General features: G+C 51.5%; 45 protein-coding genes (2 of these 45 cut by a window edge). 25 read left to right on the forward strand and 20 right to left on the reverse strand.

All coding sequences use genetic code 11. The annotated features are described in order from the left end of the window. From OQ371_RS18745 to OQ371_RS18765, 5 genes are all read right to left on the reverse strand, one after another. Positions 1-1,730: the 5' portion of a penicillin-binding protein 1A gene (locus OQ371_RS18745; RefSeq protein WP_265989767.1), read on the reverse strand. Its footprint begins 838 nt before the window's first position; the window shows 1,730 of its 2,568 coding nt (coding positions 1-1,730); it begins with the start codon at positions 1,728-1,730; its stop codon lies beyond the left edge, outside the window. 232 nt (positions 1,731-1,962) lie between these two features. Next, the gene (gene msrB / locus OQ371_RS18750) at positions 1,963-2,451 is read right to left on the reverse strand and encodes a peptide-methionine (R)-S-oxide reductase MsrB (RefSeq protein WP_265989768.1); all 489 of its coding nucleotides are present in this window, start codon (positions 2,449-2,451) and stop codon (positions 1,963-1,965) included. 94 nt (positions 2,452-2,545) lie between these two features. After that, a complete protein-coding gene (locus OQ371_RS18755) occupies positions 2,546-3,412 on the reverse strand; it encodes an anti-sigma factor (RefSeq protein WP_265989769.1) in 867 nt (288 codons plus the stop codon). Beyond that, positions 3,409-3,957 carry an RNA polymerase sigma factor gene (locus OQ371_RS18760; protein WP_265989770.1) on the reverse strand — a complete coding sequence of 183 codons (549 nt, stop codon included), beginning with the start codon at positions 3,955-3,957 and terminating at the stop codon, positions 3,409-3,411. The genes OQ371_RS18755 and OQ371_RS18760 overlap by 4 nt, the downstream gene beginning before the upstream one ends. A 166-nt stretch (positions 3,958-4,123) precedes the next feature. Further along, the gene (locus OQ371_RS18765) at positions 4,124-4,417 is read right to left on the reverse strand and encodes a hypothetical protein (protein WP_265989771.1); all 294 of its coding nucleotides are present in this window, start codon (positions 4,415-4,417) and stop codon (positions 4,124-4,126) included. A gap of 137 nt (positions 4,418-4,554) precedes the next feature. Here OQ371_RS18765 and lysA point away from each other — a divergent pair, with 137 nt between their 5' ends. Together lysA and OQ371_RS18775 are read left to right on the forward strand one after the other, a co-directional pair. Beyond that, a complete protein-coding gene (lysA, locus tag OQ371_RS18770) occupies positions 4,555-5,814 on the forward strand; it encodes a diaminopimelate decarboxylase (protein ID WP_265989773.1) in 1,260 nt (419 codons plus the stop codon). Between the two features lie 77 nt (positions 5,815-5,891). Next, positions 5,892-6,605 carry a YebC/PmpR family DNA-binding transcriptional regulator gene (locus OQ371_RS18775; RefSeq protein WP_265989774.1) on the forward strand — a complete coding sequence of 238 codons (714 nt, stop codon included), beginning with the start codon at positions 5,892-5,894 and terminating at the stop codon, positions 6,603-6,605. A 15-nt stretch (positions 6,606-6,620) separates the two neighbouring features. On the opposite strand, the gene OQ371_RS18780 is transcribed toward OQ371_RS18775, so the two are convergent. The 3 genes from OQ371_RS18780 to OQ371_RS18790 all read right to left on the reverse strand — a co-directional run bounded on the left by OQ371_RS18780 (position 6,621) and on the right by OQ371_RS18790 (position 11,007). Continuing rightward, a complete protein-coding gene (locus OQ371_RS18780) occupies positions 6,621-6,860 on the reverse strand; it encodes a hypothetical protein (RefSeq protein WP_265989775.1) in 240 nt (79 codons plus the stop codon). A 102-nt stretch (positions 6,861-6,962) separates the two neighbouring features. Beyond that, positions 6,963-9,842, reverse strand: coding sequence for a T9SS type B sorting domain-containing protein (locus OQ371_RS18785; RefSeq protein WP_265989777.1), 2,880 nt, complete (start codon positions 9,840-9,842; stop codon positions 6,963-6,965). A 178-nt stretch (positions 9,843-10,020) separates the two neighbouring features. Continuing rightward, positions 10,021-11,007, reverse strand: a complete 987-nt coding sequence (locus OQ371_RS18790) for a glycosyltransferase family 2 protein (RefSeq protein ID WP_265989778.1) — start codon at positions 11,005-11,007, stop codon at positions 10,021-10,023. 180 nt (positions 11,008-11,187) lie between these two features. Between OQ371_RS18790 and OQ371_RS18795 the strand changes: the two genes are divergently transcribed. From OQ371_RS18795 to OQ371_RS18855, 13 genes are all read left to right on the forward strand, one after another. Then, the gene (locus tag OQ371_RS18795) at positions 11,188-11,325 is read left to right on the forward strand and encodes a hypothetical protein (RefSeq protein WP_265989779.1); all 138 of its coding nucleotides are present in this window, start codon (positions 11,188-11,190) and stop codon (positions 11,323-11,325) included. 711 nt (positions 11,326-12,036) lie between these two features. Then, the gene (locus OQ371_RS18800) at positions 12,037-12,696 is read left to right on the forward strand and encodes a sugar transferase (RefSeq protein WP_265989780.1); all 660 of its coding nucleotides are present in this window, start codon (positions 12,037-12,039) and stop codon (positions 12,694-12,696) included. 151 nt (positions 12,697-12,847) lie between these two features. Further along, positions 12,848-15,148 (forward strand): GumC family protein, encoded by a 2,301-nt coding sequence (locus tag OQ371_RS18805; protein ID WP_265989782.1) that lies wholly within the window; start codon positions 12,848-12,850, stop codon positions 15,146-15,148. Positions 15,149-15,426: 278 nt separating this feature from the next. Next, complete coding sequence (locus tag OQ371_RS18810; protein WP_265989783.1) at positions 15,427-16,149, forward strand: hypothetical protein; 723 nt, start codon at positions 15,427-15,429, stop codon at positions 16,147-16,149. 39 nt (positions 16,150-16,188) lie between these two features. Further along, positions 16,189-17,457, forward strand: a complete 1,269-nt coding sequence (locus OQ371_RS18815) for a lipopolysaccharide biosynthesis protein (RefSeq protein WP_265989785.1) — start codon at positions 16,189-16,191, stop codon at positions 17,455-17,457. After that, entirely contained in the window at positions 17,454-18,617 is a 1,164-nt protein-coding gene (locus tag OQ371_RS18820) for a glycosyltransferase family 4 protein (RefSeq protein WP_265989786.1), read from the forward strand. The genes OQ371_RS18815 and OQ371_RS18820 overlap by 4 nt, the downstream gene beginning before the upstream one ends. Positions 18,618-18,624: 7 nt before the next feature. After that, positions 18,625-20,136 (forward strand): O-antigen ligase family protein, encoded by a 1,512-nt coding sequence (locus OQ371_RS18825; protein ID WP_265989787.1) that lies wholly within the window; start codon positions 18,625-18,627, stop codon positions 20,134-20,136. Between the two features lie 14 nt (positions 20,137-20,150). Beyond that, the gene (locus OQ371_RS18830) at positions 20,151-21,029 is read left to right on the forward strand and encodes a glycosyltransferase family 2 protein (protein WP_265989788.1); all 879 of its coding nucleotides are present in this window, start codon (positions 20,151-20,153) and stop codon (positions 21,027-21,029) included. A gap of 35 nt (positions 21,030-21,064) precedes the next feature. After that, positions 21,065-22,168 (forward strand): glycosyltransferase family 4 protein, encoded by a 1,104-nt coding sequence (locus tag OQ371_RS18835; protein WP_265989789.1) that lies wholly within the window; start codon positions 21,065-21,067, stop codon positions 22,166-22,168. A 10-nt stretch (positions 22,169-22,178) separates the two neighbouring features. Next, positions 22,179-22,964: a WecB/TagA/CpsF family glycosyltransferase gene (locus OQ371_RS18840; protein WP_265989790.1), complete on the forward strand. Its 786-nt coding sequence runs from the start codon at positions 22,179-22,181 to the stop codon at positions 22,962-22,964. Continuing rightward, the gene (locus OQ371_RS18845) at positions 22,961-23,983 is read left to right on the forward strand and encodes a Gfo/Idh/MocA family protein (protein WP_265989791.1); all 1,023 of its coding nucleotides are present in this window, start codon (positions 22,961-22,963) and stop codon (positions 23,981-23,983) included. Before OQ371_RS18840 ends, OQ371_RS18845 begins: the two co-directional genes overlap by 4 nt. Positions 23,984-23,995: 12 nt before the next feature. Next, positions 23,996-24,877 carry an aldo-keto reductase family protein gene (locus tag OQ371_RS18850; protein ID WP_265989792.1) on the forward strand — a complete coding sequence of 294 codons (882 nt, stop codon included), beginning with the start codon at positions 23,996-23,998 and terminating at the stop codon, positions 24,875-24,877. Between the two features lie 49 nt (positions 24,878-24,926). After that, the gene (locus OQ371_RS18855) at positions 24,927-25,826 is read left to right on the forward strand and encodes a glycosyltransferase family 25 protein (RefSeq protein WP_265989793.1); all 900 of its coding nucleotides are present in this window, start codon (positions 24,927-24,929) and stop codon (positions 25,824-25,826) included. A gap of 160 nt (positions 25,827-25,986) precedes the next feature. On the opposite strand, the gene OQ371_RS18860 is transcribed toward OQ371_RS18855, so the two are convergent. Continuing rightward, positions 25,987-28,869, reverse strand: coding sequence for a right-handed parallel beta-helix repeat-containing protein (locus tag OQ371_RS18860; RefSeq protein ID WP_265989794.1), 2,883 nt, complete (start codon positions 28,867-28,869; stop codon positions 25,987-25,989). Between the two features lie 224 nt (positions 28,870-29,093). After that, on the reverse strand, positions 29,094-30,578 hold the full coding sequence (locus OQ371_RS18865) for a circularly permuted type 2 ATP-grasp protein (RefSeq protein ID WP_265989795.1): 1,485 nt from the start codon (positions 30,576-30,578) through the stop codon (positions 29,094-29,096). A 295-nt stretch (positions 30,579-30,873) separates the two neighbouring features. On the opposite strand from OQ371_RS18865, the gene OQ371_RS18870 reads away from it, so the two are divergent. Then, on the forward strand, positions 30,874-32,355 hold the full coding sequence (locus tag OQ371_RS18870; RefSeq protein ID WP_265989796.1) for a DUF5723 family protein: 1,482 nt from the start codon (positions 30,874-30,876) through the stop codon (positions 32,353-32,355). Positions 32,356-32,670: 315 nt separating this feature from the next. On the opposite strand, the gene OQ371_RS18875 is transcribed toward OQ371_RS18870, so the two are convergent. Next, positions 32,671-33,690: a PhzF family protein gene (locus OQ371_RS18875; RefSeq protein WP_265989797.1), complete on the reverse strand. Its 1,020-nt coding sequence runs from the start codon at positions 33,688-33,690 to the stop codon at positions 32,671-32,673. Positions 33,691-33,711: 21 nt separating this feature from the next. After that, positions 33,712-34,701 (reverse strand): hypothetical protein, encoded by a 990-nt coding sequence (locus OQ371_RS18880; protein ID WP_265989798.1) that lies wholly within the window; start codon positions 34,699-34,701, stop codon positions 33,712-33,714. Between the two features lie 450 nt (positions 34,702-35,151). Between OQ371_RS18880 and OQ371_RS18885 the strand changes: the two genes are divergently transcribed. Beyond that, the gene (locus OQ371_RS18885; protein ID WP_265989799.1) at positions 35,152-35,319 is read left to right on the forward strand and encodes a hypothetical protein; all 168 of its coding nucleotides are present in this window, start codon (positions 35,152-35,154) and stop codon (positions 35,317-35,319) included. A 200-nt stretch (positions 35,320-35,519) separates the two neighbouring features. Here OQ371_RS18885 and hslU read toward each other — a convergent pair whose 3' ends face one another. The 5 genes from hslU to OQ371_RS18910 all read right to left on the reverse strand — a co-directional run bounded on the left by hslU (position 35,520) and on the right by OQ371_RS18910 (position 40,278). Then, on the reverse strand, positions 35,520-36,914 hold the full coding sequence (hslU, locus tag OQ371_RS18890) for an ATP-dependent protease ATPase subunit HslU (RefSeq protein WP_265989800.1): 1,395 nt from the start codon (positions 36,912-36,914) through the stop codon (positions 35,520-35,522). A 140-nt stretch (positions 36,915-37,054) separates the two neighbouring features. After that, positions 37,055-38,101 carry a type IX secretion system protein PorQ gene (porQ, locus tag OQ371_RS18895; protein ID WP_265989801.1) on the reverse strand — a complete coding sequence of 349 codons (1,047 nt, stop codon included), beginning with the start codon at positions 38,099-38,101 and terminating at the stop codon, positions 37,055-37,057. A gap of 93 nt (positions 38,102-38,194) precedes the next feature. Further along, a complete protein-coding gene (locus OQ371_RS18900) occupies positions 38,195-38,935 on the reverse strand; it encodes a hypothetical protein (RefSeq protein WP_265989802.1) in 741 nt (246 codons plus the stop codon). Then, a complete protein-coding gene (locus tag OQ371_RS18905) occupies positions 38,935-39,693 on the reverse strand; it encodes an LVIVD repeat-containing protein (protein ID WP_265989803.1) in 759 nt (252 codons plus the stop codon). Before OQ371_RS18905 ends, OQ371_RS18900 begins: the two co-directional genes overlap by 1 nt. Positions 39,694-39,732: 39 nt before the next feature. Next, positions 39,733-40,278, reverse strand: a complete 546-nt coding sequence (locus OQ371_RS18910; protein WP_265989805.1) for an LVIVD repeat-containing protein — start codon at positions 40,276-40,278, stop codon at positions 39,733-39,735. A 103-nt stretch (positions 40,279-40,381) separates the two neighbouring features. On the opposite strand from OQ371_RS18910, the gene OQ371_RS18915 reads away from it, so the two are divergent. The 7 genes from OQ371_RS18915 to treZ all read left to right on the forward strand — a co-directional run bounded on the left by OQ371_RS18915 (position 40,382) and on the right by treZ (position 50,856). Then, entirely contained in the window at positions 40,382-41,938 is a 1,557-nt protein-coding gene (locus OQ371_RS18915; RefSeq protein WP_265989806.1) for an acyl-CoA carboxylase subunit beta, read from the forward strand. Between the two features lie 181 nt (positions 41,939-42,119). After that, positions 42,120-42,698: an RNA polymerase sigma-70 factor gene (locus OQ371_RS18920; RefSeq protein ID WP_265989808.1), complete on the forward strand. Its 579-nt coding sequence runs from the start codon at positions 42,120-42,122 to the stop codon at positions 42,696-42,698. Between the two features lie 96 nt (positions 42,699-42,794). After that, positions 42,795-43,871 carry a FecR domain-containing protein gene (locus OQ371_RS18925; RefSeq protein WP_265989810.1) on the forward strand — a complete coding sequence of 359 codons (1,077 nt, stop codon included), beginning with the start codon at positions 42,795-42,797 and terminating at the stop codon, positions 43,869-43,871. A 145-nt stretch (positions 43,872-44,016) separates the two neighbouring features. After that, positions 44,017-45,951 (forward strand): STN and carboxypeptidase regulatory-like domain-containing protein, encoded by a 1,935-nt coding sequence (locus OQ371_RS18930; protein ID WP_265989812.1) that lies wholly within the window; start codon positions 44,017-44,019, stop codon positions 45,949-45,951. A gap of 85 nt (positions 45,952-46,036) precedes the next feature. After that, positions 46,037-47,125 carry a M42 family metallopeptidase gene (locus tag OQ371_RS18935; RefSeq protein ID WP_265989814.1) on the forward strand — a complete coding sequence of 363 codons (1,089 nt, stop codon included), beginning with the start codon at positions 46,037-46,039 and terminating at the stop codon, positions 47,123-47,125. Positions 47,126-47,367: 242 nt separating this feature from the next. Then, positions 47,368-48,978: an alpha-amylase family glycosyl hydrolase gene (locus OQ371_RS18940; protein ID WP_265989816.1), complete on the forward strand. Its 1,611-nt coding sequence runs from the start codon at positions 47,368-47,370 to the stop codon at positions 48,976-48,978. Between the two features lie 9 nt (positions 48,979-48,987). Then, on the forward strand, positions 48,988-50,856 hold the full coding sequence (gene treZ, locus OQ371_RS18945) for a malto-oligosyltrehalose trehalohydrolase (protein ID WP_265989817.1): 1,869 nt from the start codon (positions 48,988-48,990) through the stop codon (positions 50,854-50,856). A 60-nt stretch (positions 50,857-50,916) separates the two neighbouring features. Here the strand turns inward: treZ and OQ371_RS18950 are convergent, their stop codons facing one another. Next, positions 50,917-51,606 carry a DUF421 domain-containing protein gene (locus tag OQ371_RS18950; protein WP_265989818.1) on the reverse strand — a complete coding sequence of 230 codons (690 nt, stop codon included), beginning with the start codon at positions 51,604-51,606 and terminating at the stop codon, positions 50,917-50,919. Positions 51,607-51,613: 7 nt separating this feature from the next. After that, positions 51,614-52,303, reverse strand: a complete 690-nt coding sequence (locus OQ371_RS18955) for a DUF421 domain-containing protein (protein ID WP_265989819.1) — start codon at positions 52,301-52,303, stop codon at positions 51,614-51,616. A gap of 171 nt (positions 52,304-52,474) precedes the next feature. On the opposite strand from OQ371_RS18955, the gene OQ371_RS18960 reads away from it, so the two are divergent. Then, entirely contained in the window at positions 52,475-54,214 is a 1,740-nt protein-coding gene (locus tag OQ371_RS18960; protein ID WP_265989821.1) for an alpha-amylase family protein, read from the forward strand. A 30-nt stretch (positions 54,215-54,244) separates the two neighbouring features. On the opposite strand, the gene treY is transcribed toward OQ371_RS18960, so the two are convergent. Continuing rightward, positions 54,245-57,671, reverse strand: partial view of a malto-oligosyltrehalose synthase gene (gene treY, locus OQ371_RS18965; RefSeq protein ID WP_265989823.1) — the 3' portion only. 803 nt of this gene lie beyond the right edge of the window; the window shows 3,427 of its 4,230 coding nt (coding positions 804-4,230); its start codon lies off the right edge, out of view; it ends in the stop codon at positions 54,245-54,247.

A 57,671-nucleotide genomic window follows, 5' to 3' on the forward strand; every position in this document is an offset into this window, starting at 1 on the left:
GAGTTTTTAGGAGCCCAGAAATCCGGTTCACCTTTCTCGTTGATATACTCTTTCCGGAACGGTTCGTCGCGCCGACGGTCGCAGGGGCTCAGGTTGATGGTCGAGTCGTCGATAACCGTCGCGTACACAAACGGTTTGAAGGTCGAACCCGGCTGCCGTTTGCCCTGCTTGACGTGATCGTACTTGAAAAAATCGTAGTTCAGACCGCCCACCCAGGTCCGGATGAAGCCCGTATGCGGGTCCATCGCCACCAAACCGGCCTGCAAAAAGCGTTTGTAGTAAGCAATGGAATCCATCGGTGTCATGTAGACTTTCTGCGGTCCGTTCCAGGAGAAAATCGTCATGCTGTCTTTTTTGACCTTCATGTAATAACTGACCGAGTCGGGCTGGTTCGGGTACTTTAGCTGCAATGCCTTGTACCGCTCCGTACGCTGGGCTACTTTATCCAGAAAATCAGGGATCTCTTTGCCGGTTTCGTCCGTCCAGGGGTTGCGGCCGGTCCAGTGCGTGTCGAAAATGCGCTGCAATTGCTTCATCTTTTCGGCAACGGCCTGTTCGGCCAGGGCCTGCATGCGCGAATCAACGGTTGTATAAATTTTCAGACCGTCCGTATACAGGTCATACCCGTTTTCCTCGCCCCATTTTTTGACCACCTCCACCACTGCGTTTTTAAAATAGTTGGCCGGACCCGCAAACGGGTTGTCGGGACTGTACCGGGTTTTCAACGGTAGTTTTTTGATCGAGTCGGATTGGGATTTGGTCAGATAACCGTATTTCTCCATTTGCGAGATCACCACGTTCCGGCGGTTCAGTGACTTCTCGAAATTCCGCTTGATCAACGGATTGTAGGTCGTGGTGGCCTTTTGCAAACCCACCAGAACGGCAGCCTCCTGAACATTCAGGTCTTCCGGCGATTTGCTGAAGTAGGTGCGGGCCGCGGTTTTAATACCGTAGGCGTTGCTGCCAAAATCGACGGTATTGAAGTACATGGTCAGGATCTGGTCCTTCGAAAAGTTGCGTTCCAGTTTGACGGCCATCACCCATTCCTTGGTTTTCAGAATGAAGGTTCGCAGCAGCGGAACGTTGTAAAGCACCCCGCGCGACTGCCGACGGCGGGTTTTGAAAAGGTTTTTGGCCAACTGCTGCGTAATGGTACTTCCTCCACCGGCGCTGTTGCCCGTCAGCACACCGTAGGCCGCCCGACCCAGGCTGCGCGTATCGATCCCCGAGTGTTCGTAAAACCGGATGTCTTCGGTTGCCAGCAGGGCGTCAATCAACGGCTTGGGCAAATCTTCGTACTTGATTGGTGTGCGGTTCTCGGTAAAAAACCGCCCGAGCAGCACCTTGTCGTACGAATAGATTTCAGATGATTGGGAAACCTTGGGATTTTTTAGCTCCTCGACGCTGGGCATTTCGCCGGTGAGGTACAGGAAATTGGTTTCTATGGTTAATATATACAGCAGAGCCAGGACGAAACCAATAATCAGCGTTTTGGTAGTATGGTAAAAGATTTTAAAGGGTAGTGAGCGGGTATCGAAGCGGGCGTGCAGCCAATCACGGTAACGCTGCCGAACTTCACGGTATCGATTGCCTGCCGAACTGACTCGTTCTGCTCCAAAGATGCCCGACAACATTCGGCGAATCAGTCGCTTAATTCCACTGCGCAGTTGACCGAAAAAGCCGGTGATGCCTTGCCAAAGGGTACGAAGCAGCCCCCAGAATTTACTCATGCCTGGTGATTTGACGGTTAGAAATGGAAGGACGGTTCAGGTGGCTAGTATACGACCGAAGCTGCGCGACTGGGTCCTTCTCCATAAAAAAGCAAATATAATTCCGAATGCAAAAAAGACGGATTGGAAAACCCGTCCTGCCCGGCAAATATAACGGAAATTTGGACGATTTAATATGAAAAAAGACAGCCCGCTCAACAGGCGGGCTGATAACCAATGATTTAAGAAACGCTTATTTCTTTTCAAATTCCATAGCTACGCCATTCATGCAATACCGTAAGCCGGTTGGCTTGGGGCCGTCGTCGAAAACGTGTCCCAGGTGCCCACCGCACACCGCACATTCCACCTCGGTGCGAATCATCAGGTGGCTGCGGTCGGTTTTCTCCACGACGCTGGTTTTCGACAGCGGTTTGTAAAAACTCGGCCAGCCCGTTCCCGACTCAAACTTGGTATCGGAACTGAACAGCGGATTTTTACAACCGGCGCACTTGAAAATTCCCTTTTGATGATTTTCAACCAGTGGACTGGTAAACGGCCGCTCGGTACCCTGCTGGCGAAGTACGTAGAATTGCTGGGGAGTCAGTATCTTTTTCCACTCCGCTTCGGTCCTGACCAGTTTGCGGGGTGGGGTATCGTCGTTCAGGTTGACCGGCGAAACAGAAGCGACCGAGCCGATGAGCAACAGCCCACCTAAAGCCCCAAGAAAAAGTCTGTGTATCATACTAGTTAAACAACTTTTTGGGACAGATAGTTTGCGAAGCACAACGGCCCTGACTGCAGGGTCAGGGCCGTTGTGCTGGCGTGAATTAGCCCAATTATGAACTGACGTTTCCGACCACGACCATGGCGGACAAGGTAGGGGTAGGGCTGCCGCCCCGCCGTTCGAGCGTGATGGCAAAGGCGTCGGCTTTCAGAAACCGTTTGGTCTGCTGCAAGATTGAGGCTCCTTCACCGATGTCGAAAACACCGGCATCGACCGGTTTACCGTCGACAATGGCCCAAAGCTGGTATTGCTGGGTCTCGGGCGGCCGTACCAGTGAGTCAATATCCAGGTTGACCTGACCGGTGTGTGTGTTCCAATAGACCGTTGCCAGGTTCGCGGTGGTGCTGTCGGTTGGGTTTAAACGAATAATCCGCGTACCGGGTTCTTTTAGCACCGCCAGCGTTTGTTCGGACTGAATCTGACGCGCCTGCGTGGTCCGTAATTCTTCCGAAAGCGTTTCGTTCGTCGCCCGTAACGCGCTGAGCGACTGTTGACTGGTTTGTAGCTGGGAATACAGGTAATACGTAAAGACCAGAACGAGCAAGCCAATCGACGCAGCCACCATCCAGGTAATGCGGTAGGTGGGCCTTGAATTGACATCCTCGTCCGGATACAACGGACGAACGACGGTTTCAGCGGGTGTTTCGGTCAATATGGGTTGCGCTGGGGCTTCGGGCGACTCGGTTTGCGGTTGACCAAACTCCAGTTCGCTCAGGAGTTTAGCTTTGATATCGGCGGGTGGTTCATGACGCAGGCTAAGGGCGTACTGTTCCAGGGCAGCCGACAAATTGTCTAACTCCTGCCGGATTTCGGGGTAAATGCTCGAAAGACACTCGACTTCCCGCTTTTCCTGCGGGTTGACGGTGCCAAGCACGTACTCCTCCAGTATACCGGATTCGATGTATTCCTTCGTGTTCATGTACCGAATAACTTCTTCAATTCCTGTAAAGCAGACCTGACTCGTGTTTTGACCGTTCCGAGAGGCAAATTGAGTTTCTCGGCTACTTCTTCGTGGGTGTAACCAGAGAAGTAGACCAAATCAATTACCTGCCGACGATCGGGGTTCAACTGATTTACTTTATCGGGTAAATCGAGCGTTTCTACAGAGGGCTGATAGGTCTGTTGATGCTGATCTACAATATCTACGATATCGATGTCACTTTGGATTGATTGACCTGAGTGCCGGGTCCGAAGGGCGTCAATGGCTGTGTTACGAGCAATGTTGAGCAGCCAGGTAAACAAACGTCCCTTTTGTGAATCGTAGGAGGGAATATTGCGCCAGATTTTAACAAAAGAGTCCTGTAAAACGTCGCGGGCGGTTTCTTCGTCACGAACTACTTTCAGAATTACGCCATATAACGCCGGTGAATACTGGTCGTACAACAGGTGAAACGCCTGTTGCTCTCGCTCCTGGAGCTTTTTGACCAGTACATCTTCCGTAAATGGGAGGTTTGAACGCTTCAAGGTTTTGGAGTAATTCAGTAATCAAAAGCCGCGAAGGGGCGAAGTCAAAAATACAAATAAAATGATGCGGGCAAACGTACTGGTAAGAATTTACTACTTAAAATGGAAAAAAAGCTGCTCAACCACGGGGAAAGCAGCTTTTTTCATTCGTCGTTTTATTCGAAGCTCAGTTGTCCGAAGAGGTAGCTGACTTCTTGGTTTTTACGGTTTTGGTCGTTTTTTTCCGAACGGTTGTTTTCTGGTCCTGCGTGACCGCGTCCTGCGTACGGCGGGCGTTCCGGCTCGATTGCGTGCCTTTGACCAGTTTACTCTTCATCGAATCCGTGCGGGCGGTCGGGTCGCCCTGCGGGAAGGTTTCCGAGGGTTGTTCCGGCGCGTGGGCGTTGGGCGATGGGGTCTGGGCCTGGGTCTGGACGGAAAACCAGATCAGGGCTGCGGATAAAAGGGCTATCTTTTTCATAGTCGTGTGGTCTACGTTAAGTACAAATCAAACTCTGTAACTGGCAAATTGTTTCAGCGCATCGGGGAAGTTCGTTGCCGGAAATGGCATAAAAACGCTTATATTTGCGCCTTATAATCTGGCTTACTTTACTGCTTATGCAGCTTTATCAAAACCGTTATCAAATTCAGGGCGTTGATGTTCTGGAAATGGCCGAAGAATTTGGCCTGCCACTGTACGTTTACGACGCCGACAAAATAATTGAAAAAATAGCCACCCTGCAATCAGCTTTCAGCGGGGTTCAGCTCAAGATAAAATATGCTGCCAAGGCCCTGACGAACGTGTCAATTTTGAAATTGATGCGCAGCCGGGGAATCGATGTGGAGGTGGTTTCGATCAACGAAATCCGGCTGGCTCTGCTGGCGGGCTTTGATCCCGACCAGATTATGTATACGCCCAGCGGGGTGGCGTTTGCCGAAATCGAAGAGGCTCTGGCGCTCGGAGTCCGGCTGAACGTCGACAGTCTGCCGTTGCTGGAATGGATCGGTCAACACTACGGAAACCGCAAGCCGGTCGGCATTCGCATCAACCCGCACATTGCCGAAGGGGGTAACATCAAGATCCAGACCGGCCACGTTGATTCCAAGTTCGGCATTTCGATTGAGCAGCGGAACCAGATCCGGGCGATTGTGGAGCAGTATTCAATTCCCGTAATCGGGCTGCATATTCACACCGGTTCGGATTTTAAAAACGCCGATGCCTTCCTGAAGGGCGCCGAAGTACTTTTCGAACTCGCCAGTGATTATCCGGATCTGCAATTCCTGGATTTTGGCAGCGGGTTTAAAGTGGCGTACCGCGAAGGCGACCACAGCACGGATATTGTGGATCTGGGTAAAAAAGTGACCACGGCTTTTCAGAAATTCTGCCAGCACTACGGACGGGAACTGGAGTTATGGTTTGAACCCGGTAAGTTTCTGGTCAGCGAAAGCGGAGTGCTACTCGTCAACGTCAATGTGGTGAAAGAAAACCCCACGCGGACGTTTGTGGGGGTCGATTCGGGGCTCAACCACCTGATCAGGCCGATGATGTACGACGCCTACCACGAAATCATCAACGTTTCGAATCCGGCCGGTGAGAAACAAACGTACAGCATCGTTGGGTACATTTGCGAAACCGATACGCTCGGCTGGGATCGTCCGCTGAATCAGGTGCGCGTGGGTGATGTCCTGGCGCTGAAAAATGCCGGTGCCTACGGGTTTAGCATGAGTTCAAACTACAATTCGCGGTTCCGGCCCGCCGAAGTGCTGGTTTACGAAGGGAAACCGTATTTGATCCGTCGGCGCGAAACGTTTGAAGACCTGATGCGCAATCAGGTAGAAATTGATTTTGAAGAAGAAATAACCGTTAAAAATAATTAAGAGTGAAGAGTTAAGAGTGATGAGTTAATTAAATACGCTAACTCATCACTCTTAACTCTTCACTCATCACTCATACGATGGGACGCGCATTCGAGTACCGGAAAGCTAGAAAATTCAAGCGGTGGGGGATGATGGCCAAAACCTTCACCAAGATTGGAAAAGACATTGCTCTGGCCGTTAAAAGCGGAGGCTCGGACCCCCACACCAACGGGCGGCTGCGGGCGATAATTCAGAACGCCCGCGCGGCTAACATGCCGAAAGAAAACGTGGAGCGGGCCATCAAACGGGCCACCTCCAAAGAGCAGGAAGATTTCAAAGAGATCACCTACGAAGGATACGGCCCGCACGGTATCGCCATTGTGGTGGAAACCGCAACGGACAACATCAACCGGACCGTTGCCAACCTGCGGAGCTATTTCACCAAATGCGGTGGTGCGCTGGGTACGTCCGGAATGCTCGACTTTATGTTCGACCGCAAGTCGGTTTTCCGGATTGCGGCCGGCGAGATTGATCTGGATGAGTTTGAACTGGAAATGATCGACTACGGCGCCGACGAAATCTCGCTCGATGAAGAAGTTGAACAAATCGTAATTTACGGTGAGTTTACGGCGTTTGGGGCCATTCAGAAACACCTCGAAGAAAAAGGCTTCGAAATCAAACAGGCCGAATTCGAACGCATTCCGAACGATACAAAGGAACTGAGCGAAGAAGAAATGGCCGACGTAGACAAGCTTCTGGAACGCATCGAAGAAGACGAAGACGTTCTGAACGTATTTCATAACATGCGGTAGTCGGGCTTTTCCCGATTACCGCATTCCCTCCAACAATTGCTGCCGGGTGGGCCGTTCGTTGACCACCTCGTAACTCAGCCCTTCCAGATCCAGCGTATCGACAAACTGCCGGTAGTGATCCCGTTCTACTTCGAACAGGCACAGGTTGTCGTACGGTTCGTTAAAAATTTCTACTTCGGTTAACTTTGCTTTTTTTTGCAGCAACTGGTACTGTTCGTTGGTTAGATCGTTTTGTCGGACGGTAAAATACCACATGACTTCTGGTGAATAAAGAGAAATAACAAGAGACAAAAGACTAAACGGTTTTTCAACCCATCTGTCTTTTGTCTCCTGGCTAAAATCTATTGTCTGGTCTACTTAGTTTGTTCCGCCTGACTCGCGCAGCATCTGCACCCAGCCTTTGTACTGTTCTGCGGGGGCCGCACAATTCACTCGTTTGAACTTCACGGTAATTTGGTAAAGGTAAACACCACCCGGTACATCCTTGCCCTGGTTATTTTTACCATCCCACCGAAGCGACGGATCACTGCTCTGGTAAACCTTTGCGCCCCAGCGGTTGACCACCGTTAGCTCGGCCGATTCAATAAACCGGGGGCACTGCGTGGGTTCAAACACGTCGTTCTTACCGTCGTTGTTGGGCGTAAAGACGTTCGGCATGGCCAGATACGGGCAGTTATCCTTACAAACCCGGTTGGAGGGCGCACTTTCCCGACCGCTGCGACTCACCGCCGTGACGTAGTAGCAACCCGCAAACGACGTCAGGTTCTGGTGACGGTAGGTCATCAACGGAGCGTTAACCGAATCGACCAGCACCGGATCCTGGCCTTCGCAGGGGGCGTAATAAATCCGGTATTTGACAATGTTACGGTCGCAATCGCCCGTGGTCGGATTCTGCCAGGTCAGGTTGTTGGCGAAGGTAGTCTGGTTGCAGAACGCTTCCGGAGTCAGGCTGGCGCAATTCAGCGTATCGATCGCCAACTGCGGGGGACAGGGCCTGGTGGTATCGATCGGCATGGCGCAAACACCCTGCGAGAAGTTGTACAGCAATCGGGTCGGCAAAGGAGCCTCGTAACGACCAACGGTTTCCACGCGGTAGCAATAGTTGCTGTCGATGGACATGGTTGCGGTCTGTATGCCGTCTGCCGCGTACGTATCGCCCCCCTGGTCGGTGTAGGTGAAGCTGTTGGGCGCTGTCACGGGCACCACGGCCACCAGATTAAACGGTCCATTCGGGCCGGTTTTGCTGCGATACACCCGGTGTTGCTGGTTGTTGCTCCAGGGTACATTGGCCTGCCAGCTCAACTGAATGCGCCGAACTCCACCCGTAGCCGTCAGCCGCACCGAACTGGCGTTCTCGGTGGCATCCAGGCGTTGGAGCTGCCCGGTGGCCGGATCGGTGTAGTAGAATTCAATGCGGTACCGGTAGGCATTAGCAACGGTATTTAAACCCCGATCGGTATACACGGTGTCGGGTGCGCCAGCCTGCAACGTCGTGTTGATGGTGGCAATCTGGGCAAAGTTGGTGCCATCCAGGCCGGTAGCCCGGAAGAGACGGTACTGGAAGGGTCCTGTGCCGTCGCCCGGGTCGATGCCCGGCGGGCGGGTCCAGCGGACAGTGATCACCCCGCGGGTATCGAACGTACTGTCAACAGTAACATTGGTAATCAGCGGCACCTGCTGGGGTAGGTTCACGCAGACCTGCTCAGACACCACGCTCTGGCCGTAGTTGGGGCGGGGGAGAAGCACGACAATCCGGTAGCTGTATTGCACCCCGCGTTGCAGGCCCTGGTTGTTGTTGTTATCCGTGTAGTTGGTCAGGCCGACGGCTACGGTATCGATCTGCGTGTAGCCATTAGCGGCCAGTTGATCAGCATCCGCACAGGGGTCAAACGTGGACGGGTCACAACCCTCCTTCCGGTAGATGGCCATTTTGGTGTTGGCAGGAAGCGAACCGGCGCACGAATAAGCCGCCCAGTTGAGGATGATGGCCCTTCCAGCGGCATCGGCGGCAGGCCGGGCGGTCAGGTTCTTTGGCTGGGGGGCGTAGATTTTGATGCGGAACGACTCCAGCGTGGCTAACTGCGTTTGGCCAGCTCCCCGCGGAAGGTCAACCACCCGAAAGACGACATCATACGGTTCGGCCCGGACGTGGGCGCAGTTGGTCTGCCAGCGGAGCGTAGCCGTTGCGGGTGAATTCTGGGCCGTGGTTGGCGAGAAGGTTGCGTACTCACGCGCGATGATGGCCGGGTTGTACGGTCTGCCCTCGGGGCTTACGTTAAACGGTCCTCCAAAGGCCGATAATTCTACCCGGTTGCCGTCGGGGTCGGTGGCCGTAACATTTTGCTGGATCAGCGTACCGGCTTCCACGCAGATATCGGGGGGAGCCACCAGGGTTGGGCGTTTGTTGGGCGAAGCCGTAACGATAATCTGCATGTCGCGGATGATTTCCCCAATCTTGGCCCCGTCACGCCATTCTTCCACAATAAAGGCAATGTTGTACTGGCCCTGTTCGGCGGGCGCATCCCAGCAGACATCACCCGTAATGGGGTTGACCGTCAGGGTGGCCGGACCCGTTCCGGCTTCGTTGACTCGGTTCACCCCGATGGTGGTGGGGTCGGCATAACCGGCTACGGAACGCAGCGTACAGTTGCCCTGCTCATCGAGCAGTTTTCCGGACGGAACATACAGACGGTAAGCGAGGCTATCGCCATCGGCGTCGAAAGCCGCCGGGTTGTGGCACCATTTCTGACCAACGCGGGCCGAGTCCAGGGGCGGGTTCAGCAGCACCGGCGTACTGTTCAGGCCGAGTCCGGCGCTGACGACAATCGTGGTCTGAAGCTGAAAACTGGTCTGGATAGACGAAGGAATATTCCGGACGTTTTCGTTCCGGTTGGTAATTGTACAGGTAATGCGGTAGGTTCCCGGACCCGGATAGGTAAACGTAGCGATGTAGGTGTTGGCCGTGGTCGCCCGGTTGATCACAACGCGGGAGGCCCGTTTGACGGCAACGGCCGGACCGATACCGAAACAGAAATAGGAGGGGTCCTGCTGATCACTGGCCGTCTTTCCGCCGATTTCATCGTGGTAAGTGGTCATCGTGACCTCGTAAGTAAGGGAAGTACTGGAAATCCGGCGGGTTGTAATTTCACCGGCGCGCAAGTGCGTTGCCTGCGTTTCGGTAACGACCAGCAAGCCGAGAAAGAAAGCCCACAGCAGCGTGAGGAAATATGTTTTCATAAAAATCTATTCTATACTTTCCAAGAACGTACAAGAGCCCTGGTTGTGTATACCGTTTAGGGCCATCAGGAACAATTATAGTAATAAAGTTTGGGAGTTAACTAGTTTTGAAAGCCGTCAAACGCGCTGAAATGAATTTAGACCGGACGAAGGACTTTTTCTTCAGGGTTTTGGGGCGTTACACCTTATAGAAACCCTTCTGATTGAAGAGTGTTTTCCAGAAAAACCGTAGGAAGATACCGACATGCCGCGCAAACTCCCGTTGGTTCGAAAGTTCGGCAAACGGATTTCTGAATTTGAGCAGATTAACACCGATTTTCCAGCCATATACGATGGGCACAAGGGTCATGTAATGCAAGATCAGCACCAGGTAGGCGCCAATACCGTATTGTTTGCGGACCCAGAGCAGGTTTGAAACGTGCATCTGCGGTTTAAAACGGTTGATGTGGGTTACTTTGTGTTCCTGGTAGTCGGTGCTGCTGCCGTATTCTAAGTGGATGTAGAAGGCATCGCGCAGGAGCAGCATTTTGCCCTGTTTCCCCAGGCGCCAGCACCATTCGACGTCTTCGGCGTACATAAAAAAATTTTCGTCCAGTCCGCCGGCTTTCTGGATTGTTTCCCGGCGGGTCATGATGAAGGAGCCGATCAGCCAGTCTACCTGATTCGGGTCGTCGTAGTGGTTGTCGGGCAGTAAGCGGTGGAGCAGTCGTCTAAAAAAGCCCGAACCCGGCAGAATGTAGAAGTACCGGCGGAGTTGCGAAAAACCGTGGTAGGCTTCCGTGTGGACCTTGCCTTCCCGCGTAATCTGCATGGGGCCAACGGCGGCCACTTCCGGGCGGCTGTCGAGCAGGTCGGCACACCGTTTCAGGACGTTGTCGATTAACAGGGTGTCGGAATTCAGCAGCAACACCAGCCGCCCTCTCGATTCCTGGATACCCCGGTTGTTGGCGCGCGAAAAGCCGGAGTTGTAGTCCATCTCAATCCAGCGCGTAGTCGGAAACGCATCCAGGACCACCGCCCGGCCGCTGGGGTCCGGGTCGTTATTGACTACGAGTACTTCATACGTCAGGCCGGAGGTGTGTTTTTCAACCGAGCGGAGGCAGTCGATAATTAACAGTGGTGTTTTGTAATTGACCAGGATGATGGATACGTCGGGATTCTGCATAGACTGCAAAAGTAAGAATAAGCCGCCAGTCTGGATAGGCAATTTTGGAACTGATTGAAAATGTGGCCTTAACCTGTACTAGGAATACGAATTATACGTTACTATAAAGATACTTGTGTAGCCTTCCGGTGGTATTCTCACGATCGCCCCTAGGCAACGACTGTCCTCACTATCCTACGTATGGCAAAGTACGCTAAAAATCCTCCTTATCGACTGGACAAGTCAAAAGCCCTGGTGTGGACGCTGATTATGTTGCTCGCCGTCGGATTTCTGTTTGCCTGGTATTTCCTTCTTTCGTGGTTAATCCATTTGATGTAAGCTTCCCGATCGAAATCACTCGTCCATCACGGGCTGTCAGAAGATCTTCGCCCTCTATTTTTCTGCCAATCAAGGTACGCCAAAGTTGATAACTCGCCGTCAACTAAGTTAACGATGAAATGTTTAAAAAAAAGTCGCCTTTTGCCTGTCTATTAATTGGTGACATTTTCAGACTGGCATTTCAAAGTTATTATATTATGTTGGCTACCTAGATGCACATATATATAACTATTGATACAATGTTTTATACTATTCTTGATTTTTGAAGGATTAATTCTCAAATATTCGTCCTACCTATACGCACAATGAGAGGGAAAGGGCTCCTCGAATACTACTTAGTAAGTCTGTTAAATAATGCGTGTAAATTTTTATTGGTGTTGTCGGAATTTTATTTGCTTTTTTTTTGATAAACATATGTTAACTTTGGGTATAATATTGTTAGATAATAAATAAGTATAGGTATACTTCTCTGTTTGAATCGTATGAAGATTAGGTGTTAAAGTAAGAGTTGAAAAAAAATCTTATTTTTGATTAAGTATAAATGCTTATAAGATTAGCTTCCGATTTGGTGTCTCTTACTAACCATTAAGTTCATCCTGGCACCCAGCAGACACAGCCTATCGAGAAGTCATTACAATAAGTGAAGATATTTTACTCAACATAGCCTTAGATTAACTATTCAACTATAATTCTCTGTGAGATAATCAGTTTATGATAGTCTCTACTGACTTCCAAAACGTATACACTCGTACGGAAAGCGTTCACACAGATAAACGATCTAACCGCATTTATAAGCGGCTGTTCGATGTGTTGATTGCTTCTCTGGTGACTTTATTGGTACTTGTATGGTTAATACCGCTGGTGGGTTTAGCTATAAAATTAACGTCACCGGGACCAATCCTCTTTATTCAACTGCGGACCGGGCGTTATGGGCGTGCTTTTCGTTGTTTCAAGTTCCGTACAATGACGCATGAGGCCTCTAAAAAGTTTGCACAGGTAACTCGTAATGATCCCGCCATTACTCCAATTGGTCAATTCTTACGGAAAAACAGTTTAGATGAGCTACCGCAGTTTTTAAATGTATTGATGGGCGAAATGAGTGTAGTTGGTCCGCGTCCTCACGCGGTAGACCATGATAAAGAGTTCTGGTCAATTATACCTTATTATCCGAATCGATACGCAGTTCGCCCGGGAATCACCGGACTAGCCCAGGTACGGGGCGCGCGCGGGCTCACTGAAACTACGCAGAAGATGGCCCGGAGGGTACGCTATGATCTTCATTATATCAAAAACCGCTCACTACTGCTTGATGTACTTATCTGCTGGTGGACAATCAAAACGGTTTTTCAAGGCGATGAGAATGTCTGGTAGTTTTTAATTGCCAGCAAGAAGCGACAGACAATGTTTTTAACGGCCCGTTAAGACTGGCTCAATGAGATAATTAATACATACCAGTTTCAGATATCGTATTTGTAAAGAGCTAGCTTTTAAAACGGCTCGACACTTAAAATATAGTTAAGACATGGCATCGGAACATCTATATTACGAAGCTGTCCCATTGAGCAAATCAGATGGTCCAAATTTGAGCTCAGTTTTTTTCAGGTATAAACAGTACTGGGGGTGGATTTTGGCATCGATTTTACTGTCCGTTTCTCTCGCTGTGCTTTATGCACTTTATCTACCACCTGTTTATAACATACAGGCAAGCCTGATGATCAACGATGAGAAGAAGGGCAGTTTTGAAGAGAAAGTTCTCAAAGAGCAGCAAATCTTCATTCCGAAGAAGGTGGTGGAAAACGAAATCGAAGTTCTGAAATCCACCACGCTCATGACGAAAGTGGTGGAACGACTGAATTTAAACATTTCCTATTTTCGCCCGTCGACCCTCCGCAAACGTGAACTCTATGCAGATTCACCAATAAGTCTGCAGGTAATAAAGCCAAACGAGTTGTTGTACAAAACAACGCTTTCCGTACGTTTTACGGACGCTCAGACAATCCTTATCAATGACAAGCCCTATCCTGTAAATCAGGTAGTCATGACGCCCTTTGGGCAGTTGCGAATGGCAACCCGAGAAGCTGTCGACCCTCAGATTGAGCCGTTGACTATTCAAGTATCGCCTGTTTTCAAGGTGGTCAGCCAGTATCTAAAAAGCCTGAAAGTTGAGCCTACCAGCAAAACATCAACGGTGCTCCTGGTATCGATCGAGGAAACCGTTCCTCCTAAAGGCATTGCCTTGCTCACCCAATTAATCGAAGAATATAATCGGGCGGCAATTGAGGAGAAAAATCGAATGGCGATGAATACCCTTAAATTCATCGAATCTCGACTGGCCTTGATAGGGGATGAACTGGCTACAATCGAAAGGGATGTTGAGTCCTACAAATCAACAGAAGGAATTACGGATCTGAGCTCTCAGGCTGGCACATTGCTGCAAACCGTCAAAGAAAACGATTCGCAGTTGAACCAGGTTGGCATTCAGTTGCGGGCGTTGAAAAATATGGAGAATTACATTGAGCACAAGGCTGGCGATTTTGGAGCGGCACCCAATACGCTTGGCCTGAATGATCCCGTATTGCTTCAGATGGTTACGAAGCTCAATGACTTGGAGTTGCAACGCGAAAACCTGGCTTCAACCACGAGTCCGTCGAATCCACTGGTTCAGTCTTTTGATAGCCGGATTAACGGCGTCAAAAGGAGCATCCGGGAGAACATTCAAACCCTGCGACAAACCCTTACGGGCACGCAGCGCGAGTTGATGGCGGTTAATAAGCACAATGAGGGATTAATTCGGCGGGTTCCCAAGAAAGACCGTGTTCTCTTAAACATCACCCGCCAGCAAAGAATCAAAAATGACCTATACACCTACCTGCTGCAGAAACGGGAGGAAGCCGCTTTGTCGTATGCTTCAACTATATCCGATAGCCGGGTAGTTGATAAGGCATTCTACAACGATGTCCCGATTAAGCCCCGCAAAAGTTACATCGTACTGCTGGGTGGATTATTCGGACTTTTGGTCCCTATTGGACTTATTTTTACCCGGGATTTGATCAAAGGTCGGATCGTACGGCGCTCCGATGTTGAGCGGGCTACGCAGGTTCCCATTGTCGGTGAGCTGATTCAAAATGCCAGTAATCAACCGATTGGACTTTTGTCGCAAAGCCGAACCCTGATCGACGAACAGTTTCGAATGTTGCGTACCCGTGTGCAATTTCTGGGGAATGAGACTGGCAGCAATCAAGTTATTTTAATTACTTCCAGCGTAAGTAGAGAGGGGAAATCCTTTGTTTCCGCGAATCTAGGAGCCAGTTTAGCAATGGCAGAGCATCCGACGGTGGTGCTGGAGATGGACTTGCGGAATCCGCAGATTCATCCCGCCCTGGGTGTCGAAAATACAATTGGTATCACGGAATACCTGCAAGGGCGCGCCAGTCTTGATGCCATTCTTCAGGAAATTCCAGGAATGAAAAACTATTGGATGATTACGAGTGGCCAGCTTCCGACGCATCCTTCAGAGCTTCTCGGTAACCCGCGTCTGCGGATGTTGATTCAAGAGTTGCGTTCCCGGTTTTCGTTTGTGCTGATCGATTCCTCACCGGTAAGTCTGGTTACTGATGCTCATTTGATTGCTTCTCACGTTGATGCAACCTTATTCATTGTACGCTGTGATGTTACGCCCAAAAAATCACTGAAGACCTTGGAGGCTCTGTATCAGGAGCAGCGGTTTCGGCAACTTAATGTAGTTATAAACGGGGCATACGAACAAAAGCCGCACTATTATCACTACGAAAATGCCAATGTAAAGCGAAGACGGTTTGCCTGAATGTAACCCGTCGACAGACACCGTCGGTTCATCCGACACCCATTTTTTCTCTATCCTACTTTTACGCGATGGTCAAGTCATTTGACATACCGGTTCTTTTGTTGCTTTTCAACAGACCGCACTATGCCCGGGAAGTTATTTCGGCGCTGAGTGCCGTAAAGCCCTCTCGTATATACGTATCCGTTGACGGCCCCCGGCCAGGACATCCAACGGATAGAGAAAATATTGAAACCTGTCTTGCACTTCTAAAATCGATTGATTGGCCTTGCCGAATCGAGATGTTGAAGCGCGAAGAAAATGTAGGCTGTGGCTTAGGGGTAAGCGGGGGGATTACCTGGTTTTTTGAAAACGAGCCAATGGGCATTATCCTGGAGGATGACTGCGTTCCGACGCCTGCCTTTTTTGCGTTCTGTGCAGAAATGCTGCTGCGGTATCAGGACGATGAGCGGGTCATGCACATCAGTGGAACCCGGTGGAACGAAGAATACCCGATTGAACAGCCTTACTTTTTCACGGCCATCGGTCATATCTGGGGCTGGGCTACCTGGCGACGCGCCTGGCAGCAATATGATTATCAAATGGCCACGTGGCCCGCGGACAAGCGAACTAATCTAATCAGACAATTCTTTTCCAATCGTCGGCATATTCAGTATTGGGAAACCTGTTTTGATACGGTTTACGATCAAACAGAAAAACACACGTGGGACTATCAATGGCAATATACCCTGTTCCGTAGCGGTGGTCTTTCGATTACTCCCCAAAAAAATCTGATTCAGAACATCGGAACGGAAGGGGTACACGACAGTGGGTCTGATGCTTTCCGCCATCGACGCACTGCTCATCCCGACTTTCAAATTGGAGGGGCCCAAATAAACACCAAGAGGCATCCGGATTTCGATGCCTATAATATGAGTAATTATTTTTTACGGAAAGACCCGTTATGGATTCGTTTGGTTAGAAGAGTCAAGAAAATATCAACCAGACATTCGGTAGCACACTAAAAGTAACAGACTGTATAAGCCTGGGAATTAGGTACTTTTATGACTAAATTTTTATTTGATAAGCTTAAAAAGACGGCCTGGTATTTGGGAGTTCCAGCCGTGAACTTTGCTATATCGACATTTACATTTCCGATTTTAACCACCTATTTATCCGCATCTGATTACGGTTTGATTGGTTATTTTGGTTCGTTGATACAGTTCGTCAACATTTTTTATGGCCTTTCTTTTAACACCTACTTCATGTCGGTTTACCATCGCTATCAACCGGCTGAGCGGGGCGTTTTGGTGCGAAAATTGGTTACGGCTTTGTTACTCTGGAATGTGCTTTTCCTGCCACTCTCCGTAGGTCTCCTGGGTTCATTTTTGTATTTGAATGATGTAGATATTCCGTTGTTCCCCATCGGAGTGCTGGCTTTGGCCATAGCCGGAGCTTCTTTTTTTCGAAACTTCCTGCAAATCAGTTATCGACTGGACGGGGCGGCCTTTCGATTCTTTGCTTTCATGAGCGGCCAGAGAGTGGTTTTAACTTCAAGTATCCTGTTATTTGTCGCTTATGGGGGGCTGGGTGCACTGGGACATTATCTAGGCGCCCTGGTGGCGGAAGGGATCTTTTTAGTCATCGTCATGAGCATTTACTTCCGGGGCTACGGGCTTATTTTTGATAAAGCGCTGACGCGGGATGCATTGCGGGTTACTTTACCGCTACTCCCTGCATCTTTACTGTATATTCCCTGTGTCACTTATGATACAATCGTTCTGGCGAAAGTAGGAGCCATCTCAGAATTGGGAATTTATAATGTTGGCAAAAATATTGGCACCTACGTATATACTATAGGGTATGCGTTCTATCAGGTTTTTGAACCCATCATTTACCGGGCCGTTGGTGAAAGAAATGTTAAGGCGCTGGTTAAAACTGTCGTCCAGCTAAGCCTGGTGATCGGCCTGATAATCATCGTCTTGAATGCGGTGATGCCCCAGGTAGTTTCGTATCTGACCAACAACCGATTCAACAACGCCGTTCCATATGCACGGATCCTATTGCTTTCCTCGGGGTTAACGGTCTTGTTTTCCGTGGGCGATGCCATTCTGAACGCGTTGCAGAAAACGAAAACAATTCTTTGGATTCATGCTTCCGCGGCCGTCATCTGCCTTGTTTCACACACCTACTCCGCTACGCATTGGGGGCACATCGGGGTGGCGTGGTCTACGGTTTTGGTTTTCGGTTACATATTCGTTCTGAGCGCTTCGGTTGGCTTTTATGAATTAAAGCGCGCGACGCCCACGGCTTTTAAACTTCAAACCGTATGAATGTTCTTTGGCTAGGTGACTATCCGCATCCTTTGAGGGGGAACCCCAACCGCCATCCGGTTCCCTGGATGACGATGTTGGCCAACGGTCTGGTGTCGGGCTACAAGCTAGCACTGACCATTATGAGCTATTCTTCCGGGATTGAAGAGGATGAAGTGTTTTCAGTAAACGGCATCAATTACATCTATTTGAAAGTCCCCGACGATAAATGGGATTTGTTAACTGCTTATAACCTGCGAATTTATCGGTTACGCACGTACCTGTCTACCATTGAGCAAACGTTTGATCTGGTTCATATTCACGGCTCGGAACAGCAATATCAAGTAATTGGAGCTAATCTGGCGATTCCCAAGGTGTTATCCGTGCAGGGAATAATAACCGAATATTACAAAATCCTTCCTGCGAAGCCCGATTACCGGCATATTTCGTGGTTGGTAGCGGGCTATTACGAGCGAAAATACCTGAAATCCGTTCGGCATTTCATTTGCCGAACTCACTGGGATCAACACCATACGCTTCGGCTTCAGCCAAAGGCCGTCATTCATCACAATTGGGAGCCCATTCGGCCTGAATTTTTTGAGCCGGTTTCCGTAAACGCTGTAACCGCCCAGACGCTTCTTTTTGTTGGAGGTACCAACCGAATCAAGGGAATACGGGAAGCTCTGGTAGCCTATGATTCCCTGTGTCGGATCATGCCGCTACGTTTTTGCGTGGCTGGGTCGGGCGACAAAGCCGAAATTATGCGACTGGTTGAGTCGTTGCAATTGAGCCGTATTCAGCCGGAAGATGTTGAACATAAGGGGTTTCTGAACGGGGTTAAGCTTCGGGAGGCTTATCAGGAGGCTTTTTGTCTGATTCACCCGTCATACATTGACAACAGCCCAAACAGTGTGTGTGAAGCCCAAGTTGCGGGTCTGCCCGTTGTTGCTTCGGACGTCGGTGGCGTAAGCTCCCTGATCGTCCATGAACAGACTGGGTTACTAACCACCTTACAGCCGCATTCCATTGCTGAAGCCGTTAAAACGCTTTGGGATAATCCAGCTTTACACCAGGCCATTGCCGTTAACGCCCGGCGTGTGGCCCAAAGTCGCCATGACAAGCGCCAGATTCTCGATAAAACGATCGCCATTTACCGCGACATTCTGAGCCATTCTAGTTAACGCAGCTATGCAGTCCAGAAACGCTATAACCCTGCTCTCTTTACCTCAACTGCTTTTTCACATTGTCAGCTTGCTGATTGTGGGGCATTTGTGCTTGAGTGATTTAGTGAATCCGGCATTTGGTTATCCAATCGGTTTTATGGCGATTCTGTTTCTGTTGCTTCGTTTGCTGTTCAAACGGTATTACCTCGATTATGTCTTAATCATTTTTGCCTGTAGTCATTTCTATTACGGGAACAACCACGGAGGATTGTGGAATTACGTGAATGTTGCCGCCTTGTTGCTTTATTCGTTCGTTGAACCGTGGTGGGAAAGATCTTCGAATTTATCGCCCTTCCAGAAAACCGTACTTGGAGGATTGTTTCTGTTCAATACGCTGGGGTTATTTTTTGTGGCTGAATCTTCGATTGCGGGTCGTTTTGAAGGATTTATGGTCAGTCTGTCTTACGGTTTACTGTTTCTCTTTATCCTTCAGTTACCGCCCAAAATCGCTCTTTTCAATCGTGTTTTGCTGGTCTTGGCCGGGCTTGGATTATGGAGCCTGGTAATTGCGCTGAACCAGAAAGCAATGCTGTTGGAATCGGTCTCTCCTTTGTTACCCAAAGGGAACGGGGACAGTCTGGAGATTCATGGCTGGGAGGAGTATGAGAACAAGTCTGAAAGAGTCGATGGTCCATTCAAAGATTTCGAACTCTTTGCCGAATACATGTCACTCTTGTATGCACTATTCTTGCCCATTCTCATCAGCCGGACTGGCCAGTATTTCAAGTTAAATGCGGGCATTCCGCTTCTGGCGGTAGGTGGTGCGTTCCTCTGTGTTTTAATGACGGTAACAAGGTCCTCGATTTTACTTCTGGTTGTGATTTCGTTTTTCTATCTGCTTTATTACCGCAGCCACTTTATTCGGAAACCCGCCCTGTTAATAGCAATAGGGGTCTTTGTAAGCTTCATTATTATTATTGGCCCCTACATTGGGCTAGATTACATATTTGAGCGCTTTAACGAGTTAGACTTCAGTCGTTTGAGCTCTGGTTCAGCAAAAAGTGTTGAGGCTATCAACCGGGGGGAAACGTATCAGGCTGGCCTGGAAAGACTGGTGGCGAAAGATTGGCTAATTGGGTACGGTTATGGCGTATCGGAGCACTATTCAATGGCCTTTTTCGGCATTCCCAACAGTGAAATGCGGGACTACCACAACTTGTACCTGAGCCTGCCTATTATGCTGGGGTGGATTGGAACTTGTCTGTTTGTCGCCCTGCTTGTGAGTCACTTCTATCAGACCATAACTGCCTGTCGGGTGGCCACTCAGCCGCATTTAGAAGCCCTTATACTGGGTATGAGTGTTTTATGGGTTGTATTCTTCATTAATGAATTTAAGATCCAGGCAATTCGCGAGCCTAATTATCTAATGCTTATCTGGTGTTGGCTGGGGTTCAGTATTCAGGCGAATCGACTATCGAGTCGAACAGTAAAAAATAAAGCAGCATTAAACGCACTTGTGCCGACTTATACAATTTAAATAATGACAGTAGCATGATTTTCATTGTGATTCCTGTTCATAATCGGAAAAGCTTAACCCGAAAGTGCCTGGCGTGCCTGACCCGCCAAACGGTATCAAATATCACCATTGTAGTGGTAGACGACGGCTCGACCGACGGGACTGGTGAAATGCTCCGGACTGAATTTCCGGATGCCGTCGTTCTTTCGGGAGACGGAACCCTTTGGTGGACCGAGGGGACCAATGTTGGGGTTCGGTACGCGCTACAGAACGCAGTGGCAGAAGAAGAAAACTTCGTGTTAACGATCAACGACGATACGGAAGTTGGCCCTGATTACGTGGCTTCGTTACTGGCTACTTATTCACGGCATAAACCGTGTCTGGCCGGTTCGGTCAGTGTCGATGTTGCTCAGCCCGAATCGTTGCAATACGCTGGAATGAAATTAAATCTGTATTCAGCAAACGAGACGTACCTGGCTGATTCACGTTTCCAAAAGAGTTACCGGAATTTAACCGAAACGACCGACTATATAGATTCCGATAGCTTACCGGGCCGGGGTGTTTTAATTCCGTTTGAAGTATTTGAAAACATTGGACTCTATGATACAGAACATTACGTCCATTACATGGCCGATGTTGAGTTTACGGTTCGGGCCAAACAGGCTGGCTATCGGTTGGTGATTTCTCCTTTGAGCATTGTTTATGAACACGTCGAAGCTACTGCCCTTCAAGTCAATTCTCAATTGCCTATACGCAAGTTCTGGAAAGGATTGTGGGGCCGGTATTCACCCATCAACATCCCCATGCGCTATCATTTTGCAATGCACCATACCCGAACCAAACACCTTTACTTAATGCTGGATGTAAGCCGAATCGTTACCGGCTATTTTCTTCGCAAACTTCGTCTTTTATAGTACAATGTATACAAAGAATAAAAAATAATATACCGATGAAGCAGGCTCGTAAAATATTATTCTTAACGCAATTGCCCCCACCCATACACGGAGCTTCCAAAATAAACGAATACATAAAAACCAGTATTCCAATTAATGAAAAGTTCGATACAAATTATATCAATATCATAACGGCAAAAGATTTAGATGATGTGCAAAAATTTAGTTGGTCGAAAATTGCGGTCATTGCCAAACTTTATTTGAAAATTATAAAGTCTTGCTTTCAAGTAAAGTATGATTTGGTTTTTGTGACATTGAGCACGGATGGAATTGCTTTTTATAAAAGCGCGCTTGTGTGGATTATGGCGGCTACTTTCATAAAGAGACGGATGATCATGCTGCACGAAAAAGGGATCGAAACGACTGCTCGGAAAAATGCATTTAATCGGTTAATAACCAGGCGAATGATTAATAGTTCTGATCTTATTGTTACTTCAAAATTATTGCTGCAGGAGTTTGCTGGCTATACTGCGAAAAAGTATGTCGTCTGCAGTGGAACTCCTGGTACGAGTAGAATAAAAGACGCTAGTTTTCCGGCTGAAAATGGGCCTAAACTTCTATACTTATCTAATTTAATTGTCGAAAAAGGGATACTAGTTTTTATTGATATATGTGCTGAGTTGTCCAGAAGAGGCTTTTACTATCAGGCGGTCATTGTTGGTAAGGAATCCGACATAGCAATAGAAGAACTTCAGCAATTGATTCGAGAAAAGAATATAAATGATCGGGTTACGTTGGCTGGACCGAAATATAACGAAGAAAAGGAAGCCTATCTGCTAGCGTCGGATTTTCTGGTTTTTCCGACTTTTTACAAACGTGAAACGACCCCGCTGGTCATTCAGGAAGCTTTCAAATTTGGGCTTGTGCCGATTTCTTCTCCTGAAGGTGGTATCCCGGATCTGATTGAGGACGGCATTGATGGATTTGTGATCGATCCGGAAGACGTGCAGCAATATTGTGATAGAATAATGGAATTATCTGCCAATCACGATCGGCTCAAAGCGTTCCGCAAAGCCGGTCAGGCCAAGTTTGACAATCGATTCAGTTTACCGGTTTTTGAAAATAATATGGTTTCGGTATTGGAGGCTGCCCTCAACTAATCATTACACCATGAATACAACTTTTATCAGAAATGATCCGTCGGAAACCCTAAGTCCGGCTCTTACCACTATGGTTATGGGGTATCCGGTATTCTCGGGTTCTCTGGATCAGCTTTCAATCAGTAATCAGGATACTTTACTGATCAATACCATGAGCCCTAATTCCTACGGGCTGGCCCAAAAGGATTCATTCTTCGAGGAGGCACTCAAAAAGTGTGACGTACTGACGCTGGACGGTATCGGGGTGGCAGTTGGTTCGCTCTTGCTCAACGGTAAAAATATCAAGAAGATTGCCGGAGCGGACACCTTTGATTACTTCACGAGCTACTTTAACCAGCGGGGAGGGCGGTGTTTTTTTGTAGGCTCTACCGAAACAACGTTGAAAAAGATCGTTGCGCAACTGGCCTTGGATTATCCCCAGCTTGAAGCCGACTATTACTCCCCGCCATACAAGCATGAATTGACGGCCGAAGATTCGGCTCCTATTATCGAACGGATCAACGCCTTTAAGCCAGATGTCGTTTTTGTGGGCATGTCGGCTCCCAAACAGGAAAAGTGGGCTTATCAAAACAAGCCGTACCTCAACACAAAAGTGATTGCAACAATCGGCAACGTATTCGACTGGTATGCCGGCAACAGCAAGCGGCCAGCCCAACTATGGATTGATCTCCGGCTGGAGTGGCTGGTGAGGATTTTCCTTCGGCCCGAGATATTCCGTCGAAACACCCGGAATCAACTCATATTCGTCAAAGATATGCTTCTCTGTTTCACACGTTTAAAGAAAATGCCAAAATGAAAGATCAAAAAGTAAGAATCGCTATTGTGGGCCTGGGCAAGATGGGAATCGCGCACCTCGCAATTTTGAATGCCCACCCGGCTCTGGAGGTTGTGGGAGTCTGTGACACGTCCGGAATTGTCATGGAAGCCCTAAAGCAGCATTCCACCTTCGAGTGCTTTACCGACTATAAAAAAATGGTCGACAGAGTGAAGCCAGAAGCCGTCTTGATCGCTACTCCCACGAAGCTGCATTTTGAGATGGCCCGGTTTGCCCTGGAACGCGGCCTCCATGTCTTCATGGAAAAGCCGTTTACGCTACAACTAAATCAGGGCGAAGAGCTGGTCAGGCTGGCGGAAGCGCGGAATCTGGTGACCCAGGTCGGTTATCACAACCGGTTTATCGGCGTCTTTAACGAGGTGAAACGCCTGGTGGATCAGGGAGCTCTGGGGGAAATCTACCATTTTATTGGGGAATCTTACGGCCCGGTGGTAACGCGGAAAAAAGAAGATACCTGGCGTTCAAATCCAAGCGAAGGGGGCGGATGTTTGCTGGATTATACTTCCCACGTGGTCGATCTACTTCAGTTTGTTCTGGGACGAGTTGCGAAAGTGGATGGAAGTACGCTCAAGAAAATCTATTCCACTAGTGTTGAGGATGCGGTTTATTCGACGCTGCATCTGGAAAGCGGTATTTCCGGGTTTCTATCGGTGAATTGGAGCGACGAAACGTACCGCAAGATGTCAACACAACTCACCATCATCGGCAAGGGCGGCAAGCTGGTGGCGGATGCTCAGGAGATGAAAGTATATTTCAAATCAACACCCACAATTCCGGGGTACGAAAAAGGCTGGAATGTGAAATACATCACCGACTTGACACCCGAAGTTGGCTTTTACCTGCGGGGGGAAGAGTATTCAGCCCAGATCGATTATTTCGCCCGGTGTATTCAGAACCGGAATGCGCACGGTATCAGCACGTTCCGGAGCGCTCTTGAAACCGATCGCGTCCTCAATTTACTTCGCACTTACACCCATTAATTAGTTATTATCATGGAAAGAATTCTATTTGGTGACAATCAGTTTTTTGCTGTCAATCACCTGTCCGACGAGAAATCCAGAGCCCAGGCCGTACGCTTTAAAGATGACAGCGCGATCATAAAGGTATTGAATACCGCCATCGACTGCGATATCAATACGTTTATGTGTACGACGCACGACCGGATTGCGAACATTTGCGATCATATCCGCAAGCATCCTGATCAATACGCTAATTTTCAGATTTATCCCTGTATGCCGTATGCGCACAAATACGCGAATGCAGTGACCGAACTCGGCATCATGGGGGCATTGAAAGAATACATGCCCAGTTCAAATTTGCTGGGCACGCTGGCCAAAGGCGGTTTGGCGGTTTTCAAGAAAGACTTCGTCAGCATCATGGAAATCCTGGTGGATACTGAGATGAAGATGTTTAAAGGGGTAAGAACGGATGTAATTTTTATCCAGAATGTGATTACGGATTTAATCTTGGGATTGGGGATGTACGACTTTTTCCGGGCGTTCAGTGATTACGTCAAAAAGAAATACAAGGCAGAAGCTGGTTTTATTACGATGAATTTGCCCCTGTTGCAACAAGCGTTGGAGAAAGTTGGCGTTGAAAACCCAATTATTTGCGCTTCAATTAACAAAGTGGGCTTTCGGATGACTGGCGGAGTTGACGTTTATGAGCGTACCCTACGCGAGAAAGAAATGCGTGTTATTGCTATGCAGGTATTTGCGGCTGGTGCCATTCCTCCCAAAGAAGCGCTCGAATACGTTTGCAATTTGCCCCGCATCAGTTCCATTTTGTTTGGCGCTTCTTCCCGAAACCATATCGAGCAAAACCGGGATCTGATTAATGAATTCTGGAAAAAAGAAGAAGCTGTCTTGGTGTAGTGATTTTAAGGTTCCGCATCTCGGTTATTCTGTTAAATAAACGCTTGCTATGATAGCCCCTGTTGCCCTGTTTGCTTACAAAAGGCCGGTAGAATTAAAGAAAACGCTGGCTGCTCTTCAGGCCAATCACCTGGCTTCTGAAAGTGAACTGTACGTTTTTGTTGATGGCCCCAGGGCCAAAAAGGATGTTTTGAAAGTAGAACAGGTTCGTCAGATCGTCCAGGAAATTACGGGTTTTAAGAAGGTTCACCGCGTGATCAGTGACCACAACATCGGTTGCGCCGATTCCATTATCAAAGGAGTGTCCCAGGTTTTGCAGGACCACCCGACGGTCATTGTTGTCGAGGATGACATTGTTACAACCCCTAATTTTCTGGATTTTATCAATCAGGCCCTGGACCAGTACGCTGGCGATGAACGCGTTTTTTCGATTGGCGGCTATACCTTCCCGTTCAAAAAACCGGAAGGTTACCAGGCCGATGGCTACTTTTTCGGACGGCATTGTGCCTGGGGATGGGGAATCTGGGCTGATCGCTGGAAGCAGATTGACTGGGAAATTCGGGATTTCAAGCCGTTTATGAGCGACGCAGCACAGAAGAGAGCTTTCAACCGGGCCGGTAAAGACATGGTGCGAATGCTGCGTAAAACTATGGACGGAGAGCTGGATGCCTGGGACATTCGGGTTTGCTACAATATTTTCAAAATGGGTAAGCAAACGTTGTACCCTACCGTATCAAAAGTTGAAAACATCGGGTTTTATTCGGCGGATGGAATGAATACCAATGTGTATAACCGCTATAAAACGGTGATGGATACCGGTTTGCAACGAAAGTTTTCGTTCGCCAATCAGGTAAGTGAAGAAGAATTATTTGCCCAGCAGTTTCGCCGGAAATACAGTTTGAGGGTGCGGATCTTTGCCAAGTTGTTAACGTATGCAGGTATGCGGTGAATTGTTGTGAACCAGGTACTGGGAAAGAGGGATTGTTCAGACGTATGAAACAGCCCTGTACTATCATAAATTGTGATATGCCAAAGAAAACGAAGCCATTCCGTTGAGAACAGTATTACAACCGCTTATTAGCAAGTGCATAAATCAAGATATAGGTTCATCAACGAATTATAATTTTCTTGTTGTACACTTGGCTTCCTTGACGGAGAACGACTACGTAACGTCCAACTGCGCCCGGGATATGAATTTTCTGTCGTTGAAATCCCGTCCCTTCCAGGATTTTTTGGTGCCAAGGCCGACCCAACTCGTCAATTACTGTTAATTCACTTATAGTCTGTTTTGGGGTGTAAAAAGAAACTTCAAACTCCTCTTTTGTCGGGTTCGGGGTTACCTTCAAGGTTGACTTATCTATCGCGTCGTCAGCCAAAGCTATTAAACGAGCTTGGGAAGGGTAGGTCTGTAAAAAGACAATAGATGATGAATCACGTTCATGAGCATTCAATAAAGTTGGAGTACTGGAAGGGAGGTCGCTTACTGACTTTGCCGAGGTTGAAGCCGTTTTTTTCAAAAGAATGATGGATGACCAGGGGGCTAACGTTAAATAGCCCTGATAACTACGGTTTTCAACATCAACGTATATTGTGTTATTTAAATTGATTGTTTTTTTACTATCAGATGCATTGTATTCAAATCTTATATAATCATCTGGGTTTGTTAGGGCAAGATCAGCTTCACGCAGTTGTAGATTGTCGATAAAAAAGGTACCGTCTGTCTGATCAACCTGGAAAACCAAATAAGCATTCGCTTCTGTAGTAAGTGAAGGAAAAGCAAATTCTTTCTCATTCCTAATGGAACTCATGTCGCACTGATAACGTGGACTTAAATCGTTATATGGAAAATCACGCTTTCTCAAAAATACCTGAAAGCTACGTTGATCATTGGTGCCCCGTAAACTGAATTTAAGGATGTATTTCTTTGCTGCGCTTACTGCTCCTACCTCCATCGTAATTAATGCGCTCCGGTCCCGAACCGAGGGATTGATAGTTGTATTAAAACTGGTCTTTAAGCATCCTCCATTTAATCCGCCTGTATTACTCCAATCCAAATTGATGTTGCCTGATGGTGACCAGCTGTAAGCGTAGTTGATGTGATTTGTAAAGCTGCCATTAAGAAATTTATTGTCCCCCAGTAACGTCTTTATCTGGTAAGAGGGGATTTGTATAGGCGTTTTATGAGAGTTTATATCAAGAATAAAAGAAGATTGCCATTTGGCCAAGGTGTGCACTATAGATAAACCTGAACTTAAATGGTAATTAGAATAAGTGTTAATGACATAGCGGTCATCAAGTGGACGGCAGTAGTAATTGTTGTCAAATGAGCTAAAATCTTTAATGTCGTTTAAGTTGGAATAAATTTTTGAAATCAGTTGATGGCCGTGCTTAGAAAAAAAGCGGTTGTGATGGATTGAATTGTTTCTAACCTTATGTTCGCTATTTTGAAGCATGAACAGCTGCGATTCGTTGTCAAAAACCGTATTATTTGACACATCGATATGGTTGGCGTTGTGCAGGAAGATTCCACTCCCATTACAAAAAGCAATTGTATTCCCTTTTACTTCAACGGATCCGGTATTGTCATCCATATAAATTCCATTGGTCGCAGAAGCTTTTGAGTCGGAAGTCCCGTTTCTGGCGCCAATACCGTTGATAATAATATTATTTAAGACCTGAGAACCTTTTTCGGGGTAAATAGAATCACCATTCCAACTGTATATTCCTCCACCATCGTCTTTTACCAGATTGAAATTAGAGATGAAGTTGTTTCGTAGGACAGTATAGTCTCCCTCAAAACGAATTGCCGAATAACCCGTATTAGTAACCTTATTCTTTTCCACCAAATTGCCGGAGCCTCTGATGATTAATGCTTGGTAAGTATCATCACCATTCATTCCCATGCCGCTTATCAATCCAGTCCTGTTGATAGTATTGGTTCGAATGACAACATTGGTAGAGTTAGTAAGATAAATACCGTTGTTTCCAGAGTCTGAGATTTCTGAGTCTTCAATGACCAAAGAAGAGTTATTTTGGCCTAAAATTCCGTTTGTTGATGACTTGATGGTACAGTTGGAGATGGAAAGATTATGAGTTTCTAATAAATTGAAAACAGTATGATCCGCACCTTCTAAATAGAGGTTCTGGAATTTTATAAAGTTCTTACCAGAATTTTGAATCAAGGTATTTATAAGAGCAACTTTAATATTTAAACTGTTGGGATGAAGTCCGTTGTTTAGATAAAGAGTTATTTTTTTAGTCGATTTATTAAGGTGCCATTCACCTGATTTATCCAGAGTAGCGAGATGGTTCTGAATGAAATAACCAAAGTTGTCTTCGGCTTGATAATGAGAGGACCCGCTGTAAGTAAGTGATGTACCGGAATGTTGTAGGATAATTCCTCGATCAAGAATCCATCGGTTTTTACGAATAACAACCTCAGCACCTGTCCAATTTTGATTGGAGTTTAACTGATTATCCGTGATTCTTGTGTTGCCAAGATGACTTTCGTAGGTTAAATATCCTTTGTTCGCTGCGTCAGCATTCGGATAGCGGCCCATAGGCTCAACTTGTCCATTAATAGTAAGAATGTTGACAGAGTTGGTTAAGTCATTGTGGGCAGTTTCCCAGATACCATTACCCCGGGAAATCCAATTGCTCAACTTTATAAACCCGGAAATTATTGGCTTATGACCCGAACCATAATCGGCAATCGTTATAGGAAGGCTGTCAGAACCAGACTTTGATATAATAATCTGTCCATAAAACGTTTCTCCCCTTTTAAATAAAACGGCGTCACCCGGCTGGAGATGCGAGAAAAAGGAATTCAGCTTCGAAAGCGTTTTCCACGGTGTTGCTTGATTTTGGGCCTGCAAACTTGTTCGGGAATCATCACCAGTCTGCGAGGAGAAATAGTAGTTTGCTGCCTTTAGCGAAGAAAAGCAACTTAGGAAAAGACCAAAGAAGAAGAGTCTTATGAAAGTGGTTTTCATGGCCCAGTTACTGATGAAAGACCAGGGTATTGCGTCTCTTTATCAGAAAGCAAACAGAGTGCCATATCAAGCCATACCTTGATTGACAAAGCTCTTTAACTTATGGCCAGCGTTATGGGGTTAAAGTCTTAAACAAAAGTGATTAAGTAAATAGGGCCTGACAAGGGGCCATAGATAGGCACTTGTCAGGCCACAACGGTCAGCCTAATTGGTGTTTGTATGGTTCAATACAACACCCACGTATCCTTCCCGCCCCCGCCCTGCGAGGAGTTCACCACCAGCGAACCCTTCCGCAACGCGACGCGGGTCAGGCCGCCCGGAATCACGTTAATACCGTCTCCGTACAGAATATAAGGCCGAAAGTCGACATGGCGGCCTTCGGTATGGTCGCCCACGATGGTCGGCACGCGGGAGAGCGAAATCGTCGGCTGGGCAATGTAATTGCGCGGATTGGCCTTGATCTTTTTGCGGAACTGTTCGTGCTCCGCTTTCGTTGCTTTCGGACCAATCAGCATCCCGTACCCACCGGCTTCGTTGGCTTCTTTCACCACCAGTTGCTCAATGTTTTCCAGTACGTATTTGCAATCGTCTTCTTCCCGGCAGATGTACGTCTGCACGTTCGGAATGATGGCTTCCTCACCCAGATAATATTTAATAATCCGCGGCACGTAGGCGTAAATCACTTTGTCGTCGGCCACGCCGGTGCCGGGGGCATTGGCCAGGGCTACCCGTCCTTTTTTGTACACTTCAAAGATACCCGGAATACCGATCAGCGACTCGGGATTGAACACGTGCGGGTCCAGGAACGTATCGTCGATCCGGCGGTATATCACATCAACGGTTTGGAAGCCCTTCGTTGTGCGCATCTTGACGTAGCCGCCCGACACCACCAGATCCCGCGAATCTACCAGCTCGACGCCCATTTGCTGGGCCAGGTACGAGTGTTCAAAATACGCCGAATTGTAAATACCGGGTGTCAGGACCACCACCGTCGGGTCGGGGCGGTCGGCGATGTGTTGCAGCAGTTGCAGCAGCCGCGTCGGATAATCGGAAACCGGTCGGACACCCGTGCGCGCCAGTACCTCGGGAAAAGTTTGCTTCGACAACTCCCGGTTTTCGAGCATGTAGGATACCCCCGACGGACAGCGGAGGTTGTCTTCCAGCACCATAAACTCGCCGTCATCGCCCCGGATCAGGTCCGTACCGGTAATGTGGCACCAGATGTTTTTGGGCGGTTTCAGGCCCATGCAGGCCGGCAGAAAACACTTGCTCGATTCAATTAGATCCCTCGGTACGACGTTGTCGTTCAGAATCCGCTGGTCGTTATACACATCGTGAATAAACAGGTTGATGGCCTGAATGCGCTGAATCAGACCGCGTTCGAGCCGGTCCCACTCCGCCGAAGGAATCACCCGCGGAATAATATCGATCGGCATGATGCGCTCCGTTCCTTCGCCTTCCGAATACACGTTGAAGGTAATCCCCATCGACATCAGCGCCCGCTCCGCTGCGTGCTGCCGCCCGATCATGTCTTCACGGCTCAGTTGTTCAACTCGTTGCTTAAAGGGTTCATAGCCGGAGCGTACCTGACCGTCAGCCGTGAACATTTCATCATAAAAGTTTTCAGTCTGGTAGTCAGTAAATGAAAACGAGTTACCCTGTAATTGTACTTGTGTTAGGTTTCCTTGTGATTGAGATTGAAATTGCATAGGCGGGCTGGTGATTTTGGCGAATAAACCCTTTTAAATGCAATAATATACAAAATATTCTATGGTAGACGTTAAATAGGGAGAGTTTGTAAATTATTTTCGAGTAACTCGATTTTTAAATTGCCATTAACTAACTACTTCTTCATTTTAGTAAACAACCCGTATCTTTGAAGGACTCAGCGTTGCACAAAAAGTTTGCATCACTTCTATCTGGCATTGAATGAGAGTACGGTACGGTCGTTTATTAGCAACATGGGTTCTTTTAGGAACGTTTTTTCCCGTTAAAAGTCAATACATGATGGGGCTCTCCAACAGTAATTACGGAGGGGTTCATTCGGTTTACCGCCACCCGTCCGAGGTGGCCGATTCCCGTTACCGCGTTTACCTTAATCTGGCTTCCGTCGACGTATTTGCGGCCACGAATCAGGTCCGCTGGGTGGCGCCGTTTCCCATGATCCGGTACATCACCGGCAATGTACCCGCTGAATACCACCGCGAACGCGGACGCAGTCTGGGTCGAACCGGCTTTATGAAAGAGATGCAGAATGGCCGCGATAAACGGTTGACCCTGGGCGGAGAAGTGCGCGGCCCCGCAGCCCTGCTGACGTTAACCGACCGGTTTGGGATTGCCTTTTCCTCGCGGATCAGGACGGTCGTTTCGCACCGTAATACCTCGGAAGCTACCGCCCGTCTGATGTTGTTTGGAACCCAGATTCCCGAACTCCGCGGCATTACCAACGAAAGTCAGCACGGAATGGCCAACGTCAACAGTTTCGCCGAAATGGCTTTTACGTTCGGGGCGGTGCTGCTGGATAACGACGAAGCCTTCTGGAAGGCGGGCCTAACCGTCAAGCGCAATGTTGGCCTTTACAACACCCACATCCGGGTCGATAACGGGACGCACCAGATCGTTCGGGATCCCACTCAGAACGGCTTTCAGGCCCTACAGATCGAGAATTTTAACGGCAAATACGGCTACACATCTCAGGAAGCCTTCCAACGCGCCCGCATCACACCGGGCTGGCTTTTCGGCAAACAGTCCGCCGGAGCGGGCTGGGGCTTTGATCTGGGCATCACCTACGAATACCGTCCGGATTACCGGAAGTACACTTACCGGGAAAAAGGCGAGATTCGGCGTGATCCCACCAAAAACAAATACCTGTACCGCATTTCGGCCTCGTTGGTCGATATTGGCGGGGTCCGGTTCCGCAACCCGGCCATCGTTAATCTGTACCCGATTTCGGTGACCAACAAAATGATTACGTACCACACATTTTTGCCCGTTAAACAACCTGATGACGTGCATGAACGGATTGTCGATTTGCTGGATCTGCCCGTAACCGACCGGACCACTTCGTACCGTTCCGGATTACCGGCAGCGTTGAACGTCAGCGGGGATTACCGGTACCGGGAGAATGTATACATCGGTGTTTTGTGGACGCAAAGTCTGGTTGCTCCCAACGCAACGGCCATGTCGACGCCCTCCATGCTGGCCATCGTGCCGCGCTGGGAAAGCCGGTGGGCGGAAGTGTCGATGCCCATTGCGCTTCAGGATAATTATTCGATGCCTACCGTTGGGCTGGCGTTGCGGGTGGGGCCGGTTTTCGCCGGAACGGATCACTTGGGGGGGCTGGTTAACATCGGGGATCCGCGCGGAGCCAGTCTTTACGCCGGGGCAGCCATTCCGCTGTTTCGTCGCGGACCGCGTAACCCCAACGACTGTTACTTCCCCCCGCAGGAAGGTGGCTACTGGAAACGGTGGGGAAGAAGGCGCTAGTTCCTTTTCCCTAACCTGGCGGCTTCCGGTCTGAAAATTCCCGAAGAAAAGCACTATTTCCCCGCGTAGAGAAGCTTAATCAGGCAAATCAATTTCTGTTATCTCCGCTTTTGCGTCAATACGTATATAGCGAAGCGTTAGTTTGGTTGTAATTCTGGGACTAGGAATCACAATTGACCTTTTCGAAAACTCCGGTCTTCTGAGGCAGGCCGCGTCATACCCGTACGCGACGGATGAAGAATAGTTGATTGGTATATGTTGGTTTCGACCGGCAGGCAAGGACCCTTGCGGCCCTTTTGCCTGTCGGTCGAAACGCTAGTTACTGCAATCCGACAGGGTAGCTGCGGGAATGTGTATGTCGATCGTGTGGGACACCTGCGCCGAGCCGCCCACCAGCAGACCCGTAATGAGGCCCTGTTCTGTCTGAAGCCGGGCTGTGAGCAGACTGGGGGAAGGCGGCTGCATCAGGTGCCCTTGCTCAATCAGGAAGGTCGTTTTCCGGAGTTTGAGAGCGTCGTACAAGTAGCAGGCCAGTGGACCAGCCGCCATGCCGGTTGCGGCTTCTTCATTGATGCCGTAGGCGGGCGCAAACATCCGGGCGCCCGCGTCGCGGTCGGGCTTCCGCGTGTCCGGCGAAAACAGGTAGTAGCCCACCAGGTCCAGCCGTTCGCTGACGCGTTCGATTTCGGCCTGGTTCGGAACCGCCCACTGCACGATTTCGGCCGAGCGGACCGGAACGAGCATGAACGAATTTCCGGTGTTTACAACCAGTGGTAATTGATCGTCGAGTAAATCAGAGGGGGTTAGGCCCAGCGATTGCAGAATTCGCAGGTTGGTTACCTCGGCATCCAGCAAATCGGGAAATTGGTAGGTGGGAGCCGCCTGCTCCATGAAGGCCAGGTCGCCATCCAGGTAAACCGCCCGGGGGCCATCGACGGTTTCGCGCGAGCTGTGTGTTTTGGTCAGAATGCCCTGCTGGGCCAGGTACGAAAAGGCCGCAATCGTGGCGTGGCCGCAGTGCGCGATCTGACGCACGGGCGTGAAAAATTCCAGATTGAAATCGGCCACGGCCGAGGCCGAAACAAAAGCCGTTTCGGAAAGCCCTACGCGGGTAGCAATGCGTTGTTTGGTAGCCTGATCGAAGCGGTCGGCGTCGAGGACAATACCGGCGGGGTTGCCGCCGGTACCACCGTCAACAAAGGCGTTGACAACGGAAATCGTTACAGTTGACATGATATCGGGGAAATTGACGAACAAAAGAGAGTTCTGGAGACAGGAACGGTAGGCCAGCGCATCGGGTAGATACGCCGGGCCACCGAAAACTGAAAACCGCAAACCATAACCGTTATCCTTTTCCTAGTACGTGTACGTAGCCGTTAGGGTACCACCCGCTCCATGCGTGGTACGCTGAATTGGCAATCCCTCCGCATTGTAGGCATAGTCAACCGTCTGCCGACTGATCTCCTTGCCGTCTTTGCTGCGCACGATTTTGGTGTGGTAATTATTCACCCGAAACGTAACCGAAGGCAGGAAAGGATCATTCGCCATCAGGTTCTCCACGTGCTTCTGATGGTCGTAGTCCGCAAAAGAGATGGCGAGTTCCAGTTCGTAACCGCCGTCCGGTCCGACGTTGTAAAAATCGCTCATCGTGGTCAGGTTACCGGTACCATCGTACTGGAACGTCCGGCGGAGCGCATTTTTGAAGTTTCTCGATTTATGATCGAGCTGCACCAGTTGGCCCGCAGCCGAATAGCGGTACGTGCGCGACACCAGCAGGGTGCCGTCTACGGCGAATTCCTCCGTACGCGCAACCTGGTTGCCGGTATAATGATACAGCGTGTAGGTGCTGGAAATCTTCCGGGTATCCAGGTAATTGGTCTGGTCGAGCCGGATCAGGCGCTGGTTGGCATCGTACTGTAAATCGTAAACCATGCGCTTCACTTCGCCCGTTCCCTGGTTGAACATGTACTGGCTGGCGTACTGCACGGGCGTTCCCTTGGCGTCGTACTTGACTTCCTGAAAATCGAGGGCCGAATAGCTGATTTTCATGCTTTTGTACACGCTGACCGGATCGCCGGTGCCCGTGGAATCGCCCGGTTTGGGGTCCGACGGTTTGCCGGGATTGGTCGTGGTGGAATCGCTCTGTGGTTTGCCGGGCGTTTTTACGGTATCCACTGATGGTTTGCCCGCATTACCCGGACGGGGGGCCAGCTCAGTAGCCGAGCGGTTACAGGCCGCTACGGTTAAAGCACCCAGGATAACCAGCGCAAACTTGCCGGAAAAGGGGCTGCGACGGGTGGGCTGCGGTGCGGAGGATTGACTCAAAAGAGATTTTGTTGTGTTCATAGTGTTTTGGAGGTGTGTATTCAATGTCCAGGTGTCGCTTGGAACCTGGGGCCCTGTACTGAAAGAGCATTTTTGTGAATTGGGAAAGCAATTAATTCGACCGCATCATACCGGGTCTTCGTGCGTTCGGACCCAATTGGGATGCTTCCCGGAGCGGGGGCGCGTCAGGTCGGTGCGATGCGGACACCCGGCGGGATGCTTTCGTCGGGTATTCCAACCGGCTGATCGGGATGGAGTGGATAACGGTATGGTTTGCATCAGCTTGTTGTTTAACGGGCGTAAAATTGAGGGGTGACCACCGGATCAAAAAACGCTTGATTCATCAAACCGCACGAAACCGTCACGAACTGTTAGTTTTTAACGCTTAAATAGATTTGTCCTAAAATCGACCGGTTGGCAATTTGTACAATGAGGTGGCTAAATCCGGGCGTGACCCGATGATTCCGGCGAATGGCCTACGGAGTGTTTGGCGTATGTTGCGTTGCCGCTAGATGGGGTGGGGGATCCGGTCTGCGCCCGACGGCCAGCAAGATTGTGTCCTGGTATTCGGACGGTATTCTGGGCCGGAACCGGATGGTGGTTTACGAGAATCAGGTCGTGAAAAAGTTGCCTGCGTGAAGCCAAACCAGTTGGTAATGACCGGGGAGACGGTATGCTGACGCCGAAGTAGAGTATCTGTTGCTGAAAGGTTTAAAAACGACCTTGCCGGGGCTGGCTGGGCGAATGGAGGGGGCGCGGAGTGTAGCCCGGGTTTTCCAAAACCGTTCTCGGAAAAACCCGGGCTAAATCCAGTGTGGTAACATCCAAAAAAGACGGTTTTACAGAATAAACTGACTTAAATCCCGGTTTTTAACCAGCGAGTTCAGCCGTTCCGCCACCATTTCTTTGGTGATAAGCACCTTCGAATTGGCACCGATGGCGTCCGGGATGTCAAACATGAAGTCGTTTAGCAAATGGCTCATGACGGTTTGTAACCGGCGGGCACCGATGTTCTCAACTTCCGAATTAACTTGGAAGGCAATCCGGGCGATTTCCCGCAGGGCTTCTTCGTCATACGTCAGTTCCACATTTTCGGCCGCCAGCATGGCCACATACTGCTTCGTCAAGGCGTTTTTTGGGGCCTTCAGGATCTGGAAAAAATCATCTTCCGACAAACTTTGCAGCTCAACCCGGATCGGGAAGCGGCCCTGCAACTCCGGAATCAGGTCCGACGGTTTGGCAACGTGGAAAGCCCCAGCGGCCACGAAAAGGATGTAATCGGTGTTGATGCTGCCGTATTTGGTGGTGACGGTGCTGCCCTCCACAATCGGGAGCATGTCGCGCTGCACCCCTTCGCGGCTCACGTCCGGCCCGCCCGAACCGTTGCCCCGGCTGGACGCAATCTTGTCGATTTCGTCAATGAAAATAATGCCGGTATTTTCGGCTTTGCGGATGGCTTCGTCCTTCACTTCATCCATATCGATGAGCTTTCCGGCTTCCTCTTCCAGCAGGATTTTCTTAGCTTCGGCAATCGTCACCTTGCGTTTTTTGCCGCGCCGGGGCAGCATTCCGCCGATCATTTCCTGAATGTTCATCATCGACAGTTCATCGACCGTGCCGCCGATCATGCCGATGTTGGGCGCCTGCGTCTGCTGCACATCAATCTCAATCTTGCGCTCGTCCATCTCCCCGTTGCGGATTTTCTCCCGAAACCGTTCGCGGGTCCGTTCGTTGAGTTCGGCGTCCGAGTCGGGCATCTCGTTTTTGTTGGCGGGTTCGTCGAGCACAAAACCGGTCGGCTGTTTCACGGGCGGTATCAGAATGTCAAGAATCAGGTCTTCCACAATTTGCTGGGCGCGGGTTTTGACCTGCTCTTTTTTGGACGCCTTGACCATGTTGACCGACTGTTCGACCAGGTCGCGCACCATGCTTTCCACATCGCGGCCCACGTAGCCCACCTCGGTAAATTTGGAGGCTTCCACTTTGGTAAACGGCGCGTCGGCAATTTTAGCCAGCCGCCGGGCAATTTCGGTTTTTCCAACCCCGGTTGCCCCAATCATCAGGATGTTGTTGGGCGTAATTTCCCGCTGCATCTCGGGCGTACTGTTCATGCGTCGCCAGCGGTTGCGGAGGGCGATGGCAACGTTTCGTTTGGCGTCGTGCTGCCCGATGATGTACTGGTCGAGTTCAGCAACGATCTGGCGTGGGGTTAAATCTTTGAGTTCTTGCGTCATAATTTATGGATAATCAACAACGGACAAGGAATCCAAAACGGCGCGGTCGGATTTAGGCGAATCAGGTTGCCGGGAGGTGGTATTCCTTGTTCATTCACAACAAAGAAACGTAGGAAAAGGTAATTTCTGCCCGCATTTTCCTATTTTTTTGGCAGCATGCGGTCGAGCTCGAGCCGGAAGGTCAGTGAGCTGCTTCCCCCAACGGCGGGAGTCGCCAGCGCCCGGGCGTAGGTCAGCTGAAACCCTTTTGCCTGAACGGTGGCTCCAAACGAAAACCCGGCCGCGCCCGTTCCCGTGGCCAGTCGGCCTTCCTGCCGGCGCAGGTGGTTGTAGCCCGCCAGCAGATTGACGTTCCGGTGAATCAGAAATTCGAGCCCGACGGCCAGATGCCGCATGATTTTTTCCGGAACCGCTACCTTCCGCGGAATCGGATTGCCGTCCAGGTCGTACGTCACGTTCAGCGCCGGGTCGCTGTAAACAATGTCAAACCGGTGCAGGTGGTGGGCGGTCAGAGTGGCGCGGATGGGCAGGTGTTCGGGTTTGACACTCACGCCCGCCTGCAAATCAAACGGCAATTCGGGCGATCCGGTTGCCTGACCGGGAAAGTACGTTTTCAGCCGAAACCCAGCGTTTTTGGCTACCAAACCAAAAACCAGCTCTTTTTCGGGATGCCGCCAGGTGCCGCCCAGATCAAACAGAACCGCGAAGGCCGAGTACGTTTCGATGGAGGAGCCAACGGCTTTGAGGGTGGCTCCGAGCGTAAAATTGCCTTCCGTGCGGGCGTGCGTCAGGCTGAGCGCGTAATCGTTGGCCGTAAACGTTCCCACCGGATTGCCGACCAGATCCGTCTGCTCAAACGAGCCGTAACTCAGGTACTGCAACCCGGCGGCCCAGTAGCCCTTGCTGCGGATGGGCAAACCGTATTGCAAGCCGTAAAAGCGGGTGTCGGCAAAGTAAGGGACGAAGGTCAGTGACAACTGATTCCGCGCCGACGAATCGAGCAACGCCGGATTTTGCAGGAAAAATAACCCCTGCGGCTGGGTGTTCGACGTGACCAACCCACCCAAAGCCGCCACGCGGGCGTTCGTCGGAATGCGTAAAAAGCCAAAACTATCCTGTCCGCCCGGCGGCTGGGCGTTCGCGAGAACGGAAACCAGGAAGAAAAAAACGGCGAAACAGGCTTTCAAAAGACGTTGGGTTTGCGGTTTCGGACAATGGCCCACGGCATTGCACCGCATCGACAGGTTCAGCGAGGAAACCGAAATCAGAAAGCCGTAAAACTACAAAACATACCCCAATTTTATTCCCAGCGTTCCGCTCACCCGTGAACCGGCCCGGCTGACGTCCCAGCCAAACAGCGAACCGGAGGTACGGATGATGCTGTCGTTGCCGTTGGCCAAGTTTTGGAACCGAAAGGGTGTTACGGTGCGAAAACCCAGACCCATGTAAAAATCCAGCAGCAAACGGTTTTCGCCCGGAATGCTCAGCACGAATTGGCGACCGAGTTTGAAATGAGCGCCCCACACCATTCGGGACATTGGAAAAGCACCCTGCTCAAAATAGGCGCAGGTTCCGTCCACACACTCCCGGCCCACGGCGGTGGTTTCCAGAACCGAGAGCTGTTTGAAAAACGTTTCGACGGCGATGTAGCGGCCAATTGGCGAGGTGGCATAGTGGGGCCGGCGGTTGCTGCGGTAGCGTCCCGAATACCGTCGCCATTCGAGTCGGCCGCGCCAGACCTCAAAGTCGTCGTAGTCTTCCCGGCGGTAGGGATACAGGTTGAGGGCCTGCCATCCGTAGCCAAATTCGGCCTGAAGGGCGTGTTTTCGGCCCAGCAGCCGTTCGGCTCCGAACTGAATCGTGTTGTCAATATCAAGCAGAGACAGCGGGGCAAATTTGATCACCCACTGCGGAGGACGGTTCATCACCGGCGTCAGCGTATCGGTCAGAGGCCGTTGGGCCAGCCCACGAATCGAAAAAAGAAACAGCAGAACGAGTACTTTGCAAAAACGGTCCGCCATCAGTTTTCAATCGGAAGTTTACTGAGCAGCGTCAGTTGCTGCGACGAATCGTAGCGGTACTGAAAAATACCGTCTTTTCCGGTGACGATCAGCACCGAACGGTTGGGAATCACATCGTACGAGCGAATGTTGGTAAAGGTTTTGATTAACTTAAGCTCGACCGGATCGGTGGCGTCGAACACTTTCAGGCCCGAATCGCCTTCGGAGACAAACAGCAGGTTGCCATCGATGCCCAGGCCGTGCGGATTAATCATTGGAATGGAGTTAACCTGCACCGGGTACGCCAGGTTGCTGATATCGACCACCTCCAGCCGGTTGGGGCCGGTGTTGCAGCTGGTGCCGCTGCGGAGCGTGACGTAGGCGTAATTGCCCTGGGCCACCACCGGATCGCAGCTAAAAATATGCTGGTACAGGGCCGTCTGCTGCGGTTTGGCCGGATTGTTCAGGTTCATGATGTACATACCGGTTTGCGTACCGATAAAAAGGTGGTTGTTGTACGGAAAAATCGTTTCCACCCCAAAACCGAGCGACGTGCGGCCCACGCTGCTTGGGTTGTCGCTCTGCTGGACGTTGTAGACTTGCAGGCTGTGGTGATTGACCACGTACAGGTAGTTGCCCGCAACGGCAAAACGGGCCATGGAACCACCGGTTCCGCTGCCACCGCCGGGGTTGATCGTTGCGCTGTCTTTGTTGGCCAGTTCGGAGCAACCCGTCAGGGCGGTGAGTCCGATCAGAATACCGTATAAATAGTTTTTCATGGAGGTAGTACGGCGTTCAGGCCGCAGCAAATTGCCTGGTTAACGGTAACATTTCGGATTGGTGAGCAGGGCGGTTTCCCAGCGGATGACAACGCCTTTTTCGGGATCGGCGCATTCAAACCGCACGCCCCGCTGCTGCGGGTAGGAGGGATACGGATACGCATCTTTGATGCGTTTGAGGACCGTCACCTGGCGGGGATCGGCAATGTCGAGGGCCACCAGATCGACCGAGTTATCGACGTACAGCACCTGATCTTTGACGGCCATATCGATGCTGCCCGGCACCGACACAAACGAGATTTTCTGCGGTTTGGCGGGGTTGCTGTTGTCGATGATGTGCACGCCCTTGCCTTGTTCGTTAATAAACAAAAATCCGCCTTTAATGTATATCTTACCGGGATTCTTGAGCGGTTGCGGCTCCAGCGTCTGAATGGTGCGCACTTCCTCGTAGGAAGCATAAACCGGCCGTAGCCCCTGAATCTGCTGGGCCGAGTCGACTTCGGTATTGGTTTCACAGCCGAAAGCCGCCAGCAGGAGCAGGGAGACAGTCAGTTGGTGAAAAACGGAGGGGGAGAGCTGTTTCATGAAAGCCGCTGATTGTTGCAACTATGATTCAAAGTTGGATAAAAACGTTGGATTTGCCAGGAAAAATTATTTTTGTCCCATTACTCTCAATCCAAACCCGTGCATGGACGCAGAAATTAAGTCAACCAAAACCGAAAACCTGGATCGTAAAAACGCCGAAGCCGAGCTGGGCGGAGGGCAGAAGCGCATCGACGCGCAGCATAAAAAAGGGAAACTGACGGCCCGCGAACGCATTGCCCTGCTGGTCGACGAAGGTTCGTTTGAGGAAATCGGCAAATTTGTTATGCACCGCACCCGGGATTTCGGTCTTGATAAGGAGCATTACCTCGGCGATGGCGTCGTAACGGGTTACGGAACCGTCAACGGCCGGTTGATATACGTTTTTGCGCAGGATTTTACGGTGTTCGGGGGTGCTTTGTCGGAAACCCACGCCGAAAAAATCTGTAAAATCATGGACCTGGCGCTGAAAAACGGTGCTCCCTTGATCGGGCTGAACGATTCGGGCGGGGCGCGGATTCAGGAAGGGGTGTTGTCGCTGGCCGGTTATGCCGATATTTTTTTCCGCAACACGCTGGCGTCGGGCGTTATCCCGCAGATTTCGGCCATCATGGGGCCGTGCGCGGGCGGGGCGGTGTATTCGCCCGCCATTACGGATTTTATTCTGATGGTCGAAAATACGTCCTACATGTTTGTGACGGGGCCGAACGTAGTTAAAACTGTCACGCACGAAACCGTCACGGCCGAAGAACTGGGCGGGGCCAGTACGCACAGCACCAAATCCGGGGTGACGCACTTTGCCTGCGCCAACGAACTGGCGTGCATTCAGTACATCAAAAAGCTCCTGAGTTACATCCCGCAAAACTGCGAAGATGATCCGATCCGGCTGCCTTACGAACCCGCCGACGAGCTGCGTCCGAACCTGAACACGCTCATTCCTGAAAACCCCAACCAGCCCTACGACATGCGCGAGGTGATTGAAGAACTGGTTGATGCGGACAGTTTTTTCGAAGTTCATCAGGCGTTTGCCGAAAACATTGTGGTCGGGTTTGCCCGGCTGGCGGGGCGCAGCATTGGCGTGGTGGGCAACCAGCCCGCCGTGTTGGCCGGGGTGCTGGATATCGACGCCAGCACGAAAGCCGCCCGGTTTGTCCGGTTTTGCGATTGTTTCAACATCCCATTGCTGGTGCTGGAAGACGTGCCCGGCTTTCTGCCCGGCACCGACCAGGAATGGAACGCCATCATCACGAACGGCGCGAAGCTGCTCTACGCCTTCTGCGAAGCCACCGTGCCGCGTGTAACGGTCATCACGCGGAAAGCGTACGGGGGCGCTTACGACGTCATGAACTCCAAGCACATCGGCGCTGATCTGAACTACGCCTGGCCGACCGCCGAGATTGCCGTGATGGGGGCCAGCGGGGCCGCCGAGATTATTTTCAAGCGCGAAATTGCCGAAGCCGACGACCCGCAGCAGCGTTTGCAGGAGAAGGTGCAGGAATACACCGAGAAATTTGCCAACCCGTACCGGGCCGCCTTCCGGGGGTACATTGACGAGGTGATTTACCCCGACCAGACCCGCCAGAAACTAATCCGGGCGTTCCAGATGCTGGAAAATAAAGTGGCAACGTTACCCAAAAAGAAACACGGAAATATCCCGTTGTAAAGGGGGCGTGACCGGAAACACATCAATCGGTTCGACTCCTCCAAAATTTTCTTACCTTTTCAGCAAAAAAATCTGCCAGTCCGTAGGGGGATTTGATCAATTGAGTGTCATAGTCCCAGTTGCGGAGGAGTGGGTTTGAAAAAGAGTGGTAGATTTGTCACGAAAAAACTGACGCAACTCCGTGCAACTTACCGACCAGGAATTGATTCATGCGATAAAACTGGGCAACGAGCCCGCGTTTGAGGCCGTTTTCCGGCAGCATTACGCACCGTTGTGCCAGTACGCCCGCACGTTCCTGCACGATTGGGACGATGCGGAGGAAGCCGTTCAGGCGGTTTTTCTGGCGATCTGGGAAAAACGGGAGAGCCTGGAAATCACGGTTTCGCTCAAATCGTATTTGTACCGGTCGGTGCACAACCGCTGTTTGAACCGCATCCGGCATTTGTCGGTGCAGGCCGAACACCGGGAGCAGGCGGCCTACGAGGTGGAACTGTTTCAGTCGTCGGAGGCTCCGATGCAGTCGATGATTGCCGATGAGTTGTCGGACCGGTTGCAGGAAGCCATCCAGCGGCTGCCCGAACAATGCCGGTTGATTTTTTCGATGAGCCGGTTTGAAGAAATGAAGTATCAGGAAATTGCCGATCAGCTGGGGCTTTCCATCAAAACCGTGGAGAACCAGATCGGGAAGGCCCTGCGGATTTTACGAACGGAGTTGGCCGACTATTTGCCGGCTTTGTGGTTATTATGGTGGTTAGAATAAAGAAACAAGAAAGGAGAGAAGTGGCCTAGACTCCCATCGTGGTTAAAACGATTTCGGTCTTACGCTATTGTCTTACGTTCATAGTCGAAAAAATAAATGCCTGATCAATCCGAAAACCGAATCGACGACGACCTGCTGGGTAAATACCTGGCCGGGGAGACTGATGCTGCCGAGTCGGAACGGGTACGGCGCTGGCTGGATCAGGATCATTCCGAACGGCAGGAGTTCGACCGCTTCGAGCGGATCTGGAACACCGCCGGTCAGTTGCAGCAACGGCCCGAAGCCCGGCCAATCCCCGTGGATACGGACGCGGCCTGGCAGAAAATGCGGTCCAAAATGAGTCCGCCCGCCGTGACCCCTCCGGAGCCAGCCGCACCCGAACCCGTTGTAAAACCGTTGCCCGTAGAGCCCTTCCAAACCCGCCGAAACCGGAGCTGGTGGCAATCACCGGCCTGGGCGGTGGCGGCAATGGCCCTGCTGGTGTCGGGGTTGTTGTGGGTACTGCTGAAGCAGACCAAAACCGAGCCGGTTGCCGAGGTTGCTGCGGTGAGTACCAACGGAAAAATCGAGAAAATTCTGCCCGATGGCAGCACGGTATTGCTTAATAAAGACAGCAAGCTGATCTACCCCGAACGGTTTGCCGCCGACAGCCGCGAAGTTCAGCTGACGGGCGAAGCCTTTTTCCAAGTTAAACCCGACCCGTCGAGGCCGTTCCGGATTCACGTCCGCAACACCACCGTTCAGGTCTTGGGAACTTCGTTCAGCATCCGGGCGTATACCGATGACGTGCGGGTGGCCGTTCAAACCGGGAAAGTGAAGTTTTCGGCCAGCAAACAGGAGATTACGCTCGTCAAAAACGAACAGGCCGCTTTCAGTGCAAAGAAAGATACAATTATTAAAGCCCCGAAATTCGACGCCAATGCGATGACCTTTCAGACCGGGAAGCTGGAGTTTGATGCTGAGCCGCTGAGTAAGGTCGTAAAAACGCTGAATGAGGTCTATCATGCCGATATTCATCTGGCCAACGAACAACTAGGAGGGTGTACTTTTTCATCAAATTTCAAGGATGAAAGCCTGGACTACGTTCTGAATACCGTGCAACTGGCTCTGCATCTCAGTATTCAGCGGGAGGGAAATCGCATCATCCTGGATGGGAAGCCGCCCTGCCTGTAAGGCGTCACGATACTCAACGGCTATTTATTCTTTGTCCGGTCAACGGTCTGCGTAGGGGAAACACCTGCTTTGGGGGTCTTCCGGCTAATTAGTTCACCATACCATGTATCCGATTCGTTTCATCCTTTGTCTAATAGGTTGTGGCTTGCTACGCCCGGCAGTTGCGCAACAAACCCCCGCGCTCGAACGGGTGGTTTCGGTTGACTTTACCAGCGAGCGCATCGATCATGCCCTGAAAATCATCGCCAGCAAGGGCCAGTTCTCATTTGCGTATAATCCAACCATCATCAATGCCAACAGCACCCTGACCCTGCGGACGACCAATACCGTGCGGGCCGTCCTGAACCAGATTTTTCGCGGTACAATTGCCTACAAAGCGCGGGGGAACCACATCATTTTGCAGAAAGCGGAAGCCCCCGAGGAAGCGCCGAAAAGCTTTGTTCTGGACGGCTACATCACCGACCGCCAAACCGGACAGAAAGTCAGTCAGGTGAGTGTCTACGAAAAAACGACCCTGGCGTCCACGGTTTCCAACCCGTACGGGTATTACCGCATCAAGCTATCGACGGCCATTCCGTCGGTGAAGCTGGAAGTTCGGCGGAAGTATTATTTTGCGGAAACGGTGACCATCAGCGCCCGGCAGTCGCACAAACTCGATATCGGGCTGACGCCTTTGCCCACGCAGCTTGCCCTACAGCCGCTCACGGCCCGAACGTCAATTGACACCACCCGCCCGACGGTTATCATACCGCAGCCCGTTGCCGTTGCCATCCCCGTCGATTCGACGCCCGTACCCCGAACCAGTCCGCCGGGACCAACGATCTGGGACCGCAGCAAATCGGTGCTGGCCGAAACCAAAGACGATTTTGCCGACTGGTTTAAAACCACCCGGCAGTCCATCCACGACGCCAACCTGGCGGGCGACACCATTTACCGGGACATGCAGTTTTCGCTCTTTCCGTTTGTCGGGACCAACCACACCCTGAGTGGCCGGGTTATCAACCAGTATTCATTTAATCTGGTGGGCGGCTATTCACTGGGGGTCCGGTCGCTGGAAATCGGCGGTTTCCTGAACATGGTGCGGGGCGATGTGAGCGGGGTGCAGGTGGCCGGATTTGCCAATGCGGTTGGCGAGAACACGAACGGGGTGCAGGTGGCCGGTTTTTTCAACGGGGTTCGGAAAGAGGTCATGGGTGTTCAGGCGGCTGGTTTCGGGAATACCGTACTCGGGAAAGTTCAGGGCGTCCAGGCGGCCGGTTTCTACAACATGACGATGGGAACCATGCCGGAGAGTATCCAGGCGGCCGGTTTTGGCAACATTGTGCTCGACGAGATGAGCGGGTTCCAATTGTCTGGATTCACCAACGTAGCGGCCCGCTCGATGGCCGGTTTTCAGCTGACGGGGTACGGCAACATCACCGGCGGCACCATGACGGGTTTCCAGTTGGCGGGTTTCACCAACATCACCATCGGCGAACTGCGCGGCTGGCAGATCAGCGGATTTATGAACTACGCCGGGAAAGTGGTTCGGGGCCATCAGCTGGCCGTGGTGAACATCGCCCAGTCGTCGGAAACCACGCCGTACGGGTTGTTTAGTTACGTGCAGAAAAATGGGTACCGCCGTCTGGAGGTTGCGACCGACGAGGTGATGACGGCCAACCTGACGTTTAAAACCGGCGTTCGGCGTTTTTACAACATCTTTACGGGCGGTTCTAACCTGGGTGAAGCCGGGAAACCGCTCTGGAGTGTCGGCTACGGCTTCGGAACGGCGGTGGATCTGAAGCGGGGCTGGATGCTGAATTTTGACCTGACCGGCCACGTCCTGAGTGATGTCGACCGCTATTACTGGGATGCCTGGAACACGCACCTGAGGCTGGAAATGGGCATCGAGAAAAAACTGTCCCGGCGGCTGGCGCTGGTGGTGGGCCCTTCGGCAAACCTGTACCTGAGCGACTACTACCGGACCAAACCGGCCACCCGCATTGACGTGCCCCTGTTTGGCAACTCGGATACTATTTTCAGCGTCTTTTCGACGGGCTGGGTCGGCTTCCGGGCGGGCCTGCGGATTTGCAATCCGTAGCGCCCTCAAAAAAACGGTCGGCGGGGTGGGATTTGTCGGCCGTTTTTGTTTGGTTTGGAAAATAGCACATCAATTTTCAAATCGAATGACGGAAGCAAGTAAGAATTTCCTTTACGCCTACCTCAACAACGCATCGCCCACGGGTTTTGAGTCGTCGGGGCAGCAAATCTGGCTGGATTACCTCAAACCATACATTGACGAGTATATTGTGGATACGTACGGTACCGTAGTCGGTGTTATCAACGGCGGCACGGATTCGGGCGATCAGCAACCGTATAAAGTGGTCATTGAGGCCCATTCCGACGAAATCTCGTGGTTTGTCAACTTCATTTCCGACGATGGCTACCTGTACGTCCGGCGCAACGGGGGTTCCGACGCCCTGATTGCTCCCTCCATGCGGGTCGATCTGCACACGGCGAACGGAATCGTTAAAGGGGTGTTTGGCTGGCCGGCGATCCACGTCCGGGATCTGGCGAAAGATGCGGCTCCGAAAGTGACGGACCTGTTTATCGACGTGGGCGCGCAGACGAAGCAGGAGGTGCTGGACATGGGCATTCACGTGGGCACGGTCTGTACGTTCTCCGATGGTTTGTTTGAACTAAACAACCGGTATTATGTTGGCCGGGCGCTCGACAACCGCATGGGGGGCTTCATGATTGCCGAGGTGGCGCGTCTGCTGAAGGAAAACAACGTCAAGCTGCCGTTTACGCTATACATTGTCAATGCCGTCCAGGAAGAAATTGGCCTGCGGGGAGCCGAAATGATTGCCCGTCGACTGAAGCCCGATCTGGCCATCATCACCGACGTGACGCACGACACGCAATCGCCCAAATACGACAAGAAGGAGCAGGGCGACCTGAAAGCCGGGGGCGGTCCGGTGATTTGCTACGGTCCGGCGGTGCAGAACAAGGTACGGGACTTCATCATTCAGGTGGCGCAGGAGAAGGAGATCGCTTTTCAGCGCCAGGCCGTCAGCCGTTCAACGGGCACCGACACCGACTCGTTTGCCTACGCGTCGGAAGGCAGCGCATCGGCCCTGATTTCGTTGCCGCTCAAGTACATGCACACCACAGTCGAGACCGTGCACATGGACGATGTGCAGGCCGTCATCAAATTAATTTACGAAACCTTGCTGGCTGTGCAGGGCAACGAGGATTTCCGGTATTTGAGCTAAACCGCAAGTAGTTTATTCCGAGCCGCCCACGCTGCCAGTACAGCGTGGGCGGCTTTTTTTTGGCTGATGGCCCGTCGGATGCACACCCCAGGTGACCGGGCAGTGTTTTGCCAAAAACAGACCACACAGTCGAATTTATGGCCATTTCCTCATCCGAACGGTCCTAATTCGGGTTATACGTGTTGATGGCGCTCTGAAAAGCAGAAATTTACTTTTTAACGAATACATTGGCCCGTACACGCATGGAGGAAAATTTGAAGAAACACCTTTGGTGGCAGGAAGGAGTCATTTACCAAATTTACCCCCGATCTTACCAGGACAGCAACGGCGACGGCATTGGCGACTTACCGGGCGTTATCCGACGCCTGGATTATTTGAAATGGCTGGGGGTAACGGCGGTCTGGCTTTCCCCCATTTACCCGTCACCGATGGCCGACTTTGGCTACGATATCTCGGATTATCAGGGTGTTCATCCGTTGTTTGGTACCGAAGCGGATTTCGATACCCTGCTCGAGGAGGTGCACAAGCGGGGGCTGAAACTGCTCCTGGATCTGGTGCCGAACCACACTTCCGATCAACACCCGTGGTTTCTGGAATCCCGCTCGTCGCGCGATAACCCGAAGCGCGACTGGTACATTTGGCATGACCCGCTGCCGGACGGTTCCCCGCCCAACAACTGGCTCAGCGTATTTGGCGGCCCCGGTTGGGAGTGGGACGAAACCACCGGGCAATATTACTACCACGCTTTCCTGAAAGAACAACCGGACCTGAACTGGCGGAATCCGGCGGTGCGGCAGGCCATGTTTGATGTCATGCGGTTCTGGCTCAACAAGGGTGTCGATGGCTTCCGGGTGGACGTAATGTGGCACATGATCAAGGACGCTCAGCTCCGCGACAACCCCATCAACCCGGATTACCAGCCGCACATGGCAACGTATGAGCAGCTTCTTCCGGTTTATTCTACCGACCAGCCCGAAGTACATACGCTGGTGACGGAAATGCGCCAGGTACTGGATGAATACAATGAGCGGATGATGATTGGCGAGATTTACCTGCCCATTCACCAACTGATGGCCTACTACGGCATCGACGGTAAAGGGGCGCATCTGCCGTTTAATTTTCAGTTATTGCTGTTGCCCTGGGAAGCGCCGAAAATTGCGGCCGCCATCGCCCAATACGAGGGGGTGCTGCCCGCGGGTGGCTGGCCCAACTGGGTGCTGGGCAACCACGATCAACCCCGGATTACCAGCCGGGTAGGGCGGGAGCAGGCCCGGGTTGCCGCCATGCTCCTGCTGACCCTGCGCGGGACGCCGACCATCTACTACGGCGACGAAATCGGGATGCGGGATGTACCCATTCCCTTTGAGGAGGTGCAGGACCCGCAGGGGTTGAACATGCCCGATAAAAACCTGAGCCGCGATCCGGCCCGGACGCCCATGCAGTGGAGTGCTGAACCCAATGCGGGGTTCACAACCGGGAAGCCCTGGCTGCGGCTGGCCGGAAATTTCCACCGCGAAAACGTGGAAATTCAGAAAATTGACCGCTTCTCGATGCTGGCGTTGCATAAACGGCTGATCGAACTCCGGCAGCGGGAACCCGCCTTGATGGTGGGTGATTACAAACCGGTTTATTCCGATACGCAATTGATGGCCTACATCCGGGAAGCGCCGGGTCATGCGCGGTTTCTGATTGTGCTGAACCTGAGACACCGGCCGGGTTATTTTAAACTAAAAGACCGTTCGCTGAGCGGGACGGTTGAGATTGCGACGTACCCCGAACTGGAGGGATCGGTAGTGGAAGAGAGAATTAACCTGGGCGGGGACGAAGGAATCATTGTGCGACTTGACGATTAACATTCTTTCATGAAAACAATTGGTGCAAATTATACCGGTGCCGGCCGTTGCGTTTTTACGGTCTGGGCTCCGGAGAAGAAATCCATGACCTTGCGGCTCCTCGATCCAGCGGAGCGCGACATTCCGATGGAACGCACGGCGTGGGGCTACTTCAGCGTGGAGGTGACGGATATTCAGCCGGGAACCCGCTACTTTTATAAACCCGATGGTGCTGAAGCGTACCCCGACCCGGCCTCCCATTTTCAACCCGAGGGGGTTCACGGTCCTTCGGCGGTGGTTGATCATGCCGCCCATCCCTGGCAGGATCAAAGCTGGCGCGGGTTGTCGTTTCATGATCTGATCCTGTATGAACTGCACGTGGGGACGTTTACCCCCGAAGGAACGTTTGAAGCCATTATTCCCCGTCTGGACGACTTGGCGGCAACCGGAATCAACGCGCTGGAACTGATGCCGGTTGCCCAGTTTCCCGGTGTTCGCAACTGGGGGTATGACGGTGTTTATCCGTATTCGGTGCAGGATTCGTACGGCGGGCCGGAAGGGTTAAAAAAGCTGGTGGATGCCTGTCACACCCGCGGAATTGCCGTTTTTCTGGATGTAGTCTATAATCACATCGGGCCCGAAGGCAATTACTTCAGCCTGTTTGGTCCGTATTTCACCCAAAAATACTGCACGCCCTGGGGCAACGCCCTTAACTTCGACGAGGAATGGTCGGACGGGGTTCGGGATTATTTTTCCAACAACCCCCTGCACTGGTTTGAACACTACCACATCGACGGCTTGCGGTTTGATGCCATTCACGCGGTTTTCGATATGGGGGCCGTCACCATCTGGGAACTGATTCATACGAAGGTCAAAAACCTGGAGCGCCGGGTGGGCCGGTCGCTGCACCTGGTGGCCGAATCCGATCTAAACGACCCGAAGGTGATTAAAGCCCCGGAAGCGGGCGGGTTTGGCTTTGATGCGCAGTGGCTTGACGACTTTCACCACGCCCTGTATGTGCTGCTCGACAAGGAGGGCCGGAAACGGTACGGCGATTTTGGCCGGATGGAACAACTGGCCAAAGCCCTGACCGACGGCTTTGTCATGAGTGGCGAGTATGCCACCTTTCGGAAGCGGAAATTTGGGGCTTCATCGGCCGGGATTCCGGGCGACCGCTTTGTGGTTTTCAACATCAACCACGACCAGGTGGGCAACCGCGTGAGCGGAGAACGCCTGTGTCACTTGATTGATTTTGAGCGGCAAAAGATCGCTGCGGCCCTGCTGTTGCTGTCGCCCTACGTACCCATGCTATTTATGGGCGAAGAGTACGCCGATGAGTCGCCTTTCTTTTATTTCGTCGATCATTCCGAGGAACAGCTGATCCAGGCCGTGAAAGAAGGCCGGAAGCAGGAGTTTGCCGCTTTTGGTGCGGATAGTGAACCGCGCGACCCGTTTGAGGAGGAAACCTATACGGAGTCCAGGATTCAGTGGGAAAAGCGAACGGAAGGGAAACACCGGATTATACTAGAATGGCACCGCAAACTGATTGAGCTTCGCCAAACCCAAACGGTATTGCGGAATGTCGATAAAAACGATATTCGCGTAACGGTATTGGGGCAGGAAGGGCTGGTGATGCACCGGCAGAGCGTTGGCGGCTACGACCACCTGCTCAGTTTGTTCAATTTCTCCGATGAAGAAGTTTCGTATGAACTGCCCAGCTGGATTGAAGGCTGGAACAAGCTGCTCGATTCGAAGCAGCAGCACTGGATGCAGGAAGGCGACAACTCCGCAACGCTGCTGCCTGCGCAGCCCCAACCCGGCCAGACCGTGACGCTGCCCCCCAGTAGCGTAACCGTGTATACCGGGCAGGTGCAACTCCCGGCCGACGCTCCGGTTTGATAGGCAAGATTCCTGTGCCCACAGACTAGGCGGGATAGCCGCCGATCTGCGGGCACAGGGTCAGCGAATGGCCTGAACCCAGTTATCATTTCCGCAGTTCGGACATGCGCCCGCGCCTTTGGAGCCGGTTGGTTGCGGATTGCCGCAATGGTAACAGACGTACCGGTCGGCTTGGGGCGACTGCTGGTTGACAAAGTCCTCATCCCACTCCGGCAGAACCGAAAGGCCCGGTTGCGGATCGGGCTGTCTGATTAATGTGAAGGCCCCATTCGCTTCCATGTACAGCCGTTTGACCAACCCCAGGTGGGTCAGCCCTTCCGAGCGGAGCTGGGCAAACAGCAATTCCCGCGCAACCCGGGAGCTTTGCATGTTCTCCAGTTGCAAAACCGAATTTTCCACCAGCGACGCAGAAATTCCCTGCGAAATGCCTTCAAAATTTTCGTTTTTTGCCGCCAGGTAAGAGATCAGCCGCTGGACAAAAATCACGACCAGAGCGATGATAACGGCGGGCAGAAGGCCCCGGCTTGCGTCGAGAATCGGCACCCCGATGGCCGCAGCCAGTGAAATCATGGCCGCCATTTCGTTGCGGCTGAGTTGTGAGGCCATGCGCCGACCCATTAGCCGCATCGACCCCACCAGGAGCAGGTAAACAACCGTGGCTCGTAACAGAATTTCAAGGTAAAAACTTCCGGGCACTTCGCCCAGCAGAATCCGCATCCAGTCGGATAAATAGATTGCCTCTTTTTCCATGATTTAGTTAAATGACCGCTTCCACCCACTGCTTGGCCTCGCAACAGGGACAGGTCGCGGGCGCTTCGTTTTTCCGAACAGTATAACCGCAATTGCTGCAGGCTACACTGGCTTCCTTGGGGCGCTGGTGGATGGATTGAATCTCCTGATCGTTGGGTGGGAAAACCGATAAACCCGGCCGGTCTTCGCTATCTTCGTAAATGCTGAACAAACCGTAGGCTTCCAGGTAGAGCCGCTTCACCTTGCTGAGGTTGTACACTTTCTTGTTGCGCAAAGCCGCGTAAATCTGCTGGTGCGAAAGCCGGTTTTTGGCCATGGTGTGCAATTGGATAATTCCGTCTTTCACCAGCATGGTTTCGGTGCCCTGAATCACCTGTTCGGCTTTGTTGCTCTTAAAACCCCATAGATTTGATACGCGCAAGAAAGTGAGCGCACAGAGCAGGGCCAGAACCCCCGACAAAAGCCCCCGATCCGGCAACTGCATGGCCGGTGAAACGATGGCCCCGAGCGTCAGCATGACGGCCATTTCCAGGTTAGTTAACTGGCCATTCATCCGTTTTCCCAAAAGACGCAGGATAATCAGCAGAAAGAGGTAGATGAGGGTTGTCCGAATAAAAACTTCCAGCAAAAACTCGGTAGGTGCATTGCCGATCAAGATACGCTCCCAGTCGTTTAAAAAAATATTCTCTTTTTTCATACCCCACTAACTCGCTGTCAAATAGAATTGATTGAATTTTAGATAAAAAGTTAGGATAGGTGATGGAATGGGATTATTTCAAGAAGAATTAATCCCGGACAATAGAGAATTTGAAAAAAATAAGCCGGATGCCAGTTGTGGGAGTTATTACGGTAACCAGCCATTCAATCCATGAAAAAAGTAATCTTCCTGCTTAGTCTATTTCTTTTCGCAGCCTGTCAGAACAACAAAACAGAGACTTCCCAAAAAGAAACACCCCCCGTTCCGGTTCCGACGGATTTTATTCAGCAACTCTGGTATAAAAACAGCCTGATTTACAGCGTCGATGTTGAGGTATTCAAAGACACCGACGGCAATGGATACGGGGATTTTAAAGGCATTACCCAACAACTGGACTACCTGAAAAGCCTAGGGGTCGATGCCATTTGGCTGGCGCCCTTTCAGCCCACTCCCAACAAAGACGACGGGTACGATATTTCTGACTTTTACGGTATTGATAAAAACCTCGGTTCGGAAGCGGACTTCGACGAATTCGTGCGGCAGGCACACCAGCGCGGTATTCGGGTATTGATGGATCTGGTCACCAACCACACCTCCGACCAGCACCCGTGGTTTCAGCAGGCCATTCAAAGTAAAAGTTCGCCGTACCGCTCCTGGTACGTGTGGTCGAAAGAACGGCCGGAAAAGTGGGACCGGGGCATGGTGTTTCCCGGCGTTCAGAAAGCGGTCTGGACGTTCAACGAAAAGGCCGGGGAGTATTACTACCACCGCTTTTATGAATCGCAGCCCGATCTGAACACCCAGAATCCGGCGGTGTTGCAGGAAATGCGGAAAATTGTCCGGCACTGGCTGGACAAGGGAATCTCCGGTTTTCGGGTTGATGCCGTGCCGTTTCTGATCGAGGTGGCCAATGCGGACTTTGACCCAGACGCCCCGGAGCACCAGTTTGATATGATTGCCCAACTGCATCAATACATTCAGTGGCACAAAAGCGACGCTATTTTGCTGGGCGAAGCCAACGTCGACCCCAAAGAGCAGGAACCGTATTTTGGCAAGGATGGACAGGGGATGCAGACCATGTTTAACTTCTTTGCCAACCAGCACCTGTTCTACGCCCTGGCCACGGGAGAGGTCCAACTGCTGGCCAAGTCGCTGGAAGACACCAAAGACATTCCGCCGACGGCCCAGTGGGCGCAGTTTCTGCGGAACCATGACGAAATTGACCTGGGGCGGCTCAGCGACGAGGAGCGCAACAAGATCTACGCCAAAATGGGCCCCGACACCAACATGCAGCTTTACGACCGGGGCATCCGGCGCCGGCTGGCCCCGATGCTCGGCAACCGCCAGTTGATCGACCTGGCCTACAGCCTGTTGTTTTCGCTGCCGGGTACGCCCGTAATCCGTTACGGCGAGGAAATCGGGATGGGCGACGACCTGAAGTTGCCCGAACGCATGTCGGTCCGGACGCCCATGCAGTGGTCGGGTGCCCAGAACGCCGGTTTCTCGACCACCGCCAAAACCGTGCGTCCCGTCATCAGTCAGGGGCCGTACGCGTACTCAAAGGTGAACGTTGCTCAGCAACTGGCCGATTCGTCTTCGTTGCTGAACACGGTCAAAACGTTAAGCCGGTTGCGGAAGTCGTGCCCGGAGATTGGCTGGGGCGAATGGGAGATTCTTGACACCGGTTCTCCGAACGTCCTGGCGATCCGGTACGACTGGCAGGGGCAATCGCTGCTGATGCTGCATAATTTTAAACCCGGGGAGCAAAAATTTCGACTGGATCCGGAAACGAAGAACGGACAAACGTTGGTGAGTTTGCTGGATAAAACCGAAAGTAAGGCCGAAAACGACGGGAAGTTTACGGTTCAACTGCGCGGTTATGGCTACAATTGGTACCGGTTAACGAAATAATTCCCACCCTTTTCGGCCTTTCGGGTTGTTTTACCAACGGTTATAGAGCGTGGTCCACTCCCGAAGCCGGGTTTCCTCGGCTTCGGTGAGCTGGCCCGGCAACAGGCGCCAGAGCCAGTTGTTTTCGGTGCCCGCCGGGGTGTTGATCCGGGCCGTCTCGTCCAGCCCCAGGACATCCTGCACCGGCAGGATCACCGTTTTGGCTACCGACGCGTAAACGAGCTGCGCCAGGGCCAAGTGCACGTTGCTTTCGTTGACGGGTCGGCCAACGTACTGGTTTACTTTCTTCTGGATGTCCTTGCCTAAATCCTGACGGTACCAGCCCCGCGTCGTGTTGTTGTCGTGGGTGCCGGTGTAGGCGATAAAGTTTGTCGTGTAGTTGTGCGGAATGTGCGGTGACTGCGGCAATTCCTTGTGAAACGCAAACTGAATTACCTTCATGCCCGGTAGCTTGAACGCGTCCCGAAGTTCGTAGACCGATTCACTGATATCGCCGAGATCTTCGGCCACCAGCGCGAGCGTACCGAGTTCTTTTTCCAGCGCCTGGAAGAAATCGTTGCCGGGGCCGGGTCTCCACTCGCCCTTAATGGCGGTTTTCTCATCCGCCGGTACTTCCCAGTATTCATCCAGGGCGCGGAAATGGTCGATGCGTACGAGGTCGTACAGCTCGGCATTCTTCTGAATCCGCCGGATCCACCAGTCGTAATTGCGTTCTTTAAGCCGATCCCAGCGGAAAATGGGCATTCCCCAAAGCTGACCGTTGGCGTTGAAATAATCGGGCGGCACACCGGCCACCGATACCAGTTTGCCTGTTTCATCCAGACTGAAAATATCTGGGTGCGACCAGACATCGGCTGAATCGTAGCTTACGTAAAACGGCAGGTCGCCCAGCAGGTGAATGGCCTGGTCGTTGCAGTAGGTTTTGAGCCGGTGCCACTGGCGCGAAAACATAAACTGTTCCCACTTCACTTTTTCCATCGCTTCGGCCTGTTGCTCGGCAAAGGTTTTCAACGCATCGGGTTGCCGCAGACGGTATTCTTCCGGCCACTGAAACCAGGCCTTCCCCTGGTGCTGATCTTTGAGCGCCATGTAAAGCGCAAAGTCGTGGAGCCAGTGGTTTTCCTGTTCACAAAACGGCCGGAAGGCTTCCTGCAAAGCAGCATTCTCCCCGCTTTTGAAGGTTTGAAAAGCTTTTTCCAGCAATTCTTTCCGAACGTTTTCGGCGCCCGCATAATCCACTTTATCCTTGACGGGTAGCTTGCTGGCTTTCAAATCTTCCGGCGTTAGCAGACCGTCCTGCGCCAAGACTTCCGGACTCAGCAGGAGGATGTTTCCGGCCATGCTGGAGAAAGTGCTGTAAGGCGAGTGGCCCGTGCCCGCTTCGGTCGGGTTGAGCGGCAGAATTTGCCAGTAATGCTGACGGCTGCGGCTGAGAAAGTCGGCAAACGCCCAGGCTTCCGGTCCCATATCACCCACGCCAAAGGCCGACGGCAGGGAGGTAATGGGCAGCAACAGACCCGCACTGCGGCCGGTCAGGCTCGGCTGGAGGTGCAAAACCGCCAACGGCAGAGTCTGGAACAACTCCTTAACCGCCAGGGTGTCGGAAGCCAGGCCGGTGGTTTTGATAAAGACGTTTTTCCACTCGACGGGTGCATCCGGCGGTAGCACAATGCGGGTATCTTTCCAGTCCAGAGCCGTCACGGCTTTGTTTTGCTGCTGGCTCATAACGCCCAGGTGAAGCGGCACGACCACCACCACCCAATTTTGCCGTTGCCGACGCGCAAACGCCAGTACGTGGTCTTTGTAACGGCCCTCCACGGCTAGCGGGATGTATTGACCCTGCGCAAAAAGCTCGGGTTGTTGTTTCCGTTCGTTCAGCAGCGTGTGGGTCAGCCAGAGTTTGATGCGGGCATCGTACCGGTTTTCCCAGAGGGTTTCCAGCAACGCGGGGTCGGGTTCGGCGTCTTCCGCAGTAAGCTCGTCCAGCCATTGCAGGCGTTTTTCGTAGTCGACGGGTCGGCGGTTGTCCGGGTCGACGAGGCTGAAATCCCACAGTTCGCAGCCCTGATAAATGTCGGGAACCCCGGGACAGGTGGTTTTGAGGACAACCTGAGCCAGCGAATTGATGATGCCAAAATCGGCCACCTGCCGGTGGAATTTCTGGAAGCTTTTCCAGAACGGTTTTTTGGGGTTCAGCAACTGCCGAACAAAGTTTTTCGTCGCTTCCTCATACTCCGTATCGGGCGAATTCCAGTCGGAATGCACCTTGGCCTCCCGCAGGGCTTTCTCCAGGTACTGCTCCATCCGGTTGTCGAAATCATCGGCATCCTGACCGGGCATTGGATAAGCCCCCACCAGCGTCTGGTAGATAAAATATTCGTCGTTGGCGTCGGGCGCTCCGTTCTTTTTCAAACCGGCGTTGAGCTGCTGCCATTCCTGTACGGTTTTAACCCACAGATCGGGTTGGGCGGTCAGGGCGTTGAGCCGCGCCCGAACGTCCTCCCCGCGTTTGGTGTCGTGGGTCGAAGTACCGTTCAAGGCCAGGGGCCAGTGCTGCTGGCGTTCCTGCATGAGCCGGTGAAACTCGTTGGGGTCGGTCCCGAAAGCCTCCGGTGAATCGCCAACTTCGTTGTGCCCAATAAACCGGTTGTAGGTATACATCAGCGTGTCTTCGACGCCTTTCGCCATCAGCGGCCCCGACACCTGCATGCAGCGCTGGTAGAAATAGGCCACCTGCTGATTAAACGTTTCGTTTCCTTCCTGCGGCTTTTTCAGGAACACTTCTTCCAGCAGGTTAATGGCGGTTTTCAGTTCGGGTTTATCGTTCCGGACCTGATCCAGAATTTCCTGAACGGCCGTGGCCTCGGTTTGACCCAGCGGAAACTGGTTGCCGTAGTACCGGTACACGGGGCAATAAACCAGAAACGCGCCGATAGCCGCCTGCAGGCTGTCAACCGGCAGGATCGCCAGTGCATTTTCCTCCACCAGATTCAATTCCAGAAAATACCGGTACAGGTTATTCAGCTCGCCCCCCATGTGCTGATTGAGAATGGCGGCTTTTTTGTCCAGAACCTGCCGCTGAACGGGCGTTTTGTCGCCGGTGAGTTGTTGATACAACTGGGTAAAGGCGTCCTTGCCGGCCGGGTAGGTCAGCACGTTGTTGACCTGCGCCAGATACTCGTAGCCGGAAGTGCCTTGAATGGGCCAGGTAACGGGGAGTTCTTCGTTCAGTTCCAGAATTTTTTCAACGACGATGTACATCTCTTCCCCGACCAGTTCCCGCAGCCGTTCGAGGTACTGGGTGGGGTTGTACAGACCGTCGATGTGGTCGATTCGCAAACCGGTAAAAATTCCTTCTTCCAGCCAGGTTTTCAATTGCCGGTGAAAAGATGCGAAAACCGTTTCATCCTGAATGTTCAGGCCAATGAGGCTGTTGACCGTAAAAAAGCGCCGGAAA

Source organism: Larkinella insperata, assembly GCF_026248825.1.
GTDB lineage: Bacteria > Bacteroidota > Bacteroidia > Cytophagales > Spirosomataceae > Larkinella > Larkinella insperata.

What these genes read in the sequence shown, in the direction of transcription:
- msrB (WP_265989768.1), bottom strand. Translation starts at nt 2,451, where the DNA reads ATGATACACAGACTTTTTCTTGGGGCTTTAGGTGGGCTGTTGCTCATC.
- OQ371_RS18755 (WP_265989769.1), bottom strand. Translation starts at nt 3,412, where the DNA reads ATGAACACGAAGGAATACATCGAATCCGGTATACTGGAGGAGTACGTG.
- OQ371_RS18765 (WP_265989771.1), bottom strand. Translation starts at nt 4,417, where the DNA reads ATGAAAAAGATAGCCCTTTTATCCGCAGCCCTGATCTGGTTTTCCGTC.
- lysA (WP_265989773.1), top strand. Translation starts at nt 4,555, where the DNA reads ATGCAGCTTTATCAAAACCGTTATCAAATTCAGGGCGTTGATGTTCTG.
- OQ371_RS18775 (WP_265989774.1), top strand. Translation starts at nt 5,892, where the DNA reads ATGGGACGCGCATTCGAGTACCGGAAAGCTAGAAAATTCAAGCGGTGG.
- OQ371_RS18780 (WP_265989775.1), bottom strand. Translation starts at nt 6,860, where the DNA reads ATGTGGTATTTTACCGTCCGACAAAACGATCTAACCAACGAACAGTAC.
- OQ371_RS18785 (WP_265989777.1), bottom strand. Translation starts at nt 9,842, where the DNA reads ATGAAAACATATTTCCTCACGCTGCTGTGGGCTTTCTTTCTCGGCTTG.
- OQ371_RS18790 (WP_265989778.1), bottom strand. Translation starts at nt 11,007, where the DNA reads ATGCAGAATCCCGACGTATCCATCATCCTGGTCAATTACAAAACACCA.
- OQ371_RS18795 (WP_265989779.1), top strand. Translation starts at nt 11,188, where the DNA reads ATGGCAAAGTACGCTAAAAATCCTCCTTATCGACTGGACAAGTCAAAA.
- OQ371_RS18800 (WP_265989780.1), top strand. Translation starts at nt 12,037, where the DNA reads ATGATAGTCTCTACTGACTTCCAAAACGTATACACTCGTACGGAAAGC.
- OQ371_RS18805 (WP_265989782.1), top strand. Translation starts at nt 12,848, where the DNA reads ATGGCATCGGAACATCTATATTACGAAGCTGTCCCATTGAGCAAATCA.
- OQ371_RS18810 (WP_265989783.1), top strand. Translation starts at nt 15,427, where the DNA reads ATGTTGAAGCGCGAAGAAAATGTAGGCTGTGGCTTAGGGGTAAGCGGG.
- OQ371_RS18815 (WP_265989785.1), top strand. Translation starts at nt 16,189, where the DNA reads ATGACTAAATTTTTATTTGATAAGCTTAAAAAGACGGCCTGGTATTTG.
- OQ371_RS18820 (WP_265989786.1), top strand. Translation starts at nt 17,454, where the DNA reads ATGAATGTTCTTTGGCTAGGTGACTATCCGCATCCTTTGAGGGGGAAC.
- OQ371_RS18825 (WP_265989787.1), top strand. Translation starts at nt 18,625, where the DNA reads ATGCAGTCCAGAAACGCTATAACCCTGCTCTCTTTACCTCAACTGCTT.
- OQ371_RS18830 (WP_265989788.1), top strand. Translation starts at nt 20,151, where the DNA reads ATGATTTTCATTGTGATTCCTGTTCATAATCGGAAAAGCTTAACCCGA.
- OQ371_RS18835 (WP_265989789.1), top strand. Translation starts at nt 21,065, where the DNA reads ATGAAGCAGGCTCGTAAAATATTATTCTTAACGCAATTGCCCCCACCC.
- OQ371_RS18840 (WP_265989790.1), top strand. Translation starts at nt 22,179, where the DNA reads ATGAATACAACTTTTATCAGAAATGATCCGTCGGAAACCCTAAGTCCG.
- OQ371_RS18845 (WP_265989791.1), top strand. Translation starts at nt 22,961, where the DNA reads ATGAAAGATCAAAAAGTAAGAATCGCTATTGTGGGCCTGGGCAAGATG.
- OQ371_RS18850 (WP_265989792.1), top strand. Translation starts at nt 23,996, where the DNA reads ATGGAAAGAATTCTATTTGGTGACAATCAGTTTTTTGCTGTCAATCAC.
- OQ371_RS18855 (WP_265989793.1), top strand. Translation starts at nt 24,927, where the DNA reads ATGATAGCCCCTGTTGCCCTGTTTGCTTACAAAAGGCCGGTAGAATTA.
- OQ371_RS18860 (WP_265989794.1), bottom strand. Translation starts at nt 28,869, where the DNA reads ATGAAAACCACTTTCATAAGACTCTTCTTCTTTGGTCTTTTCCTAAGT.
- OQ371_RS18865 (WP_265989795.1), bottom strand. Translation starts at nt 30,578, where the DNA reads ATGCAATTTCAATCTCAATCACAAGGAAACCTAACACAAGTACAATTA.
- OQ371_RS18870 (WP_265989796.1), top strand. Translation starts at nt 30,874, where the DNA reads ATGATGGGGCTCTCCAACAGTAATTACGGAGGGGTTCATTCGGTTTAC.
- OQ371_RS18880 (WP_265989798.1), bottom strand. Translation starts at nt 34,701, where the DNA reads ATGAACACAACAAAATCTCTTTTGAGTCAATCCTCCGCACCGCAGCCC.
- OQ371_RS18885 (WP_265989799.1), top strand. Translation starts at nt 35,152, where the DNA reads ATGGCCTACGGAGTGTTTGGCGTATGTTGCGTTGCCGCTAGATGGGGT.
- hslU (WP_265989800.1), bottom strand. Translation starts at nt 36,914, where the DNA reads ATGACGCAAGAACTCAAAGATTTAACCCCACGCCAGATCGTTGCTGAA.
- OQ371_RS18900 (WP_265989802.1), bottom strand. Translation starts at nt 38,935, where the DNA reads ATGGCGGACCGTTTTTGCAAAGTACTCGTTCTGCTGTTTCTTTTTTCG.
- OQ371_RS18905 (WP_265989803.1), bottom strand. Translation starts at nt 39,693, where the DNA reads ATGAAAAACTATTTATACGGTATTCTGATCGGACTCACCGCCCTGACG.
- OQ371_RS18910 (WP_265989805.1), bottom strand. Translation starts at nt 40,278, where the DNA reads ATGAAACAGCTCTCCCCCTCCGTTTTTCACCAACTGACTGTCTCCCTG.
- OQ371_RS18915 (WP_265989806.1), top strand. Translation starts at nt 40,382, where the DNA reads ATGGACGCAGAAATTAAGTCAACCAAAACCGAAAACCTGGATCGTAAA.
- OQ371_RS18925 (WP_265989810.1), top strand. Translation starts at nt 42,795, where the DNA reads ATGCCTGATCAATCCGAAAACCGAATCGACGACGACCTGCTGGGTAAA.
- OQ371_RS18935 (WP_265989814.1), top strand. Translation starts at nt 46,037, where the DNA reads ATGACGGAAGCAAGTAAGAATTTCCTTTACGCCTACCTCAACAACGCA.
- OQ371_RS18940 (WP_265989816.1), top strand. Translation starts at nt 47,368, where the DNA reads ATGGAGGAAAATTTGAAGAAACACCTTTGGTGGCAGGAAGGAGTCATT.
- treZ (WP_265989817.1), top strand. Translation starts at nt 48,988, where the DNA reads ATGAAAACAATTGGTGCAAATTATACCGGTGCCGGCCGTTGCGTTTTT.
- OQ371_RS18950 (WP_265989818.1), bottom strand. Translation starts at nt 51,606, where the DNA reads ATGGAAAAAGAGGCAATCTATTTATCCGACTGGATGCGGATTCTGCTG.
- OQ371_RS18955 (WP_265989819.1), bottom strand. Translation starts at nt 52,303, where the DNA reads ATGAAAAAAGAGAATATTTTTTTAAACGACTGGGAGCGTATCTTGATC.
- OQ371_RS18960 (WP_265989821.1), top strand. Translation starts at nt 52,475, where the DNA reads ATGAAAAAAGTAATCTTCCTGCTTAGTCTATTTCTTTTCGCAGCCTGT.